Origin of the sequence: Chengkuizengella marina (assembly GCF_009910845.1) — a bacterium.
Taxonomy (GTDB): Bacteria; Bacillota; Bacilli; order Paenibacillales; family KCTC-33759; genus Chengkuizengella; species Chengkuizengella marina.
In genome coordinates this window covers 1-46,487 of record NZ_SIJB01000036.1, presented here as the reverse complement: position 1 = coordinate 46,487, position 46,487 = coordinate 1, and the positions used below count along the sequence as shown (strand labels likewise).

General features: G+C 32.8%; 44 protein-coding genes and 2 pseudogenes. 36 read left to right on the top strand and 10 right to left on the bottom strand.

Going from position 1 to position 46,487, the window contains the following annotated elements; genetic code table 11:
• Window positions 1-75: 75 nt before the first annotated feature.
• Both ERL59_RS17440 and ERL59_RS17435 read right to left on the bottom strand, forming a co-directional pair.
• Window positions 76-690 (bottom strand): YktB family protein, encoded by a 615-nt coding sequence (locus ERL59_RS17440; protein ID WP_160647527.1) that lies wholly within the window; start codon window positions 688-690, stop codon window positions 76-78.
• A gap of 62 nt (window positions 691-752) precedes the next feature.
• Window positions 753-968 (bottom strand): annotated as a pseudogene (locus ERL59_RS17435) (DUF1054 family protein); the annotation flags it as partial.
• A 223-nt stretch (window positions 969-1,191) separates the two neighbouring features.
• Between ERL59_RS17435 and ERL59_RS17430 the strand changes: the two are divergent.
• From ERL59_RS17430 to ERL59_RS17415, 4 genes are all read left to right on the top strand, one after another.
• A complete protein-coding gene (locus tag ERL59_RS17430; RefSeq protein ID WP_160647525.1) occupies window positions 1,192-2,223 on the top strand; it encodes a TAXI family TRAP transporter solute-binding subunit in 1,032 nt (343 codons plus the stop codon).
• A 31-nt stretch (window positions 2,224-2,254) separates the two neighbouring features.
• Complete coding sequence (locus tag ERL59_RS17425) at window positions 2,255-2,734, top strand: DUF1850 domain-containing protein (RefSeq protein ID WP_160647524.1); 480 nt, start codon at window positions 2,255-2,257, stop codon at window positions 2,732-2,734.
• A 21-nt stretch (window positions 2,735-2,755) separates the two neighbouring features.
• Window positions 2,756-4,918 (top strand): TRAP transporter permease, encoded by a 2,163-nt coding sequence (locus tag ERL59_RS17420; protein WP_160647523.1) that lies wholly within the window; start codon window positions 2,756-2,758, stop codon window positions 4,916-4,918.
• A 108-nt stretch (window positions 4,919-5,026) separates the two neighbouring features.
• The gene (locus ERL59_RS17415; RefSeq protein ID WP_160647522.1) at window positions 5,027-5,818 is read left to right on the top strand and encodes an SDR family oxidoreductase; all 792 of its coding nucleotides are present in this window, start codon (window positions 5,027-5,029) and stop codon (window positions 5,816-5,818) included.
• Between the two features lie 9 nt (window positions 5,819-5,827).
• Here the strand turns inward: ERL59_RS17415 and ERL59_RS17410 are convergent, their stop codons facing one another.
• The gene (locus ERL59_RS17410) at window positions 5,828-6,481 is read right to left on the bottom strand and encodes a response regulator transcription factor (protein WP_160647521.1); all 654 of its coding nucleotides are present in this window, start codon (window positions 6,479-6,481) and stop codon (window positions 5,828-5,830) included.
• A gap of 1 nt (window position 6,482) precedes the next feature.
• Window positions 6,483-7,643, bottom strand: a complete 1,161-nt coding sequence (locus ERL59_RS17405; protein ID WP_160647520.1) for a sensor histidine kinase — start codon at window positions 7,641-7,643, stop codon at window positions 6,483-6,485.
• A 199-nt stretch (window positions 7,644-7,842) separates the two neighbouring features.
• On the opposite strand from ERL59_RS17405, the gene ERL59_RS17400 reads away from it, so the two are divergent.
• The 6 genes from ERL59_RS17400 to ERL59_RS17375 all read left to right on the top strand — a co-directional run bounded on the left by ERL59_RS17400 (window position 7,843) and on the right by ERL59_RS17375 (window position 14,324).
• A complete protein-coding gene (locus ERL59_RS17400; RefSeq protein ID WP_160647519.1) occupies window positions 7,843-8,778 on the top strand; it encodes an ABC transporter ATP-binding protein in 936 nt (311 codons plus the stop codon).
• A gap of 11 nt (window positions 8,779-8,789) precedes the next feature.
• Window positions 8,790-9,974, top strand: coding sequence for an ABC transporter permease (locus ERL59_RS17395; protein ID WP_160647518.1), 1,185 nt, complete (start codon window positions 8,790-8,792; stop codon window positions 9,972-9,974).
• Entirely contained in the window at window positions 9,967-11,112 is a 1,146-nt protein-coding gene (locus ERL59_RS17390; protein ID WP_160647517.1) for an ABC transporter permease, read from the top strand. Before ERL59_RS17395 ends, ERL59_RS17390 begins: the two co-directional genes overlap by 8 nt.
• A gap of 238 nt (window positions 11,113-11,350) precedes the next feature.
• The gene (locus tag ERL59_RS17385; RefSeq protein ID WP_160647516.1) at window positions 11,351-11,947 is read left to right on the top strand and encodes a hypothetical protein; all 597 of its coding nucleotides are present in this window, start codon (window positions 11,351-11,353) and stop codon (window positions 11,945-11,947) included.
• Window positions 11,948-12,259: 312 nt separating this feature from the next.
• A complete protein-coding gene (gene gndA / locus ERL59_RS17380; RefSeq protein ID WP_160647515.1) occupies window positions 12,260-13,675 on the top strand; it encodes an NADP-dependent phosphogluconate dehydrogenase in 1,416 nt (471 codons plus the stop codon).
• A 133-nt stretch (window positions 13,676-13,808) separates the two neighbouring features.
• Window positions 13,809-14,324 carry a shikimate kinase gene (locus tag ERL59_RS17375; protein WP_160647514.1) on the top strand — a complete coding sequence of 172 codons (516 nt, stop codon included), beginning with the start codon at window positions 13,809-13,811 and terminating at the stop codon, window positions 14,322-14,324.
• 49 nt (window positions 14,325-14,373) lie between these two features.
• Here the strand turns inward: ERL59_RS17375 and ERL59_RS17370 are convergent, their stop codons facing one another.
• A complete protein-coding gene (locus ERL59_RS17370; RefSeq protein WP_160647513.1) occupies window positions 14,374-14,673 on the bottom strand; it encodes a rhodanese-like domain-containing protein in 300 nt (99 codons plus the stop codon).
• A gap of 95 nt (window positions 14,674-14,768) precedes the next feature.
• Between ERL59_RS17370 and crcB (ERL59_RS17365) the strand changes: the two genes are divergently transcribed.
• The 13 genes and pseudogenes from crcB (ERL59_RS17365) (at window position 14,769) to acsA (ending at window position 25,317) form a co-directional block, all read left to right on the top strand.
• Window positions 14,769-15,161: a fluoride efflux transporter CrcB gene (gene crcB / locus ERL59_RS17365; protein ID WP_160647512.1), complete on the top strand. Its 393-nt coding sequence runs from the start codon at window positions 14,769-14,771 to the stop codon at window positions 15,159-15,161.
• A complete protein-coding gene (crcB, locus tag ERL59_RS17360; RefSeq protein ID WP_160647511.1) occupies window positions 15,158-15,526 on the top strand; it encodes a fluoride efflux transporter CrcB in 369 nt (122 codons plus the stop codon). Before crcB (ERL59_RS17365) ends, crcB (ERL59_RS17360) begins: the two co-directional genes overlap by 4 nt.
• A gap of 17 nt (window positions 15,527-15,543) precedes the next feature.
• Entirely contained in the window at window positions 15,544-16,839 is a 1,296-nt protein-coding gene (gene aroA, locus ERL59_RS17355; protein ID WP_160647510.1) for a 3-phosphoshikimate 1-carboxyvinyltransferase, read from the top strand.
• 61 nt (window positions 16,840-16,900) lie between these two features.
• A complete protein-coding gene (locus ERL59_RS17350; protein WP_160647509.1) occupies window positions 16,901-17,320 on the top strand; it encodes a CoA-binding protein in 420 nt (139 codons plus the stop codon).
• Between the two features lie 142 nt (window positions 17,321-17,462).
• Window positions 17,463-18,128, top strand: coding sequence for a hypothetical protein (locus ERL59_RS17345; protein WP_160647508.1), 666 nt, complete (start codon window positions 17,463-17,465; stop codon window positions 18,126-18,128).
• Between the two features lie 117 nt (window positions 18,129-18,245).
• Window positions 18,246-19,976, top strand: a complete 1,731-nt coding sequence (gene ptsP / locus ERL59_RS17340) for a phosphoenolpyruvate--protein phosphotransferase (RefSeq protein WP_160647507.1) — start codon at window positions 18,246-18,248, stop codon at window positions 19,974-19,976.
• A 17-nt stretch (window positions 19,977-19,993) separates the two neighbouring features.
• Window positions 19,994-20,518, top strand: a complete 525-nt coding sequence (locus ERL59_RS17335; RefSeq protein WP_160647506.1) for a type 1 glutamine amidotransferase domain-containing protein — start codon at window positions 19,994-19,996, stop codon at window positions 20,516-20,518.
• Window positions 20,505-20,942 (top strand): VanZ family protein, encoded by a 438-nt coding sequence (locus ERL59_RS17330; RefSeq protein WP_235929932.1) that lies wholly within the window; start codon window positions 20,505-20,507, stop codon window positions 20,940-20,942. The genes ERL59_RS17335 and ERL59_RS17330 overlap by 14 nt, the downstream gene beginning before the upstream one ends.
• Before the next feature lie 47 nt (window positions 20,943-20,989).
• A pseudogene (locus ERL59_RS21340) lies at window positions 20,990-21,109 on the top strand (YgiT-type zinc finger protein); the annotation flags it as partial.
• Window positions 21,110-21,124: 15 nt separating this feature from the next.
• Window positions 21,125-21,403 (top strand): hypothetical protein, encoded by a 279-nt coding sequence (locus tag ERL59_RS17325; protein ID WP_235929936.1) that lies wholly within the window; start codon window positions 21,125-21,127, stop codon window positions 21,401-21,403.
• Between the two features lie 290 nt (window positions 21,404-21,693).
• Window positions 21,694-22,701, top strand: a complete 1,008-nt coding sequence (gene ccpA / locus ERL59_RS17320; protein WP_160647504.1) for a catabolite control protein A — start codon at window positions 21,694-21,696, stop codon at window positions 22,699-22,701.
• A complete protein-coding gene (locus ERL59_RS17315; RefSeq protein WP_160647503.1) occupies window positions 22,698-23,408 on the top strand; it encodes a 5'-methylthioadenosine/adenosylhomocysteine nucleosidase in 711 nt (236 codons plus the stop codon). Before ccpA ends, ERL59_RS17315 begins: the two co-directional genes overlap by 4 nt.
• A gap of 181 nt (window positions 23,409-23,589) precedes the next feature.
• Entirely contained in the window at window positions 23,590-25,317 is a 1,728-nt protein-coding gene (gene acsA / locus ERL59_RS17310) for an acetate--CoA ligase (protein ID WP_160647502.1), read from the top strand.
• 89 nt (window positions 25,318-25,406) lie between these two features.
• Here the strand turns inward: acsA and ERL59_RS17305 are convergent, their stop codons facing one another.
• A complete protein-coding gene (locus tag ERL59_RS17305; protein WP_160647501.1) occupies window positions 25,407-28,511 on the bottom strand; it encodes a transglycosylase domain-containing protein in 3,105 nt (1,034 codons plus the stop codon).
• A gap of 247 nt (window positions 28,512-28,758) precedes the next feature.
• Between ERL59_RS17305 and tyrS the strand changes: the two genes are divergently transcribed.
• Window positions 28,759-30,018, top strand: a complete 1,260-nt coding sequence (tyrS, locus tag ERL59_RS17300) for a tyrosine--tRNA ligase (protein ID WP_160647500.1) — start codon at window positions 28,759-28,761, stop codon at window positions 30,016-30,018.
• A 73-nt stretch (window positions 30,019-30,091) separates the two neighbouring features.
• Here the strand turns inward: tyrS and rpsD are convergent, their stop codons facing one another.
• A complete protein-coding gene (rpsD, locus tag ERL59_RS17295; RefSeq protein WP_160647499.1) occupies window positions 30,092-30,691 on the bottom strand; it encodes a 30S ribosomal protein S4 in 600 nt (199 codons plus the stop codon).
• 423 nt (window positions 30,692-31,114) lie between these two features.
• On the opposite strand from rpsD, the gene ERL59_RS21465 reads away from it, so the two are divergent.
• From ERL59_RS21465 to ERL59_RS17270, 5 genes are all read left to right on the top strand, one after another.
• Window positions 31,115-33,094 carry a sensor domain-containing diguanylate cyclase gene (locus tag ERL59_RS21465; RefSeq protein ID WP_160647498.1) on the top strand — a complete coding sequence of 660 codons (1,980 nt, stop codon included), beginning with the start codon at window positions 31,115-31,117 and terminating at the stop codon, window positions 33,092-33,094.
• A 175-nt stretch (window positions 33,095-33,269) separates the two neighbouring features.
• On the top strand, window positions 33,270-34,385 hold the full coding sequence (locus tag ERL59_RS17285) for an aminopeptidase (protein ID WP_160647497.1): 1,116 nt from the start codon (window positions 33,270-33,272) through the stop codon (window positions 34,383-34,385).
• 105 nt (window positions 34,386-34,490) lie between these two features.
• Window positions 34,491-34,733 carry an HPr family phosphocarrier protein gene (locus ERL59_RS17280; protein ID WP_160647496.1) on the top strand — a complete coding sequence of 81 codons (243 nt, stop codon included), beginning with the start codon at window positions 34,491-34,493 and terminating at the stop codon, window positions 34,731-34,733.
• Window positions 34,734-34,860: 127 nt separating this feature from the next.
• Window positions 34,861-35,160 (top strand): DUF1507 family protein, encoded by a 300-nt coding sequence (locus tag ERL59_RS17275; protein ID WP_160647495.1) that lies wholly within the window; start codon window positions 34,861-34,863, stop codon window positions 35,158-35,160.
• A 93-nt stretch (window positions 35,161-35,253) separates the two neighbouring features.
• Complete coding sequence (locus ERL59_RS17270; protein WP_160647494.1) at window positions 35,254-35,622, top strand: Asp23/Gls24 family envelope stress response protein; 369 nt, start codon at window positions 35,254-35,256, stop codon at window positions 35,620-35,622.
• 65 nt (window positions 35,623-35,687) lie between these two features.
• Here the strand turns inward: ERL59_RS17270 and ftsW are convergent, their stop codons facing one another.
• Window positions 35,688-36,836 (bottom strand): putative lipid II flippase FtsW, encoded by a 1,149-nt coding sequence (gene ftsW / locus ERL59_RS17265; RefSeq protein ID WP_160647493.1) that lies wholly within the window; start codon window positions 36,834-36,836, stop codon window positions 35,688-35,690.
• Window positions 36,837-36,846: 10 nt separating this feature from the next.
• Complete coding sequence (locus ERL59_RS17260; protein ID WP_160647492.1) at window positions 36,847-37,188, bottom strand: YugN family protein; 342 nt, start codon at window positions 37,186-37,188, stop codon at window positions 36,847-36,849.
• A gap of 154 nt (window positions 37,189-37,342) precedes the next feature.
• On the opposite strand from ERL59_RS17260, the gene ERL59_RS17255 reads away from it, so the two are divergent.
• From ERL59_RS17255 to ERL59_RS17235, 5 genes are all read left to right on the top strand, one after another.
• Entirely contained in the window at window positions 37,343-38,536 is a 1,194-nt protein-coding gene (locus ERL59_RS17255) for an amidohydrolase (RefSeq protein ID WP_235929931.1), read from the top strand.
• A gap of 39 nt (window positions 38,537-38,575) precedes the next feature.
• Window positions 38,576-39,016, top strand: coding sequence for a CBS domain-containing protein (locus ERL59_RS17250; protein WP_160647490.1), 441 nt, complete (start codon window positions 38,576-38,578; stop codon window positions 39,014-39,016).
• A gap of 80 nt (window positions 39,017-39,096) precedes the next feature.
• Window positions 39,097-40,764 carry a DNA repair helicase XPB gene (locus tag ERL59_RS17245; protein WP_160647489.1) on the top strand — a complete coding sequence of 556 codons (1,668 nt, stop codon included), beginning with the start codon at window positions 39,097-39,099 and terminating at the stop codon, window positions 40,762-40,764.
• On the top strand, window positions 40,761-42,734 hold the full coding sequence (locus ERL59_RS17240; RefSeq protein WP_160647488.1) for a helicase-associated domain-containing protein: 1,974 nt from the start codon (window positions 40,761-40,763) through the stop codon (window positions 42,732-42,734). The genes ERL59_RS17245 and ERL59_RS17240 overlap by 4 nt, the downstream gene beginning before the upstream one ends.
• A gap of 43 nt (window positions 42,735-42,777) precedes the next feature.
• Window positions 42,778-43,221, top strand: a complete 444-nt coding sequence (locus tag ERL59_RS17235; RefSeq protein ID WP_160647487.1) for a YlbF family regulator — start codon at window positions 42,778-42,780, stop codon at window positions 43,219-43,221.
• 49 nt (window positions 43,222-43,270) lie between these two features.
• On the opposite strand, the gene ERL59_RS17230 is transcribed toward ERL59_RS17235, so the two are convergent.
• Window positions 43,271-44,275 carry an asparaginase gene (locus tag ERL59_RS17230; RefSeq protein WP_160647486.1) on the bottom strand — a complete coding sequence of 335 codons (1,005 nt, stop codon included), beginning with the start codon at window positions 44,273-44,275 and terminating at the stop codon, window positions 43,271-43,273.
• A gap of 51 nt (window positions 44,276-44,326) precedes the next feature.
• Between ERL59_RS17230 and ERL59_RS17225 the strand changes: the two genes are divergently transcribed.
• A complete protein-coding gene (locus ERL59_RS17225) occupies window positions 44,327-44,590 on the top strand; it encodes a YlbG family protein (protein WP_160647485.1) in 264 nt (87 codons plus the stop codon).
• 548 nt (window positions 44,591-45,138) lie between these two features.
• On the top strand, window positions 45,139-46,487 hold a 1,349-nt coding region (locus ERL59_RS17220; protein ID WP_160647484.1), incomplete at its 3' end, for a peptide ABC transporter substrate-binding protein.

Sequence of the window (46,487 nt, the reverse complement as noted above, 5' to 3'; positions counted from 1 at the left end):
TAAAAACTGGATTAATAGGGAAGCGAAGCAAGCAATAAAAAAAGGCGTTGAACCGATTCGGTTCAACGCCTTTTTTTATTTATACGAAAGTAAATATAACGGAATAAGTGTTTCGAATGTTTCCTTTACATAATCCATGAATTTAGTTTCGTCCTTCAGAATTGGGTCTGTTGAAGAAATATGTCGTCCAATTAAAAATTCAACTTTCTTCACATCACGGAAACGTTCAAGTGATTTTTCAATCTCAATTTCTTTTATTGTATACGCTTCTTTTTTCATATGGTCTTGGGAAATAACGAAGTCGTTTGGAACGTCATTAATCATTTCGATATTATCCAAGAATATTTTTGCTATGTCCGATTTATTCGGCAATTCATAAATGAACGCGAGCCAAATGAAAACATGAGAGTCAAACAATCCAATTTGAAAATGAGGATGTTTTTTATATCCTCTTTTATTCGCTGCTATCGCTAACCAAGTGTCATTGGGCGCATTGACGCTTCGTCGTGCGTGCTTCGCTATATGTAAAAACATTTCACTTCCGATCATTGCGGAAAGGTCGCCAGTCAATTCGTCCCCAATCACCTTAAATTTCGGTTGAATTCTTTCCCTTATTGCACTCATTCTTTCGTCAAGACCTTCTATATTAAATGTATCAAAATCATGTTTTTTAAATCCTTTAAAAGTCATTATAAATAATCCCCTTTCGTTTAAATTTTCACTTATATTTGTTGTTGTTATTAGTGAACGAACCATGTATCATTGGGTGGATTGACCGTTCTTCTAGCATGTTTTGCGACATGTGGAAACATTTCCTCCCCAGTAACCGCTGATAAATATGGTGCGATTTCTCCCCCTAACCACTCTAATTTAGGTCGAACATGTTTAATTAAAGCTTCCATTCTTGGCTCCAAACCATCTATGGTAAAGACATTAAAATCTTCATTAGTAAATCCTTGAAATGACATATGTAACCCTCCAAAATTTCACAATTTTATATTTTCATAGCTTTCAAGTAAATATATCTTATTTTAAGATTTGGGACAAGTTTTCTTATTTTAGTATTCAACATGCATTCTTCTGAAAACAAAATGACCAAAATCATCAATATGACCAATACATTTCATTATATCTTTGTAATCGCTATCATGAATATGAATGAGAATAGAGATGTAAGGAAGGGGAATACAAATGAAAAAAAGTGGGGTACTTATCTATTTATTCATATTTAGCTTATTCATTGCTGCTTGTGGAGGAACAACTGAAAAAACAAATACAAAACCAAACGGGGCAACTGAAGAAAAAGAGAATGAGGAACAAAATTTGATTGATGAAGCACAAGCTATTGTATTTGGAACGGGGGGAACTTCAGGGACCTATTACCCAATTGGAGGAGCATTAAAACCCATATTTGAGCAAAGTGATTATATAAAAAATGTAACTGTGGCGGCTACAGGTGCTTCTGTAGCAAATATTCAAAACATTCAGGATGGTATCAATCAATTTGCCATTGTGATGAGTGATGTAGCATATGATGCATTAAATGGTACAGGTCAATTTGTAAACAATAAGGTTGATTTAAAGGCATTTGCAGGAATGTATCAAAATGTTGTTCAAGTAGTAGCTACAAAGGACAGTGCTATCCAGTCTATTGATGACCTAAAAGGTAAAAAAGTAGGGGTAGGTAAAGTAGGTTCCGGGGTTGAGCAAAGTGCTCTAAAGGTTTTAGAGGCTGCAGGATTAATTTATGATGACTTATCTAAAGTAACACATACAGGTTATGCTGATAGTGTTCAAGAGATGAAAAATGGCAATTTAGATGCAGCGTTTTTCACCTCAGGTATTCCAAACAGTAATATTACAGATTTAATGCAATCCGTGGATATAACTTTTGTTGAAATTAAGGGAGAAGTAGCTAGTAAGCTTATGGAAAAATATCCATTCTATAAAGAAAATAATATACCGGCAGGAGACGAAGTAAAATATAGCTTAGATAATGAAGTGAAAACGGTTGGAATTCAAAACATGTTAGTTGTACCTTCTAATCTGAAAGATGAGTTGGTTTACGATTTAGCAAAACATTATTATGAATATCTTGGTTCTGAAGGAGTATCAGTAGGAGCTTTAAAACAATTGAATAGAAATGATATTGCAAAAGGACTCATTGCCCCTATTCATCCAGGTGCAGAGATGTTTTATAAAGAACAAGGAATGTTAGAGTAATTTGACTAGCTATAAGTTGAAAAATATTTTGATGATTATAATCTTAATTTTGTTGTGCATTTTGTTTTTTTTTCCAGTGACTGTTTTATTTATACAAAGTGACAATGAAATTAGCTATAAGTTTTATACTCACAATTTTAATGAATTTTCCATTCGTTGGATTCATTCGGTTGAACTGGAAGAATGGGAAGAGTTTTTTGAGATAGAAGGTACTTCTATTATGTTAAACTCCACTAGGTTTAAAACTTTTGGAGCTGGAGTTCCTAGTAATGCAGGAACACACTCATATTTGAAAGATGGGTGGGTTTATATGATAGATATTAATCGCCAGATCGGTGATGAACTTGTCATTCAAACTGGTAATGAGACACATCATCGAGTTTATTTTAAAGACAGCATACTAGAGTTAAACAAAGTGGATACGGCTTATCATATTAAAGTTGAACAATTGAAGTTGATAGACATGATGTCGGGTTACATTAAAAAAATAGATTTTCAAATTATTCCTTAAATATTATTGTGAGGTGAGTATGTGGATAAAGAATTACAACAACCAGTTGAAGATCTCGATCGTGAAAGTAATGTAAGAAGTCATTTAGGGAAAAAGATAACATTTTTAATTGCAGTATTTCTGATTGGTATATCAATATTTCATTTGTATACATCTTACGCAGGACCATTTGTTGATGTGAAGCAGAGAAGCATCCACCTTTTTATACTGATGACTATAGGGTTTGTTCTTTATCCGTTTATAAAAAAAAGCAATAAAAACAAGGTACTAATCATGGATTATATATTTGCTGGTGTAACCATGTTTACAGGTATTTATATGATTCTAACAGCTGAGAGAATTATCGAGTCTGGGGGTAGAATCAATAATTTTGATTTTATTATTGGGATTGTCATCCTCATTTTATTGTTAGAAATAACAAGAAGAATAACAGGAATGGGATTAACATTACTTGCTTCAGGGTTCCTACTATACGGTTTTTATGTGAAATTGTCTATATATCCTGAGTTAACCTTTAATAAAGTACTCATAGTTTCTAAGAGCATCATTGCTCATTTGGTGTTCATAACGGAAGGAATTCTTGGTACAGCGATAGGTATTTCTGCTAGTTACATTATTTTATTTATATTATTTGGAGCGTTTTTAAGTCGATCAGGGTTAGGGAGATTATTTAATGATCTAGCAATGGCAGTCGCTGGACATACAAAGGGAGGACCAGCTAAAGTAGCAGTTATTGCAAGTGGGTTTCTTGGCTCCATTAATGGATCTGCTATTGCGAATGTAGTAACAACAGGTACATTTACAATACCACTCATGAAAAAAATAGGCTATCACAAAAACTTTGCTGGGGCGGTTGAGTCTGCTGCAAGTGTTGGTGGACAAATCTTACCTCCAATCATGGGAGCCGCTGCTTTTATCATGGCTGAAAATTTGAACATTCCATATACAAAAATCATTCTTGCCGGAATTATTCCTGCTTTATTATTTTATATTGGTATTTTATTACAGGTGCATTTTCGAGCTGCAAAACAAGGTCTTACAGGGTTACCTAAAAAAGAACTGCCTACTGTTAAAGAGGTATTGATTGAGCGTGGACATCTTATTATACCTATGATCATTTTATTATACTTATTATTTTCTGGTAAAACTCCTTTTTACGCTGCGTTCTGGTCGATTATAGCCAATATTGTCATTTCGGGATCAAAGCAGCTTCTACCTATGATTACAGGAATTTCAATATTTATGATTTTTCAATCGCAAATATTAACAGTGTTTAATGGTCAGTCTATTCCAACATTAAGAAAAGATTGGTGGGAGTTACTACTCATTATATTGATACCTTTAGTTATAAATATATTAAGGAAAAATTTAAAGTTACAGTCTGAGGAAATGGAGTTAAAAGATTGTTTGAATGCACTTGAAGACGGGGCGAAAACTACAATCCCTGTAGCGATAGCCTGTGGGGCTGTAGGAATCATAGTGGGTATAGCATCATTAACAGGAATTGCCCTTGAAATTGCAAATAGTGTAGTTAGTATTGGATCTGTAGTTGAGAGTCCACTTATACAGTTGATCATTACACTGTTATTAACAATGCTTACCTCTATTATTCTCGGAATGGGTTTGCCAAGTATACCTACTTATGTGATTACAAGTACAATGGCTGCACCTATTCTTTTGCAGTTACCTTTATTTAGGGAGCTTGCAGGTTCACCAGAGACAGCCATATTTGTTGCGCATATGTTTGTTTTTTACTTTGGTATCTTTGCGAATATCACACCTCCTGTTGCACTGGCAGCTTTTGCAGGAGCAGGTATAAGTGGAGGAGATCCAACTAGGACTGGGTTTAATGCTATGAAACTAGCTATTGCAGGATTTATAGTGCCTTTTATATTTGTATTTTCACATGAGATATTAATGATAGACTTCACGCCATTAAAATTGTTTATGATCATTTTGACAACAGTAATGGGTGTGTTCTTATTATCTGTATCTGCAGAAGGTTATTTTTTAAAGAAAATTCCTATTTGGTTAAGATTTTGCTCAGGAGCAGGAGCGTTATTTCTTATTTATCCTAATGGAGTGGTTATTAATCTTATTGGAGTAGCTGTTTTTCTCATGGTTTTATTTATAAATACTTATTCCAAAGGCATAAATTCAACACCTACTATTTCCTCAAAATAATGGAGTTCACACATTTTTTCCATTATAAATAACTCTTTTTAATGGAAAAATCTAAATTATGTTATATTGAATAATATAAGTTAGTTGGAATTGAAAGGATGATAGAAAGTGGATTTAAACTTGAAAGGGAAATCGGTAATTATTACAGCAGGCAGTAAAGGACTAGGTAAAGCAACGGCACTGGAATTTGCAAAAGAAGGGGCATATGTTATTATATCAAGTCGAAATGAGGAGGAGTTAGCAAAAACGAAGCATGATATAGAAAAGGAAACAGGAAACAAGAATGTACATTTTCTCGTTTGTGATATTACAAAAATAGATGATATAAAACGAATGGTCAATAAAGCTGTAGAGAGCTTTGGCACGGTGGACGTATTAATAAATAATGCAGGTGGACCTCCAGCTGGAACATTTGATCAAATGACTGATGAGGATTGGTTATATGCTTTTGAATTAAATCTATTAAGTTTTATTCGAACGATTCGTGAAGTATTACCTTATATGAAAAAACAACAGCATGGTCATATTATAAACTTTGCCTCTTCTTCCATAAAACAACCCATAGATAACCTGATTCTATCTAATACGTTTCGTACTGGTATTGTTGGACTAGCAAAAAGTTTATCACAAGAGCTTGCATCTGATAATATTTTAATCAATACAGTGGGTCCGGGGAGAATTGGCACAGATAGATTAGCACAATTAGATGGAATACTTGCAGAAAAGCAAGGTAAAACAATAGAAGAAATTAAATCAGGAATTGAAGCATCTATTCCACTTGGACGTTATGGAGAACCGTCAGAGTTTGCAAAAATGGTAGTTTTCTTGGCTTCAGGTGCAAATACTTATGTGACTGGACAATCCTTTGTTATTGATGGAGGAATGGTTAAAGCATATTGAGTTTTCCAATCAACCTTTATTTTTTAAATAAAAAATAGCAATTTGTGTTCGATCCCTTAATGAAAGCTTATGTAAAATCGTAGTGATATAGTTTTTAATTGTGCCTTCACTTAAAAATAATACTTCTGCAATTTCTTTATTTGATAAACCTTCAGAAATTTGTTCTATTATTTTTTGTTCAGTTTTTGACAATTGATAGGATTCCAGAATCTTATCTTTTGGAACAGGGTTAGGTTTATGTTGTAAAAAACTAGTTAGTTTCTTTGCTATATTGGGATGGATGAGAAGGTTTCCTTGCATTACGGATTTTATTCCTTCAATAATTTGCTTAGGTGGAATATTTTTCATCATATAGCCATTTGCACCATTTTTTAAAGCTTGAATTATATATTCATCATCGTCAAATGTGGTTAAAATGAGTATTGCCACATTAGAAAAGTTTTGTTTGATGATTTTAGTTCCTTCTACTCCATCACAAATAGGCATTCTAACATCCATTAATACAATGTTAACTTTAGGATTTTGTTTGATGAAACTTAAAGCTTCTTTTCCATTTGAACATGTTCCCAAAACCTTAATCTCGTTTTCTGCATAGTTCTCAAAAATGATTTGTAGACTCTCTCTTATAAAGGGGTCATCATCAACGATTAATAGATGGATCATGTTACAACTCACTCCGTTCATTTGTTTGTTGAATCTCAATATATTTCCGTGGAAGCCTCATGTTTACGATAAATAAATTAGAAGATTCAATAGACATCTCTCCGCCTAATAATTCTATCCGTTCTTCCATCCCTCTTAAACCTAGTCCTTTTCTTAACTTTTTCATAGGCATTTCTCCATTATTACTTATTAAAAATTCAATAAAATGAGTGTGGAATTCCAATCTGATATTTATTTCAGTCGCATGAGCATGTTTCACAGCATTTGTCATTGCTTCTTGTACGTTTCTATATAATGTTAATTCTGCACTTGGATATAATGGATAGGCTAGTCCTTTCACATCATATTGAATTTTTATATTACAGCTTTTTGCAAACTGATCAATTAAATAATTTAAGGAATATTGATGAATTTTATGATCATCTGGTTTCATATTTCGAACTGTTTTACGTAAAGTTTCCATATTATTCGAAAGCTGGTCCTTTATTTGTTCAAGTAAAATCATACTCTTTTTGGGGTGATCTTGTACGAGCGGCAAAGCTGCTTCCATCATCATTTTTGCTCGAATTAGTTGATGGCCGAGTTCATCATGAATTTCTTTAGATATTCGATTGCGCTCTTCTATTTGTGCCATTTTTTCTACTTCGGAAGCATATTCTTTAATTCTTTTCCTAGCAGCCTCTAATTCATAGTGTTTACCTCTTAACTGATCATATAAATATGTCATATCTTTTTGTTTATATGTTAATGAATGAATGTTCCAATACAATAAGGAAGTCATTACATATAATAGATTCATTACAAGGAGAAGACTAGGTGGTTGTTGAATTAGTAAGAAATTTAATAATATCCATTGACCTATGATAAAAAACCACTGAAGCTTAGATTTAAGCCTAAAGATTGAAGAAATAGTAATAAAAAAAAGAATGAATAAGATGCCTTGAAATTGGTAGTTTAACCAAAAAATATATCCTGTTTCTATTAAAATAAACCAAGGAAGTAGTTTAGTTGAGCTGTAATAGTTTTTCGCTTGTTTTATAAAAATAAGTAATAAAATGAATAAAGTAAAAATGGGGGCATCAATTTCTGTGTTTAGAAATAAGGTACCAAGTGCCGTGATAATGATAAACAGATAGTGAAACACTGAAAGCTGATATTTCAAATTATATACCTCTTAACATAAAATTTTATAATAAGCTGATATATCATTTCATAATGAAAGACTTTGATGAAATTATAACATAGAACATATTTATTAGGTGAAATGAGGAAAGTGACTTTTGTCATGAAGATTATATGACTTGATCTAGGTGTGGATTTATTTTCAATAAGCTACTATAGAATAAAGGAGTTGAACAAAAATGACTTTTATTCAATGTGAAAAAGTGGTGAAACGTTATGATGATTTGATATCAGTAGATCATTTAAGCTTTAAGGTTGATAAATACGAAATATTTGGATTACTTGGACCAAATGGAGCAGGTAAAAGCTCAGCGATTAAAATGATTTGTGGGTTATTAAAAATGGATCAAGGTCAAATATATGTAGATGGTATATCTGTGAATTCAAATCCAATTGAGGTTAAAAAAAGACTGGGTTTAGTTCCTCAGGAATTAGCGATATATGAAAACTTAAGTGCAAGAGAAAATATATTGTTTTTCGGAAAATTATATGGTTTAAGAGGTAAGGATTTAAAAAATAAAGTAAATGAGGCTTTACAATTTGTTGGGTTAACAGATCGACAAAATGAAAGACCTGAAAAATTTTCAGGAGGAATGAAAAGAAGGTTAAACATCGCTTGTGCTATAGTTCACCAACCAAAGTTAATCATCATGGATGAACCTACAGTAGGTATTGACCCTCAATCCCGCAATCATATTTTAGAATCTGTAAAAAAATTAAACGAAATGGGTTCTACCATTATTTATACAAGTCATTATATGGAAGAGATTGAATCTATTTGTACAAGGGTAGGGATCATAGATTCTGGTCGATTGATTGCTTTGGGTTCAGTACAAGAATTAAAAGATCAAAATAAACAGGATGAAAAGATAACACTCTTTGTAGATCATATTCCTAGTGAAGCCATTTTTGAATTAGATGTACATCCTCAAATAAAAGAAGTTACAGCAACTGAGCAGACAATTGAAATATTTATAAATTCTTCACAAACTTACTTGCAAGATATTTTATTCATTTTATCCAAACATGATGTAAAAATCCAAACTTTGCAAAGGGAAGAACCTAATTTAGAATCGTTATTTTTATCACTAACAGGTCGCACTTTAAGGGATTAGGAGGAGTTAGCATGAAGAATATATTTACAATAGCAGGTTATGAGCTTATCCGTTTTTTTAGAATGCGTTCCATCCTACTCATTATGTTGGGCTTGCCATTATTATTGATTTTAATTTTAGGTACTGCACTTTCAGGTGTGTTTCAACCCTCTGGAGAGAATGAAAAGTTGGAGAAAGTGAAGGTAGGTGTGTTGAATAAAGATCAGGGAGTTTTTAATCAAACAATCTCAGATTTTCTGTTTTCTCCTCCTATTCATTCTTATGTCTCAGTAAATTTAATTAAAACAAGAGAAGAACTATTTGAAAAATATGAAAGTAGAGAAATAGACTACGGGATAGTAGTGCCAGCTGACTTTAGTGATTCTGTTATAAGTGCAAGGTTAACTAGTTGGGAATTTATCGAAGGGGAGTCTATAGAAAAAAATTTAGTTGCTAGAACGATATTTGAGTCTTTCATAAGCCAAGTGAATGAAATGCAAGCAAGAGTTTTTGTATTGGGACCAGAAACATTGCAAGAATCCTTATTTACGGATCAGAATTTAAACTTGCAATATTCAAATCATGTAAAAATTGGTAGCTTGCAAAAAAATGAGGGAAGTACTTCAGCGATTCAATATTATGCAGTAACCATGTTAGTAATGTTCTTGTTGTTTTCAGGAATGGCTGCAGCTATTAGTTTAGCTGAAGAAAAAGAGGCATTTACTTTGCTTAGGCTGAATTCAATTCCCTTACATTCAAATACAATTATCATTGGGAAACTGTTAGGTGTGGGTATTTTTTCTTTAATACAAGCGATGGTTATTATATCTTTTTCAACTTTTGTTTATGGGGTAGATTGGGGTGATGATTATATTACATTATTTGGTGTAATCATTTTAACGATCGTATCTTCTACTAGTATCGGGGTTATTTTAACCTCTTTGTTACAATCATCTAAATCAATCATAGCAATATACCAGGCATTAATTTTTGTTATGACTTTTTTAAGTGGAGGCATGATTCCTAATTTAGGTGATTTTTTGAATTCGTTAGGGAAATTTTCCATTAATTATTGGTCATCCAATACTTTAATTCGTTTAATGATAGAAAGTGATTCAACGATGATTATCAGAAATATGGGGGTAATTGGAAGTACAAGTTTAGTTTTAGCATTAACAGCTGGATTGATTTATTGGAAGGTGGGATATCATGAATAGTGTGATTATAGCTCTTAATATGTTGAAAAGAATGATAGGTACAATAAAAGGTTTTCTTACCATTATTCTGATTCCCGTCATCGTTATGACCGTAATTATTTTTATTTTTGATAGAGACTATACTGAAAATTATAAAGTAGCTTATTTAAACTTAGATAATGGATTGTTAGGAAAAGAATTAATTCTTCATTTATCTTCTTTTAGTGAATATGAATTATTAGCTGCACAAGAAGTTGAAGAAGTCAAAGAGTGGGTTGTTAATGGTAAAGTTAACTTTGCAATCGTGATTCATAAAGATCTTACTCAAAACCTATTTAATGAAACAAGTATCAATCTAACATTATATCAGCTTAATCAAAATGCAGAGAGTTTTGCACTAAAACAAAGATTGGACCTTCGAATAAATCAGTTTACTCAATCTATAGAACAGCTAAAACAAATAGATAGCACTGGGGATTCAATACAGTCTACGATGGAAGCATTGATGGAACAAGTTAACAAAAATCAAGTGAGCACTGTTTATACGAAATTTAATGAGAGTTATAGACCAGGTCTTAATTCAATATTGGGATTCATGATTATGTTTCTTATGGGATTAATAGTAAGTTCTGTTACTTTAATATTGGAAGATCGTACGAATCAAACGATGATGAGAATATATACAGCTCCGATTCGACGTTATGAAATTGTTCTTGGACACTTTTTAGGAAGTTTTCTCATCGGAAGTTTACAAATCATATTTTTGCTTATGTTTACAAAATATATTGTAGGATTTGATTATGGTGTTTCTTTTGGTAAGTTATTGATTATTTTATCATTTTTCATGCTGGCTTCTATGGGGATAGCCACTGCTATAGCTAGTACAGTAAATAATATTAAAATATTGAGTAATATTACTCCATTAATTGTTGTACCGACTTGTATGATTGGGGGTTGTTTTTGGCCTATTGAAATCATGCCGGATTTCATGCAAAAATTAGCTAATATCGTTCCTCAAAAATGGGCTATTGAAGCAGTTCAAAAAATGGCAATGGGCCAGGAATTATCAGATGTAAGTATTCATCTCTTGGTGTTATTATTATTTGCCGTGATATTAATTGGTTTTGGTTCTGCTGTTTTTAAACCTGTAGAAACATAATAATAAAGATAACTAGCAATATGATGAATTCATTTAGCTAGTTTAAAAAAAATTTGACTTTAAATCATTATTCATAAATATGCAAATAAACAGGGCAACCAGAGGGGGCTCTTTTTTTTGTTTTTAAACATTAAACCAAGTTGCGAAAACATATAATTCAGTATAATATAAATAACAAGAAATTTTCAGAAATTTCTGTTATTTAGATAAAAATAATGAAATACTGAGGAGGATTGCCGTGAAACAAAGTTATGAAGTGGAATATTGCAACCTGGAGTTGCGTTTTGACCGTAAACTAATTCAGAATTTTATAACCAATTTGATTGAAGAAGGTTATTCATTATATTGGAATGAAAATGATAAGTATTTTATTATTTCAATTCGTTTAGGAAAAAAACTTCTAAAATTAAAATTTGAACGAATGAACGAACGTTTTAAAATGATAGGAAATTACTCCATTACTGATAGAAGGTTAGCCGAACTAATGGAAAAAATGATAGAGAACTCTAAAGGGCATGCTATAGTAAAAAGGTTTTTAGACTCTCAAATTTTAATTGAAAATATCATGTTTGGTGAAATTATTAGAACGGTTGAAATTAATGGAGTTGAACAAAAGGTACTTTATCAAAAGGATCCTTATATCACATTAGAGGCTGTTATTCAGGCATTTGAATCTTCCCGTATTGAAGAAAGAATTCCGATATTGCGTTATGAATTAGATATAGAATTAACTATGCTTCATAAGCTTCTGATTGATGGAAGCGAAGATGAAATTAAAACCTGTAAGGAAAGGTTAAGGAATTTGAGTCATGAATTTATTTTATTGGAAGGTTAGGTAAATAATGAACATTGGATTAAACACGCTTGCAAGTTAAAAAAGACGATCTGTATTAAAGTTGTCTAGATCGTCCTTTTTAACTTGTAAATTACTTTTTACTTTAAGGAATGTATAAAGATTCACTTTTAAACCTTGCCAAAAGGCAAGGTTTTTGCATTTTCAAATTTATATATATTTGTTCACCAATTGTCTAATTTATTTACCATTTTCACTTGAATAGACGTTTTTTTACAAAAGAAGGTTTGTAGAATTGATTAAAAATAGGTAAAATAAACATTAGAAATTGGATGGAAGGATGTAAGAAATCATATGTCAAAACAACAAATTGGTGTGATTGGACTTGCAGTCATGGGAAAAAATTTAGCTTTAAACATTGAAAGCAGAGGTTTCTCAGTGTCTGTATTTAATAGATCATATCAGAAAACAGATGAGTTTATAAAAGAAAATAAAGATAAAAAGGTATCAGGTTTTGATACGATAGAAGGTTTTGTAAACTCTTTAGAAGTTCCAAGAAAAATTGTCATCATGGTAAAAGCAGGTACCCCGACTGACGATACAATTCAACAGTTATTACCTTACCTTTCAAAAGGAGACATTATTATTGATGGAGGGAATGCCTATTTTCCAGATACACAAAGAAGAAATAAACAATTAGAAGAAGCAGGTATTCGTTTTATTGGTACAGGAGTTTCTGGCGGTGAAGAAGGTGCATTAAAGGGACCTTCCATTATGCCTGGTGGTCAAGAAGATGCCTATAAATTAGTTGAGCCTATATTAACAGCTATTTCAGCTAAAGTAAATGGAGATCCTTGTTGTACATATATTGGTCCGGATGGTGCTGGTCATTATGTGAAAATGGTACATAACGGAATCGAATATGGTGATATGCAGCTTATATGTGAAGCATATCATCTTATGAAGGATGTTCTTCAAATAGAAACACAAGAGATTCATGAAATCTTTGCAGAATGGAATAAAGGTGAGCTTGACAGTTATTTAATTGAAATTACAGCTGATATTTTTACAAAAATTGACTCGGATACGAATAAGCCAATGGTTGATGTTATTTTAGACACAGCTGGACAAAAAGGTACTGGGAAATGGACAAGTCAAAGTGCACTTGATTTAGGTGTACCTTTATCTATCATTACTGAATCTGTATTTGCCCGTTTTATTTCGGCAATGAAGGAAGAAAGAGTAGAAGCAAGTAAAGTCTTGAATGGACCTAAAGCAGTTAAGTTAAGTGAAGGAAAAGAAGAATTAATTGAAGCCATAAGAAGAGCTTTATATGCTAGTAAAATTTGTTCTTATGCACAAGGGTTTGCTCAAATGAGGGCTGCATCTGAAGAATATAATTGGAATTTACAATATGGAAATATTGCAATGATTTTTAGAGGAGGCTGTATTATCCGAGCAGGATTTTTACAAAATATTAAGGATGCATATGACCGAAATCCAGCGTTGAAAAATTTATTGTTAGATGCCTATTTTAAAGAAATCGTAGAAAAATATCAGGATGCTTGGAGAGAAGTAATTTCATTAGCTGTTACACATGGGATTCCGGTTCCTGGTTTTTCAACTGCGCTAGCTTATTATGACAGTTATCGCACTGAAAGATTGCCTGCCAATTTGTTACAGGCACAAAGGGATTATTTTGGGGCTCATACTTTTAAACGTATTGATAAAGAAGGTACTTTTCATTTCGAATGGTTAGATAGTGAATAATATACGTTTAATAAATCAAAAAAAGGGTTGGGGAATTACATTTTCTCAACCTTTTAAATTACTTAAAAGTTTTTAGTGCAGCATAAGAGAAAAGGGTTAAATTGATGTAGCAATGGAGGGAAAGAGAGAATAAATGAAAAAAAATAATGTCGTTTTAATTGGTTTTATGGGGACTGGAAAATCTACTGTTGGAAAACAACTTGCATTAAAATTAGGTTGGGAATTTATTGATACTGATCAAGAAATAGAACATAGAGAGAAAATGAGTATTCCAGAAATTTTCTCAAAGAACGGTGAAAATTACTTTAGAAAAGTAGAAACAGAAATCATTCAAAAAGTAATGTCAAATGAAAAACAGGTCATAGCAACAGGTGGAGGATCTGTATTAAGGCTTGAAAATCGAAGCAAAATGTTAAGTCATGGTACAGTAATACAACTAGAGGCTGATACTGAGAACATTATTAAACGTGTAGAGGGTGAAAAGCAAAGACCTTTACTTCAGGGCAATCTAAGAGAAAAGGTCTATGAAATGAAGGATCAACGCAAATATGTTTATGATTTTGCAGATTTCGTAATAGACACAAATGTTATGAAGGTGGATAGTATTGCAGAACAAATTTACAATTTAATGATATTACATAAAAAATAAAGTTAGTTAAAAGTATAGGATGTAAACCTTGTGTTGTCATCTAGGCAATCTAGAGTTTAACCCACTCTAACATGCCGCCTTCCATATTTTTAAGGTTTTTCAAACCTAACATTTGCAAATATTCGAGCGCTTTTCCACTTCGATTTCCGCTACGACAGACAAGGATAATTTCATCAGTTTGTTCAATTTCTTGATAACGTGAAGGCAATGCTCCTAATGGAATATGTTTTGCACCAGATATCATTCCTTGAGCAACCTCTTCGTTTTCTCTAACATCGATTATGTTGAGTTCTAAACCTTCATCTAATTTATTTTTTACTTCTCTTGGTAAAATGTTTTGTTGGTTCATAATTTTTGTCTCCTCCAATAATTAAGTTATGACCCAAAAATATAAAGCGTTTTTAACACAGTCTTTTTATTATATCATAGAAAGGATATCGCAGCATGTCATGGTTAAATAATGATAAAGCGATCTACTTGTATATCGGACTCGCAGGATTTATAGGTGCAAATCTACGTTTTATGGTTAGCGAGTTGACCTATTTTAGTGATTACTTTTTTCCAACAGGGACATTACTTTGTAACTACATTGGTTGTTTTGCATTAGGTTGGTTTTCTGAATATATTAAGATTAGTCAACTATCACGGAGAATAAAAACAGCCATTTCTACAGGACTTATTGGTTCATTTACGACTTTTTCTGCTTTTAGTGTTGAAACCATTTCTTTAATTCAAGATGAAAAAATGTTCATTGCCTTTATTTATATTTTTGTAAGTTTTATTGGTGGATCTCTTTTTGTTTGGATAGGTTATAAAATAGGGCGTGTATTTGCATGAGTTTATTACAAATATATTTAATAGGCGTAGGTGGATTTTTAGGTGCTTGTAGCCGTTTTTTTGTATCTAATGTTTTTATAAGAAGATGTTCAAGCAAATTTCCATATGGTACACTTACTGTAAATCTGATCGGATCATTTTTATTAGGTGTTTTATTTGGATGTATGAATGCAGGTTATGAATTTTTTATGTTGTTTTTTGCTGCTGGATTTTTAGGATCCTTTACTACATTTTCAACTTTTAAAGTAGAAATTCAAAAGATGTATATAGATAAACAATGGAAGGTTTTGTTTTTATATATTTCATGTAGTTATGTATTTGGCATTTTATTAGCTTATATAGGATTTTTAATCGGATTGAAATAAGGGAGAGATAAATAATAATGAAAGCAATAGTAAAACCTACTCGGGAGTTAAATGGCGAAATCAACTCATTATCTTCAAAAAATTATACAACGCGTTATTTATTAGCTGCAGCGTTATCAGAAGGAACAAGCACAATTTATTATCCTGCACATAGTGAAGATAGTGATGCGATGAGAAGATGTATACAGGACCTAGGCGCTCAAATGCAAGAGGACCATGAGAAAATTGTCATTACAGGTTTCGGAAAATTACCGAGTCAAGTAAAAGAACTTAATGTTGGTAATGCTGGAGCAGTATTGCGCTTTTTAATGTCTACTGCCGCCCTATGTCCAGAAGTGACGTTTGTAAATACTTACCCGGAATCTTTAGGAAAAAGACCACATGATGATTTAATTCATGCATTAGAACAAATGAATATTAAAGTTGAGCATCAAAATGGCAAGCTCCCAATTAAAATATGTGGAGGTAATCCAAAAGGTGGAAAAATTCAAGTGTCTGGGGATGTTAGTTCGCAGTTTTTAAGCTCTTTATTGTTTTTAACGCCATTACTTGAAGAAGATAGTGAGATTGAAGTATTACATGATCTTAAATCAAAGGTGGTAGTTGGACAAACTTTAGATGTATTAAAACAAGCGGGCATTCAGATTGAAACAAGTGATGATTTAATGTTCTATAAAATCCCAGGTAATCAAAAGTATTTGCCTCAAAAATACGTAGTGGAGGGGGATTATCCTGGTTCAGCCGCTATATTGGCAGCAGCTGCGGTTACAAATTCCAATGTCCAAATGCTTCGTTTAATGGAAGATAGTAAACAAGGAGAAAAAGCAGCGGTTGATGTGTTAAAACAAATGGGTGTGAGTTTAACTTACAATCAATCAACATTAACAATTCATGGCAATCATACTCTTCGAGCTGGTGAATTCGATGGGGATCACTTTACAGATGCAGTTTTAGCTTTGGTTGCTGCTGCAGTATTTGCGGAGGGCTCATCACGTTTCTATAATGTGGAGAATTTAAGATATAAAGAGTGTGATCGTATTACTGATTTTTGTAGTGAATTGAAAAAAGCTGGGGCAAATGTGGAAGAAAGACAAAGTGAAATCATTGTACATGGACAACCTAATGGGGTAGAAGGTGGAGTTGAAATTAATGCACATTATGACCATAGAGTAATCATGGCATTAACGGTAGTTGGATTACGTTCAAAGAAAGGTCTTATTATTCGTGATGCACAACATGTTGCTAAGTCCTATCCTCAGTTCTTTGAACATATTCAATCTTTAGGTGCAAAAGTGCAATTACAAGAAGACTAATATGCTTGCTTCATTAAACAAAACTTCTAATTGTCCAACATAAAATATAGGGGGAATTAAAATGCATGAAAATCCATCAAGAGATCAAATTAAGGAAATACTTAAACAAGCTGAAACCGTAGCTGTAGTGGGTCTCTCTGATAAACCTGATCGTACGTCCTATATGGTATCAGAAGTTATGCAGAAAAAGGGTTATACAATCATACCTGTAAATCCTAATGCTGAAGAAATATTAGGGCAAAAAAGTTACAAAAGCCTTAAAGATATCCCGCAATCCGTAGATATCGTTAACGTATTTCGCAGGAGTGAATATACTCAGCCTATAGCGAAAGAAGCGGTTGAAATTGGCGCAAAAGTATTTTGGTTGCAACTGGGAATAATAAATGAAGAATCTGCTCAAATTGCAAAAGATGGTGGGTTAAAAGTTATAATGGATCGTTGTATTAAAGTAGAAGACTCAATTCTGAATCCTAAAGGTTAAAAATAAAAACTCCTTTCACTAGGAGTTTTTTTATCCCAATACCTTCCATAATAAAATGAGTTTATTCTTGAAAAACTAATATAAGCTACACAAATTGAAAAAAATTACACAGTGTAGACTATTTTTTAGGGAGGAATTTAAGTTGTATCACCAACAAACAATGAATCAATCTCAACAACCACAATGGATGCAACATACACCAACTGCTTCCAGTCAATCTCAACAATCGCAATGGATGCAACATACACCAACTGCTTCCAATCAATTTAAATTAACAAGTTTTAGAAGTACTCAGCAACCAGCATATGCTAAAAACACTAACTTTCAAGCTGGAACTTATCAACCAGCAGGATTTGTCCCGTCTGTAACTCAAGCTACGCATACTACTGGAAATCAAGCTTCACAAAGTCATATGACTACACCACAAACTTATCGACAAACAAGTTATCGTAGTTTTCAACCTTCAATAAAAGCACACACATATAGTCAACCAACTGCTGGATTTACTAGTCAGGTGCAAAATCAACCACAGACTTACCAACCAACAGGATTTGTCCCATCCATGGTTGAAAACAATCAACAGAAATCTCAACCTTCAGGTTCATTTAAGTTCAAAAATAATCAACAGCAACATTTTCAACCAGTTGGACATGTACCAAGCATAATGAATAGAAACCAAACGACAACATCTGCTTATATTCAACAACAATCTCATACACCTAAGCCACAGACTTTCCACTTAGCAAATTATAAAGGAAATATGCCAGGGCATTCAGAGTATGGAACCCAAAATCAATCTATGATCTAAAGTTATACATTCTAGACTAAATTTTTAAATCTCTGGTTCATTAAGAATCAGAGATTTTTTTTGACAAAATATCGATAACGATTTACCATCAATATAGTAGGAAGGTGGGGAATAACATTGATTAAAGGAATCGCGGCATCTTCTGGTATCGCAATAGGTAGAGCATTCGTTCTTCCTTCATGGAATTGGGATTTAAATGAAGAGAATATAAGTGTTACTGATTTTGCAAAAGAATTTGAAAGATTATATGAAGGCGTTCAAATTTCTAAACATGAAATTTCAAACATAAAAAAAGAATTTAATGAAGTGATTGGTAGTGAAGAATCGAAAATTTTTGACGTTCACTTAGCTATTTTGGACGATCCAGTTTTTATGGATGAAATTCAAGGAATTATAAAACGTCAATATAAAGTAGCAGAAGTAGCAGTTAAAGAAGCGATGGATCATTTTACAAATATGTTTGATTTGTTGGATGACGAATATATGAGAGAGCGTGCTTTGGATATTAAAGATGTTGGTAATCGATTACTTAAACATTTGTTAGGAACTCCTGAGGTTACTTTACCTCAGGATAACCAGCCATTTATTTTAGTAGCTAAAGAGTTATCTCCTTCACAGTTGGCTCATTTAAATCCTTCTCATGTGGAAGGGATTCTGACGATGGCAGGAGGGAAGACATCTCATTCAGCTATTATGGCGCGTGCACTAGGAATACCTTCAGTATTAGGTTTAGAAGGTAAGAGTGAAATTACAATTGAAACGGGAGATTTCATAGTTCTGGATGGAGATGAAGGTAGTGTATATGTAAATCCAAACGATGAAATTGTACAAGCTTATAATTTAAAAAAACAAACATGGTTAGAGAAACAAAAAAGTTTACAAAAAATAATCAATGTACCAGCTACTACATTAGATGGTAAAGAAATTCAATTAGACATAAATATTAATTCACAAAATGACGTAGATTTTGCATTATCTTATGATTTATCTGGAGTTGGATTATTCCGCAGTGAGTACTTATATATGGATCGAGATTATTTTCCATCGGAAGAAGAGCAATTAAAAGCATATAAGAATGTAGTTAAAAAAATGGGCAGCAAGCCAATTATTATCAGAACATTGGATATCGGTGGGGATAAACAATTAGATTATGTCACTTTTCCTGAAGAAGATAATCCTTTTTTGGGATACCGGGCTATTCGTTTTTTGCTTGATCAAAAAGACATATTTAAAACACAGTTAAAAGCGATTTTAAGAGCAAGTGCAATGGGAAATGTGAAAATAATGTATCCAATGATTTCATCTATAGAAGAGATCAGAAAGGCGAATTATATATTAGAACAAGCTAAAGAGGAACTACATGAAAAAGGATATGATTTTAACCCAAACATAGAAATTGGGATCATGATAGAAGTTCCTAGTGCCGTTGCAATCGCTGATTTGTTAGCTCAAGAAGTAGATTTTTTCAGTATTGGAACAAATGATCTTATTCAGTATGTCTTAGCAGTTGATCGAATGAATGAACATATTGCTGATTTTTATGAACCATTTCATCCAGCAGTCATTCGAATGCTTAAACAAACAGTGGATGCTGCTAAAGCAAATCAAATTGATATAAGTGTATGTGGTGAAATGGCGGGTGATTTTAATGCAACCTCTATTTTTATTGGATTAGGAATTCATAAACTAAGTATGTCTTCACAATCTATTTTACAAGTAAAAGAGAGAGTATTGTCCATCTATGAAGCAGATTGCAAACAAATGATTGATGAAATTTTATTATGTAAAACTAGTCAAGAAATCACTGAATTAGTTAAAAAGATGAATGATAAGACAAATATATCTTAATAAAAGGAGGTATTATTTTGCAATTACAAGGAAAAAAAGTAATAGCTTTTGTGGAAAAAGAATTTGAAGACCTTGAATTATGGTATCCAGTATTACGAATGAGAGAAGCAGGTATTCAAGTTGATTTAGTGGGACCAAAAGCAAAAGAAACCTACATAGGAAAGTATGGCGTTCCTATTTCTACTGAGATGGCATTTAATGAGGTTGATTCTAGTGATTATATAGGATTATATGTTACTGGGGGCTGGGCCCCTGATAAATTAAGAAGATATGAAGATGTGTTACGTCTAACTCAAGAGTTTCATGAAGCAAAAAAACCTATTGCTCACATCTGCCATGGCGGTTGGGTTTTGATATCAGCAAAAATTTGTAAGGGATTCACGATGACTTCTACACCTGGGATAAAAGATGATTTAATAAATGCTGGAGCTAACTGGATAGATCAAGAAGTTGTTGTAGACCGTCATATCGTTTCAGGAAGAAGACCTCCAGATTTACCAAACTTTACAAAGGAATTTATACGTGTTCTTGCAGAAGAATAAATTATTTAAATTGTTTTTAAGATGGGTCCCAGCGATTATTTGGATGATTATAATATTTGTCCTTTCTCAACAGCAAGGAGATGAGCTTCATTCTATGTTACCTCTTTTTCAAAAATGGTTTCCAGGGATGACCAGTTTTAATTGGGGACATATCATAGCCTATTTCATTCTTTCTTGGTTTATATTGATAGGGTTAGGACATAAATATAATACATTTCAAGGAAAAATTTTTGTTATATTTTTGTGTTTATTATATGGGGTAACAGATGAAATTCATCAATCATACATTCCTGGAAGAACACCTGAGATTTTGGATTTAAGAAATGATACATTCGGTGCGGCTCTTGGGATGGTGCTTATCTCAATCCCTCCTTTAAAAAAGGTCTATAAAAAGTTGCTTTCTTCCTATATTTACCAAGATTAACAAACAGGAATTTGCAACTCTAGTGTAGAAATATTGACACATAGGGAGTGATTGGTTTGCAAAAAGAATGTAAGTGCGGTAAAACTTTGAGTATTCAATTAAGAACAGTTAAATACTCTAAAAAAATACACATAAGAAACGTCCCCATATTTTCATGTGAAAATTGTGAGGAGAGTGAAGTGTTGTTGGATGTTAAGGAAGATTTAACTCAATTGATACAAAAGATAGATCCTTCTTATTCCAAAAATCAAATATTTTTTAATGAAATAAATGAGTTTGCTCATCTTTTATATGTAAGCTCAGAGAAAGAATTAATACATATCCCAATTGAGGATATCATACAACTAAGAATTAATGAACTACTTGATATATTATTGCTAGCTCAATCCTTACATGATACAAAGTGGGTTAATGAAACTGAGAAACGTTTATTGCAGCTAACAGAACTAATTCATTTTTAAAGTGAAAAATATATAATATTAATGATTTATCTTAGAATTTTGATCAATTTTAATTTGTTAAAAGAATAAAACTGCTTTGAAAAAAATCAATTAATCAATTGATTTTTTCTTTTTATATCAAATGTTAAATTGTTAAGAAATTTACATTTTTTCATGAGTTACCGACTCTAAATTAGTTGTAATATGTACTTGTAATCCATTTATATTTAAATTAAAAAATGCCTAAAGTTTACAATAAGATTATAATATCGTATGATATTTATAGAATATAACAATTGGAGAGAAAAAAAGTGACAGTAACTATTTATGATGTAGCAAGAGAATCAGGTGTATCAATGGCCACCGTGTCGAGGGTAGTTAATAACAATCCAAATGTAAAACCTCAAACACGTAAAAAAGTGTTCGATGCCATAGAAAAGCTAGGATATCGTCCAAATGCTGTAGCTAGAGGGCTAGCTAGTAAGAAAACAACCACGGTTGGTGTAGTAATTCCTGACATTTCTAATACCATCTTTTCTGAGGTTGCTAGAGGTGTGGAAGATATTGCTAATATGTATCGATACAATATCATCTTATGTAACTCTGATAAGAAAAAAGAGAAGGAAATTCAAGTGATTAACACGTTGTTGGAAAAACAAGTGGATGGATTATTATTTATGGGTGGTACAGTAACAGAAGATCATATTCATGCTTTTAAAACAGCAAGTGTGCCGATTGTATTATGTGGAACGAAAGAAGAGTCTGAAAATATACCATCTGTAGATATTGATCATGAAAAAGCGGCATTTGATGCAGTACAAGCTTTATTAAATGAAGGACATCGAGATATCGCTCTAATTGGTGGTAACTTTAAGGATCTAGCTAAAGGATTTGCAAGATACCAAGGCTATATAAAAGCAATTGAGGATGCAGGACTAACCGTAAATGAAGATCTTATACAAGTTGGTAACTTCCGTTATGATTCAGGTTTAGAAAAAATGAAATACTTCTTAGAATCTAACCAAAACGTTACTGCTGTATTTGCTGTTACTGATGAAATGGCGATAGGTGCAATTCATGCAATTCAAGATGCTGGTTTAAAAGTACCTGAGGATATTTCTGTTATCAGTGTTGATAATATTAGAATGGCTTCTATGGTGAGACCTTTGCTTACTACAGTAGCACAACCGATGTATGATATAGGTGCTGTTTCTATGAGGCTTTTAACAAAACTAATGGTGAATGAAGAGATTGAGCAATCTCAAATTATATTACCACATGAGCTAATTCAAAGAAATAGCGTGAAAAGGTTAACATGATTTATCCTAAAATAGGAATAATTGGTGCAATGGATGAAGAAATAAAGAGGTTTCTTAATCATATTGACAATCCAAAAACGGTTGTAAAAGCAGGCATACAGTTTTATGAAGGAAATTTTTATGATACAAAGGTTGTTTTATGTAAATCCGGTGTGGGAAAAGTAAATGCTGCAATATGTTCTCAAATATTAATTGATACCTTTCGGGTAGGTGCCATTATTTTTACAGGTGTTGCAGGCGCTCTTCATCCAGAGTTACAAATAGGTGATATTCTCATATCTACTGATTGTATGCATCACGATATGGATGCTACTGCACTTGGTTTTGATAAAGGAATGATTCCTTATGATAAAATCTCTATTTTTAAAGCAGATCATCAGTTAATAAATTTAGCTTCCAATGCAAGTGAAAAGTGGTTTAAAGGTCATACTAGAAAAGGAAGAGTATTATCAGGAGATCAATTCATTGCTGATCGTGAAATCGTTAGAAATTTACATGAGCAGTTGGGCGGAGATTGTACAGAAATGGAAGGGGCAGCAGTAGCTCAGGTGTGCTCCATGAATGAAGTTCCATTTGTGATAATTCGGTCAATGTCAGATAAAGCAGATGGTTCCGCAAATGTTAATTTTGCAGAGTTTGTTGTACAAGCCTCTCAACATTCTTATCAAATTGTAGAGCATATGTTTAAAAATATTAACCCTCACTAAATGTGAGGGTTGTTTAGTTTATTTCTTTTTTTGTAGATTATTTTACTCTATTGTTAGACATAAATCACCTTGAAGATATGATATAATAGAAATGTCAGAAAATGTTCATCGTATTTTTTTGTTTTCATATATTTTAATGGAAGCACTTACAATAGCAGTTATTTGAAATAGGAGGGGGATTATGGGGAAAAATAATGATGAAGAAGTAATTGAGGTAGTAGCAACAGAAGGAAATTTACAAGACTATGAAACCAGTCTTTCTGAATTCAAGTGGGAACATGTTATGAAGGACTTTTCTTGGAACAAATCAGGGAAAGTAAATATGGCTTACGAAGCGATTGATCGACATGCGGAGTCGCCAATAAAAGATAAGGTAGCTTTATATTACAGTGATGCAATCCGTGATGAATCTTACACTTTCAAAGAAATGAAAAAGAAATCTAACCAAGCAGCAAATATATTAAAGGATCTTGGAATTCAAAAAGGGGACCGTGTATTTATTTTTATGCCAAGAACTCCTGAGCTTTATTTTGCCTTACTAGGAGCCATTAAAAATGGGGCAATTGTGGGTCCATTATTTGAAGCATTTATGGAAACAGCCGTGAAGGATCGATTGGAGGATAGCGAAGCTGTTGCTGTAGTGACCACACCAGAATTACTTCATCGAATTCAAGTTTCAGATTTACCAAATTTAAAACATATCATATTAGTTGGTGAAGATATTTCTTTATCTGAAGGACAGGTGGATTTTAATCAAGCAATGAAAAATGCTTCAGATGAGTTTGAAATAGAGTGGGTTGATCTTGAAGATGGTTTAATTATTCACTATACTTCTGGTTCTACAGGAAAACCTAAAGGTGTTTTTCACTCTCACAATGCAATGATTCAACATTATTATACTGGAAAAATAGTTCTGGATTTGCATAAGGATGATATTTATTGGTGTACTGCTGATCCCGGATGGGTTACAGGTACATCTTATGGGATATTTGCTCCTTGGTTAAATGGAGCATCCAATGTAATTAGAGGTGGCAGATTTAGTCCTCAAGATTGGTATGAAACCATTCAAAAATATAAAATTACGGTATGGTACAGTGCTCCAACTGCATTTCGTATGCTGATGGGAGCTGGGGATGATGTTGTCCAACAATTTGATCTATCTAGCCTTAGACATGTATTAAGTGTAGGAGAACCACTCAATCCTGAGGTTATTCGTTGGGGTTTGAAAGTATATCATCAGCGAATACATGATACTTGGTGGATGACAGAAACAGGAGGGCAGCTCATTTGTAATTATCCTCGAATGGAGATCAAACCTGGTTCCATGGGAAAACCTATACCGGGTGTTGAGGCAGCCATTATTAATGATTATGGTAAAGAAGTAGCACCGTATCATATGGGCAACTTAGCCATTAAAACTCCGTGGCCTTCGATGATGAGAAAAATATGGAAAAACAAGACTAAATACGAGGAATATTTTAGAATTCCAGGTTGGTATATATCTGGAGATTCTGCTTATCGTGATGAAGACGGTTATTTTTGGTTTCAAGGTAGAATTGATGATGTTATTAATACATCTGGTGAGAGAGTAGGTCCATTTGAGGTAGAAAGTAAATTGGTTGAACATCCTGCTGTTGCAGAAGCAGGTGTAATTGGTATTCCTGATCCTGTTCGTGGAGAAATTATTAAAGCTTATATCTCTCTGAGAAAAGGCTATAAACCTTCACAAGTGTTAAAAGATCAAATTTCACAATATGTAAAGGAAGGATTATCTGCTCATGCTTCACCTCGTGAAATTGAATTCAAAGATAAGCTTCCTAAAACAAGAAGTGGTAAAATTATGAGACGTGTATTAAAAGCTTGGGAATTAAACCTCCCAACTGGAGATCTTTCTACTATTGAAGATTAATGAAGTATAAATCTTTATTAACAATTCTTAAAACCCCCTATCTAACTCGTAATGAGTATGATAGGGGGTTTTTTAGTTTGGCAATATAATTACTTTACTTCTACAGGATCAGATAATGCTGAAGCTCCTGTTTTATTTACTGCGGCAATTCGATACCATCCTTCATTTATAATACTGGTGTCTGCAAAGGAATTTTTATTCGCATTGGAGATGAATTGATAATCTCCATCTTTTTTATCACTGTAATAAATTTCATAATATAAAACTTTATCATTGACAGAATTTGCAATCCATGTAATTTTTACAGTTAATTCATCTTTTACAGCTTCAACATTTGTTGGGATCTTCGGTAATGATCCAATATTACCTAAATCAACTCCACTTCCTTCATTATCATCATTGTCATCTGTATCTCCTTCTTCATCTTCTTGCACAGGAATTTCAGGTGATTCAGCATCTTTATTTGTTTGAAGTCTTTTAGGTTCAGAAATGTTCCCGGCTACATCTACAGCTACAACATAATAAAAATAATCAACAGATCCACTTACATAATCTTTAAACTTCAATTCATCATCGTATCGTTTCGTTTGTGAATGTGTAAATCCATTTCCATTATTTCTATAAAAACGATAACCTACTACATCCTCACTTGGACTGTGGTCAAATGTAATCACATTGATTCCTTCTTTTTGTTCTAATCTAACATTGAATGGAGGTTCCGGATTTTTACCATCCTCTATTCTTGGCTCTTCAGCTATAGGAGCAGTTGAACCCATGTCAGTAGGATAGAAGTCTTCAAGCCTCATAGGATATCCATTGCTATTTTTAGGTTTTTGACTACTGGAATACCCTTTTAAGATTGAATCTATTTTCTCATATAACTCTTTTAAAGAAGTACTTCTATTTACAACGATTTTGGTTTCAATCATATCGTCTGGTGTAGAAGCAAGAGGGATATAATTGATGTCATTATAACTAATGACAGGTAATTCTGATAAACTATCATCCATCTCAGTAGGGACATACTTTTTGTCGAATAAATCTGTTGTTGTAAATCCTGCCTGTTTGGTTAATTCTGTAGGAATCAGTCCTGATTTGCTTGAAACTGTTTTTCTTACTAACCCTTCTGGTTGATAAAACTCAGTTGTCTCAAATAGGCCAGGCTTTAATTCAATTGTTTTGTCCATTACCTTTGACCATATTTCTTTCGCTCTGGCTTTTCCAGTACGTTCATCATATCTTCCAAAATCTAAAGAGCCGTTTTGGTCATATCCAGCCCATACACCTAATGTAATGTCAGGTGAATATCCTAAAAACCAAACATCTCGATATAGATTGGTCGTCCCTGTTTTACCTACAATTGGTATTTTTCCGTAGTTTTTAAATCCTTTTCTGATTTCACCACCTGAAGCTCCTTCAGCAACTGCTGTTTTTAACATATCAGTGATTAAAAATGCAGCTTGTTCTGTAAATAATTTTTCAGGTGCGTGCTGATGCTCGTATACGATTTTCCCATCAGAATCTTCAATTTTTTCAATTAAATAGGCATCGTTAAATTCACCATAGTTAGCTATACTTGAAAATGCATTGGTTAATTCCTCAACAGTAGTTCCGTAGGATAGCCCGCCAATAACCCCTGTTTGTGCATTTCTGTCTTCCTCAGTTAAAGTTGTAATTCCTAACTCCTCAACAAAATCAAGTGCGTCATCTCTACCAACTATTTCATTATAAACATAAATCGCAGGGATATTGTAGGATTCGTTTAGAGCTTCACGAGCTGTCATTAATCCGTGATATTTGTAGTCCCAGTTCAATGGAAGATGAGCACCTTTACCTCCATCAGGTAGGATGATTGGAATATCATCTAAAATTGAAGCAGGTTGTAATTCTCCTGAATTTATTGCAGGTAAATAAGCTGCAATAGGTTTCATAGAAGATCCGGGTTGTCTTTTCATCTGTGTTGCATGGTTATATTCTTCTATTTCATAACCTCGCCCTTCAATCATCCCTAAGATCGAACCGGTTTTATTGTTAATCATGACTGCACCGGTTTGTTCCACACCATTTTCATTATCTGGAGCAAAGTTGTCTGGATTCTGAGCTATCTCTTGCATAGCATCATAAATGGTCTGATCAATGGTTGTATAAATTTTATATCCACCATTAATGACTGTTTCACGGTATTCTTCTACAGATGCGTCAATTTCCTCCTGAGATAATTCAGGATTTTCTTGTTTTAATAAAATTTCAGCTGCTCTACGTTCTATCTCAATCATTAAATATGGATAAGTAGTGTATGCTTTTTCAGAAGGTTTAGCTAAAGAAGCTTTAATGTCAAAATTCAATGCTTCTGTATATTCAGCCTCTGTAATTTTCCCTGCTTCTTTCATACGATTAAGTACATGTTTTTGTCTTTCTACTGCAGCATTAAACCCTGGTTCGTCAAACTCTCCATATCCAGTAAAAGGTGAGTATTTATTTGGATTTTGTGGTAAACCAGCCAGGAATGCAGCTTGTGCTATATTGATATCATTAAGATCATTTAAACCAAAAATACCTTGAATAGCTGCCTTTACTCCAGAAACTGGATATCCACTAGAACCTGTACCAAATCCGATTTTATTTAAATATGCTTCTAGAATTTGATCCTTTGTTAAAACTTGCTCCATACGAACGGAAAGAATGATTTCTTTTACTTTTCTATCAATTGTTTGATCAAAATTTAAAAATACTCTTCGCGCCAATTGTTGTGTAATTGTACTTCCACCTGTTTGAATTTGCTCATTAAACACTTGTTGTTTTACTGCACGTGTTATTCCTTTAATATCTATTCCAATGTGATTTTCAAAATTTTGATCTTCTGTGGCAATAAAAGCATCTTGGATGACTTTAGGTATGTCATTCAACTCAATCATTCTACGGTCTTCTACTGAACGGAGTTGTCCAATCAATGTCTCATCATTAAAATAGGCAAACCCAGAGACATTGTTTTTCATAACCTCAGATACCATTTCTTCTGGTGAACGCACAGGTTCATCTTTAACTATAGATGTGACATAACCTAATACCACTCCACCAGTTAAAATCCCAAATATAATTCCAATAATTAATATCCATTTTAATGTTATCAAAGATATAAATAGTGATTTCTTAAGTATAGGATTTGATTTGTTTTTGTTTTGTTTCTTTGACATTTTTGATCCCCCTCCGGTCTAACCCATTATAGCATAAAGGTTTTTGCTTGAACATTCGCTATAACATAGCATTCATTTGGTTGACTTTACCGTTGTTGTTTGATATAAAAGAATGAAATTGCAATCCAAATAATACAACTTTTTTACGTCAATAAAGAGTAAAAGTTGCACTTTTTAAAAATGTTGTAAAAATATAATCATGAAATAATATGATCATTTTTAGGATTTAAATGGAGGGAAAGAATGAATGGTGGCAAAATGGGAAGAGCTTACAATAGAGCAGCAAACTGAGGTGAATAGACAATTAGAAGTTATCCACCGTGGAGTAGCTGAAATCGTACCTGAGGAAGATTTAAAGCAAAAGGTTATCAAATCAGTGTTAACTAATGAACCTTTAAAAGTAAAATTAGGGTTAGATCCTTCGGCACCAGATATTCACATAGGTCATACCGTAGTTTTACATAAACTCAGACAATTTCAAGACCTTGGACATCAGGTTCAACTGATAATAGGGGATTTTACAGGACGAATAGGGGATCCTACAGGAAAATCTGAAACACGTAAACAATTAACAGAGGAAGATGTTATCAAAAATGCTCAGACTTATAAAGAGCAATTTTTTAAAATACTTGATATTGAAAAAACAACCGTTTTTTTTAATTCAGAATGGTTGGCACCATTGAGCTTTGCGGATGTTGTTGAACTATCTGCTAAAGTTACCGTTGCTCGAATGCTGGAACGTGATGATTTTTCTAAACGATACAATTCAGGTCAATCCATCAGTATTCACGAGTTTTTCTACCCTTTAATGCAAGGGTATGATTCAGTCGCCTTGAAAAGTGACATTGAAATTGGCGGCACTGATCAAAAATTCAACTTATTGATGGGAAGGACGTTGCAAAAAGAATACAGCGTCCCAACACAAGCAACGGTTATGCTTCCATTAATTGAAGGGTTAGACGGCGTTAAAAAAATGAGTAAAAGTTTAAATAATTATATTGGAATAGATGAAGAGCCAAGTGAAATTTATGGTAAATCTATGTCAATACCAGATGAATTGATGATTAAATATTATGAACTTGCTACAGATATGTCTATTGAGGATTTAGGAGAATTAAAAATAGGGTTAGAAAATGGTAAAGTACATCCTAGAGACGCGAAAATGAAATTAGGGCATACCTTTGTAAGAATGTACCATGGTTTAGAAGCTGCGAATGAAGCTGAGGAGCGCTTTAAGACCGTTTTTCAAAAGAGAGCTTTGCCAGATGATATTCCTACTGTTGAAGTTGCTCCTAACCATCTCGATGAAGGTGCATTGCGTTTGATCAATTTGCTCGTTTTATTAAAGTTACAAAACTCGAATGGGGAAGCAAGGAGAAGTATTACTCAAGGAGCAGTTAGAATAAATGAAGAGAAAATCATGGATGTCAATGCTGTAGTGAACCCAAAAGAAGGGGATATTGTACAAGTAGGAAAAAGAAAATTTGCAAAAATTTCCTTGACCTGAAAAAGTGAGGAGTAGAATAGACTATTTGTAAGAATTGAATATAGAAAAAACCCCCTCAATGAGGGGGTTTTTATTATCTACTGTAAAGCTCGACGATTTGTTGTTCGTTGATTTCAGGAGGTAATTCCGCACGTTCTGGATAGCGAACATATTTACCTTCCATTGCTTTTTCATCAAATTCTACATAAGCCGGAGTAAAGTTGCTGTTTTCCATTGATTCTTTGATGACTTTTAATCCTCTGCTTTTTTCTCTTAAACCAATTACGTCACCTGGTTTAACAGCATAAGATGGAATATCCACTTTTTTACCATTTACAGTCACATGTCCATGTGCTACAAGCTGACGAGCTCCAGCACGTGAATTGGATAATGCAAAACGATAAACTAAATTATCTAAACGGCTTTCTAATAAGATCATGAAGTTTTCACCAGAAATACCTTTCATATTAGAAGCTTTGTCAAACAGATTACGGAATTGCTTTTCATTTAAACCGTACATATGACGAAGTTTTTGCTTTTCCATAAGTTGTAAACCGTATCCGCTAATTTTTCTTCTTTGATTTGCACCATGTTGACCTGGTGGATAATTTCTTTTTAATTCCTTACCTGTACCGCTTAAGGAAATTCCTAAGCGACGACTTAATTTGAATTTTGGACCTGTGTAACGTGCCATGTATTTTGACTCCTTTTATAATTAATAATTAAATTTAAATTGGTCGGTTTCAGCTTGTGCCTAAATTTATGCAGTTTAACCAAAGGGATAGCGAGGTTAAACATTGATAAACTCTTCAGCCGCAGGTCTATCATCCATAAAATTAGTGAGGGTATTTACACAAATTTTTCCCACCATAAATACATAACGCTATCCACATTCTCTAATCGTTAATTTTATAAGAAAAGTACTGCTTAAGTCAAGTTTTTACTAAAAAATAGTTATATTTCTGATCTACATCAAATTGATATAGTGCAAAATCACTAAAATAATAGTATTATAGATATATTGGAAAATGGGATTCTATAAAATACATATTATCATACATGACTTAAGACCCTGTGTCTACTATCTTTTTTTGGTGAAGAAGGTGTTTGTGTGAATGTGAATAGTAATCAGTGCAAGATTAAAAAGGATAGTGTACATACCTCTCATCAATGGGACTATAGTATTATTAATGAAAATATGAATGATCAACTTCTAAATCAGTTCATAACAAAATCATTTAAAGAGTTTATTAATCAAATCATCACTGAATCACTCAAAGTTCAGGGTGCTTTTTTTATAGCAGATATGAATGGGAAATTGTTGGAAAGTCATGTTTTTTCAGATTGGGTCTATACTAATAAATTAAATTTCATTTTAGAACCTGATGTTGTTTGGGATAAATCGGAGTTAGGAGTAAACGCATTAAATAAGTGTATTAGTCATTTAGAACTAAGTATGGTTTATCTTGAAGAACATACATATGAGCCATTTAAAAAATACATTACTAGTGCAGTGCCTATTCCTATCGTATTTTCAGTGGTAAATAATCAGAAAGTAGTGTTAGGTGCTATTTTGGAACAAGATGAAAATATGAATGAACTTTTTGTAATTAAATCGCTTGGAATGTCTTTTCAATCGATCTTACACAAAAATATAGAAGCTCATTTGAATTTTAAACTATATACGGAAAATTTAAAGATTTCTAAAGAACATAAACTCAAAGAGCAACTATACCAGATAAATAAAAATCTTCAATCAAAATTAGACGGGGATTTAATATTATCTGAAGTCATACAAAAGATAAAAGATATTTATCCAAGATGTGAAGTTCAATTATTTTTATCGTTAGATAATAAACCCAATACATCGCTTAAATCAATATCATTTGACGTAAATGAAGATCCTTATTGTAAGCGTGCCTTTATGGAAGGTGAAATTCAAGTACAACGTCTTGAATCAGACAACCAGCTAATTTCCGTTCCATTACGTGGTTTACAGGCTGTATATGGTGTTTTTAGAATTCAAACGAACTTAGAGGTCTTTTGTGATAAGGAAATTAACTTTGTTTCTATGTTAGCCGATTCAGCAGGGGTTGCTTTTGAAAACGCTAAATTATTGGAACAGTCTAATTCGTTAATTGGTGAGTTAAGATTAATTAATGATATTACGCGAAGGTTAAATAAAAGTTTGAATTTATATGAACTTTTTGATTATATTTCCAATGAATTAATTAATATATTTAATGCGGATTTTGGATGTATACTTGAATTTAATAAGGAGAAAAATCAAATTATTATAAAATCAAGTAATATTCCAAATTTAACGAATGATGTTTTTTCAATAAACTATGGCTTTTCTGGTGTTGTGAATCAAACAAAAGAAGGCCTAATTGTTCAAGATTATAATACGGATCCTTCTGTAAGTTCAAAGGTGATGGAAATTACAAAATCTCGTTCGTTAATTGCTTCACCTATACTCGTAAATGATGAAGTTTCAGGTGTTGTCATGTTTACAAATCAAATGCCAAACTTTTTTACATATGATAATTTTAGAATGTTGCAAATTCTTTCAACGCATATTGGACTTGCAATGAGTAACGCTATGCTTCATGATGAAATGAATCGAATGGTGATTACTGATAATTTAACAGGATTATATGCAAGGCATTATTTAGATGAACAGGTTACGAAGATGTTAATTGATCATCATTATGGTTCACTAATTCTGTTCGATATAGACTTCTTTAAAAAAGTAAACGATCAATATGGTCATCAACTTGGAGATAAGATTTTGAAACAAGTTAGTAAAATTATTCAGTCTTGTATTCGGGATTCAGACATCGCTGCAAGATGGGGTGGTGAAGAAATAGCAGTCTATATTCCTGAAGCCAAGGTAGAACAAGCAATAAAAATAGCTGAGCGTATCAGAAATAGAGTATATAATGAGACAAATCCCCGAGTTAGTGTTTCATGTGGAATTTCTGATTGGAGCTTAGATGATAAAATCATCGGAGTTGAAAACTTAATATATAAAGCAGATATGGCACTATACGAAGCTAAGAAATTAGGAAGAAATCAAATACAAGTTAATGAATAAATAAAATTGCTCAATGTATAGAGATGAAATCAGTATGACCTAACATTTGAGCATTTTTTAATTAATATGAGTTTGATTATCGTGAAGGATACTAAACTTTTAAATCACGGAAGAATTGTGTTAAAATTTTTATGTAGAACATTGTGATTGGTTAAAAGATATGGAGGTTGATAAGGTGAGAGATCCAAGAGTACAAACACTAGCTAAACAGTTAGTAAATTATTCTATTGAATGTAAACCTGGAGAAAAGGTTTTAATTGAGATGATTGGTACAGAAAGAGAATTATTGAAAAGTATTATTGAAGAAGTTCAAGCTTGTGGAGGGCTTCCTTTTGTAGAAATTACTGATCCTTCAGTAATGAGATCTTTATTAATGAATGCTTCAAAGGGTCAAATTGAAGAGTGGTCATCCTACGATTTAATTCGTATGAAAAGGATGGATGCTTATATTGGCATTCGCTCAGGTGATAATTCCAATGAATTATCTGATGTACCTGATGAAAAAATGAAGATGTATATTAATGATTACCGTCATCCTGTACATTCTGAGCAGAGGGTGAAACAAACAAAATGGGTAATATTAAGATATCCAAATAATTCGATGGCTCAATCTGCTAATATGAGTACAGAAAATTTTGAAGATTTTTATTTCAATGTATGTAACTTGGATTATGCTAAAATGTCTAATTCCATGGATGCATTAGTGAAGTTAATGAATCAAACAGATAAGGTCAGAATCAAATCTCCAGGAACAGAATTAAGCTTTTCAATTAAAGATATTCCTGCTATTAAATGTGCCGGTTCTAATAACATTCCTGATGGAGAAGTGTATACGGCCCCTGTATTAGAGTCAGTGAATGGAACGATTTCATACAATACTCCAACTGTATATTCAGGTATCACTTTTGAAAATATACAGTTCAAGTTTGAAAATGGAAAAATAGTTGAAGCTACAAGTAACAATTCAGAAAGACTAAACAAGATTTTGGATTCAGATCAGGGAGCACGTTACATAGGGGAATTTAGCTTAGGTTTTAATCCATATATTAAAAATCCTATGAAGGATATTTTATTTGATGAAAAAATCGATGGTAGCTTGCATTTCACACCTGGTCAAGCGTATGATGAAGCAGATAATGGTAATCGATCTTCCGTACATTGGGATTTAGTATTGATCCAAAGACCAGAGTTCGGAGGTGGAGAAATTTATTTTGATGACAGGTTAATTCGAAAAGATGGTCGTTTTGTGATTAGTGAATTAGCGCTATTAAATCCAGAAAATCTAACATAACGGGCTGTAGTCGTATTTTTCTAAGAAATAACTTGCGTGAATTCATCAACACGAGTTATCATATATTTAATGAAATATATGGCATTTAATAATGGAGGGAAACATATGTCAAAAAATGAAGCTATTATGGAAATATCTCAAACCGCTAATAAATTTACTTCTTCTATCGTACTACAGTTTGAAAACAAGTATATTGATGTTAAGAGTATTTTAGGTTTGTTTACTACCTTAGTGGATTCAAATAGTTATGAATTACACGTACATGGTCCTGACCAAGAAGAAGCCATTGCTAGCATGCAAGAAGTATTTGCTAAGCATAATTTAACAATTGTAGTAAAAAAAGATTAATCTTAATGATTTATCCTTTATTACCTTGCTTCCTTCATGAATTATAGATCATCTCTTGTGTATTTCCACGTTTTCGTCTAAACTATTTTTTAAAAGGGTAGTGACCATATCACAGGGGGGAAGTTGGGTGTCTACATCTGAAATATCAAACGATTTAGTTCAAAAAGCCTATAATCTTCTTAAAGAAGATGCAGATAAAATTTTAAAGTTGATCGAAGTGCAAATGGAAACACTCGCCAATCGTAGATGTCCTTTATATGAGGAAGTTTTGGACACTCAAATGTACGGCTTATCAAGAGAAATTGATTTTGCTGTAAGAGCAGGTTTAATGACTAATACAACAGGTAAGGAAATTTTAAGTGAGCTTGAAAGAAATTTAGCTAAACTGTATGAAGCACTAAATCAAAGTAAAGATGAGTGTCTTTGAGTTCTTTTTATAAAAAGGGCACCTCTACTATTTCAAATTAGCTCTATAAAGAGCTTTTTATTTCATATATTGAAAATAAGAAGGGGTGAGCTTATGTCCGAGACTGGTGATATTCGTATATCAAACGATGTAGTAGCTACAATTGCTGGTTTAGCAGCCATTGAGACACCTGGAATCGCAGGTATGTCTGGAGGGATTTCAGAAGGACTTGCAAAAAGGTTAAGTGGTAAAAATGTACAAAAAGGTGTTTCTGTTGAAGTAGGCAAATTAGAAACTGCAATTGATTTGCGAGTGATCGTAAATTATGGCTCAAAAATTCATGAGGTTTGCAAAAACCTGCAAACAAATGTAAAAGAATCTGTAATGAGTTTGACTGGTCTATCTGTTGTGGAGGTAAATGTTAAAGTGGAAGGTGTTGCTTTCCAAGAGGAAGTAACTGAAACGCTTCAAAGAGTAAAATAACTTATATTCATAAAATATATTAAGTAGGTAAAGTTGGAAAATTCTAAAATAACCCCGATATGGGGTTATTTTTTTTCTAATTTGGCTAGTCTATTGTTTTCACGTGAGATACTAAGTAGAATGCCGACACTGATTAAAGAGGTGATCAAAGAAGAGCCTCCTTGACTAATGAACGGAAGAGGGACTCCAGTTATCGGGATCGCATTGGTCACTCCACCTATATTGATTAGTGCCTGGATTGCTAATATTCCAACTATACCAGTCCCTACTAATGTTCCAAACATTTCAGGTGATTTAATAGAAATGACTAATCCTCTCCACAATAATAGCAAGTATGTGATTATAAAAAGGGTACTGCCAATAAAGCCTAATTCCTCACCAATAATTGAAAAGATAAAATCATTATATGCAAAGGGTAAATAAAATAGCTTTTGAATACTTTGTCCAAATCCAGCACCTGTCATTCCCCCATGTCCAAACGCATATAATGATTGGATGATATGATATCCACCACCTAATGGATCTGCCCATGGGTCTTGATAGGAAGTAAATCGGCTTAATCTTTCATTGATAGGTCCGCTCGTTATCTCAATATTGGTTAAGATCAGTAAAAATAAAGTCATCAGACCAGAAAAAATTGCAAAAATACCTAATAAATGTTTAAGGTTAGCTCCACCTACAAAAACAACTAACATTGTTCCAAAGATTAGGATTGCAGCTGTTCCAATATCGGGCTGAATCAATATCAATAAAGATATAAATGCGATAATGGTTAATACAGGAAGCAAACCCGTTTTAAAATTTCTAAACTGATCTCCTTTTTTACATATGAGCGCAGCAATATATAAAATAATTCCAATCTTTGCAAACTCAGATGGTTGTATAGTACCGAAAGACCCCAAAGGTATCCAACTTTTCGCACCATTGATTGGCTCCGTAAATAATACCATAAAGAGCATGATTATAATCATAAAATTGACAGGCACAATCCATTTCTTAAGTTTTTCGATACGCATATTCATAACAAAAAACATAACAACTAAACCTACGATTGCAAATAGAACTTGCTTTTTGGTGTAATATAAAGCATCTTGTAAGTAAAAAGAGGCAATCGGTGAACTGGAACTAAAAACCATTACGATCCCAAACCCTACTAGTAAAAACGTTAAAAAAAGTAGAATAAAATCTGGTGTACCTCTTTGACTAGTATCCATTGTCTATACCCTAGCTCAATAGCTTTTCTAATTCAGACATTTTATCATTTGCTATTTTTAATACTGATTCAGGGATTTCAACACTATAATCTAGTCCGTGAGGGAACGACTCTATACCTATGTAAATATCTTCTGGAGTTAAAACAGCATAAGGGGACTCCATTTTTCCATCAATAACTCTGCAATTTATTCTTAAAAAATACACATCGTTTTTTTCATCTTGAATTCTGAAATCATATGTAGCACGGTAATATTCCCACTGACCTCTCACAAAGCCTAGTCCACTTGTGATTTCGTCCATATATTTTAATTCACTTTGTACCCCTTGTAGTTTTGTTTTATCTAATATCATGAAATAACCTCCAAAGTCCTATTTATTCTTTATCCATGATATTATGTTTCAATCAGTTGTGCAAGTTTTAACCTTTTAAAATTTCATGACAAACGTTTAATGAAGATGATGATATAATATGAAAAGATAATGATTTGATTAGAAGGTGATGAGAATGAAAAAATATTATCAAAAGATTGAAGAACTTTTTCCTGAAATGGTGAATTGGAGAAGGCATTTACATATGAATCCTGAATTATCTTTTCAAGAGTTTAAAACAACTCAATTTATATTTGACAAACTTTCAAATTGGGGAATTGAAGCGAAAAAATCAAAAAATGACCTTGGAGTGATTGCAACGATTGAAGGTAAAAAACCTGGACCTACAGTAGCATTAAGAGCAGATATAGATGCATTACCTATTCAAGACCAAAAGAAAGTGAATTATGCTTCACAAGAACAAAATATAATGCATGCTTGCGGACATGATGGTCATACAACAATTTTACTTGCTATCGCTAAAATACTACAAGAAGATCGATCCGGGTTAAATGGGAAGATCAGACTCATATTTCAGCCTGCTGAGGAGCAATATCCAGGTGGAGCTTTAACTATGATTAATGACGGTGCATTGGAAGATGTTGATGTTATTTATGGAATCCATTTATGGACACCATTACAATCAGGGAATGTTTCTTGTATTGCTGGACCTATTATGGCATCAGTAGATGAGTTTGAGATTAAAATTGTTGGAAGAGGAGGGCATGCAGGATTACCACATAATACTGTGGATAGTACATATATTGGGGCACAGTTAGTTGTGCAATTACAATCTATTGTAAGTCGAATGGTAAATCCTATAGACCCTGCTGTTGTTTCTGTTGGTTCCTTTCATTCAGGAAGCAGTTTTAACATCATATCCTCATTATGTACGATTAAAGGCACTGTACGAACGTTTAGTGATGACATAAGGGCTAATATTCAAAAACGTTTTACACATATTTGTGAACAAATTGGAATCATGTACGATGCTGAAATTAAATTAAATTACATTAATGTATACCCTCCTGTTGTAAACCATAAAGAGGAAACGAATCGTTTTTTTAAAATGGAAAAAAATGAATTTGTGAATTCAAAAATTATGACATCTCCACTCATCATGGCAGGTGAGGATTTTTCATATTACTTAAAAAAAATTCCTGGATGTTTTATGTTTGTAGGAGCAGGAGATGAAGAGAAAAGAATAAACTTTCCTCATCATCACCCTAAATTTGACTTTGAAGAAAGTGCAATGAAAAATGCTGTGCAATTACTTTTAGGAATGACGTTAGATTATATGTATGTAAATGGGTTAAATGGGAAACTCTAAATTTGAATCCGAATTTGTGAAAAATTAAGGAGTGTTACCATGTCAACATTAAAAGAAATCATGACTACTGATTGTGTAACAGTAACCATGCAAGATAATATTTATGAAGTAGCTGTAAAAATGAAAGAACATAATATAGGAATTATCCCTGTGGTGGAAAATAAAAAATTAATCGGAGTGGCAACTGACAGAGATTTGGTCATTAGAGGTTATGCGGAGAAGAAATCAGGATCAACTGCTGTGGAAGAAGTGATAAGTAAAAATATAACAACAGCTTCACCAGATACAAATATTGATGAAGCAGCAAATATAATGGCAGAGCAGCAAATTCGTCGATTACCAGTCGTTGAAAATGGTAATCTAGTTGGTATCGTTGCGATAGGGGATTTAGCTGTGCGTGATATTTTTGAAAATGAAGCTAGTGATGCATTAAGTAAAATATCTGAACCAACCCATGATTCACAAAATTTTGCACATTAAAAAGGTAGTGTTTATATGTTGGTTTAAAGAGAGGGGGGGTCTAAATTGAGACTCCCCTTTTCAAATAAGGAGGAAATTTCGTGTCTTGTTTAATTGTACAAGCTGATTCAACCATACTTCTTGAAACAAACTCACCTCAATATGTAGAGATTAGTGCGTATTTATCTCTTTTCTCAGATCTAATGAAAACACCTGAACATATTCATACGTATAAAATAACCCCAATATCCATGTGGAATGCATCTTCGTCTGGTATTAAATCTCAAGACATTATAAAATTTTTAAAAAAACATACTAAATTTGAAATTCCTTTAAAAATATGTAAAGAAATTCAAATGTACATGAATCGATATGGAATATTAAGAATAGAACAAAAGAATGGCCAATTAACATTAATTTCAAGAGACTCAGATATTATGAAGGAAATTAGAAAATCTGAAGTTATTCAGCCTTATTTGCAGGATGAAATTGATAATTTCTCTTCTAGAATAAACTTGATACATAGAGGTTTAATTAAACAAGAACTAATTCAATTAGGATTTCCAGTAGAGGATATTGCAGGATATTTATGCGGTGAAAGTTTACAGATTCAGTTGAGTGATGTGAAATTAAGAGATTATCAAATGGATGCTATCGAGGCTTTTTATCAAGGGGGAAAAAAAACAGGGGGGAGCGGACTTATCGTTTTGCCATGTGGATCTGGTAAGACCATTGTTGGCATAGGTGTAATGTCCAAACTAAACTGTGAAACTTTAATTTTGACTACGAATGTGACTTCTGTAAAACAGTGGAAACGGGAAATTTTAACAAAAACCGATGTCCCAGAAGAATGTATTGGTGAATATACTGGGGATATAAAACAAGTAAAACCAGTTACAATCGCTACCTACCAGATTTTAACACATCGAAAAAACAAAGATCATGATTTTATTCATATGGAATTATTTAAAAAAAGAAATTGGGGTTTGATTATTTATGATGAAGTACATTTACTCCCCGCCCCTGTTTTTAGAGAAACAGCCAATATTCAAGCAACTAGAAGATTAGGTTTGACCGCAACTTTAATTAGAGAGGATGGGAGAGAAGAAGATGTGTTTTCCTTAGTCGGTCCTAAACGTTTTTATTTTCCATGGAAGCAGTTAGAGAAACATGGTTGGATATCTAAAGTAGAATGTTATGAAATTAGAGTAGATTTATCTGCTGATGTTTTAGATCAATATCATCAAATAACAAATCAAAAACTTAAGTTTAGGTTGGCAAGTGAAAATCCCATGAAGATAAAAGTAATTAATCAGTTGCTCAAACTACACCCTGATACACCTACATTGATCATAGGACAATATTTAGATCAGTTAAAAGAAATCTCAAATCATTTTCAAGCTCCTTTAATTACAGGTGAATTATCTCATGATGAGAGAGAGCTTTTATATACTGGATTTAAAGAGGGTAAGATCAAATTACTTATTGTATCTAAAGTAGCCAATTTTGCAATTGATTTACCGGATGCTGCTGTAGCAATTCAAGTATCTGGGAGTTACGGATCAAGGCAAGAAGAAGCACAGAGGTTGGGCAGAGTTTTAAGGCCCAAAAAGTCAGACAATCAAGCTCATTTTTATACTCTTGTAACCAAAGATTCAAAAGAACAGGAATTCTCACTAAAAAGACAGTTGTTTTTAGTTGAGCAAGGTTATCAATATCATATCCTTGATGAGAAACAGATAACAAACAAGGAGTTGTTAACTTCATGAATTGTGAGAAGTATCTATCCCAATTACCACAATCCTACTTAAGAGAAATTCAAACACAATCTACTTATGAAAAATTAATGAAACATGGACATGATCTTAAGGATTGCTTAACCTCCCCACAATTACTAGCAGAGTGTTATGAAAAGCTGAATTACATAGAAAAACATACATTATCATGGTTAATTAGAAACGTAGGATATGAACCATTTGAATGGAAGCATATTATATCATTAGTGGAGGATCAACTCTCGAAAGCTGAATTAAAAATGGGTTTAACGCTTTTACGACAAAAAGGAATTGTTTTTACATTTCGTAAAACATGGGGAGAACATATCTACGTGATTCCAAAAGATGCTTTTCATGCATGGGTAAAAGTATTGTTACCTGAAATTAAGCATGTAAGTTGCATCGGTGATGAGGTTGTTCAGCCCTTGGATAGATTAGGAAGGGGGTTGATTTTTGATCTATTTCAATTGATGATCTATATAGCTAAAAATGAGGTTTCACTCACTCAAGATAAAATGATTAAAAAGAGACAGCTTCAGAAAATGTGCAATTTACTAGATATCAACGAAGATGATTTACAGTTTATAGATTTAAAATATATGGGACAGGACTTTTATCCAAAAGCATTTGTTCTTGTTTATGATCTGTTACTTAGATTAAAGTTAGCTGAACAAAAATCTAAACATGTTGAACTTAATAAGGATAAAATTCATGGATGGTTAGTTCAGAATAGTTGTCAAATGAATAAGATTTTATATGAAGTTTGGCATCAAATTTGTATGCCAAATCAAGTTTGGTTGCAATTAATATGGGCAAAAATGGAGACCATTTCTTATGATATGTGGTATCCTATACAAGAGCTAGTTAATTGGATAGAAGATTCACAATTGATGTCGTGTTATGGTATAGAGAAGAAACAATGTTTCAATCAACTGCTAAACTCGATGAAAGTGTTTGTAGGTTTCGGATGGATTCAGTTAGGTAAAACGGATAATAATGAAATGGTTTTTAAGTGGAAGATGAATTTGAATTCCACAGCTAAGCCATTAGAACATGATGAAATACAATTTTATATTCAGGCTGATTATGAGGTTCTTGTGCCCTCCAATGTTCCATTCCACATTCGTTGGGAATTAGAAAGCATGTCAGAAATGACTAATTCAGATGTTATTATGCATTATTCTATAACGAAGAAAAGTATAAAAACAGCAAGGCAAAATGGGAGAACTACAAACGATATTATTGAATTTTTAAATAAATATTCAAAATATGGTTTACCAGATAATGTGAAAAAATCTGTTGAAGATTGGTCTGAACAAGTTGGTAAAATCGTTTTTCAGGAAGTTCTTCTTTTACGTTGCGCGGATGAAAAGACATTTCATCAACTTAATGACAATCCATTATTTCAACCTTATATCATTACAAAACTAGGGGAAAAAGATTTTATTATTCAAAAAAATCTGCTAAAGGAATTAATAAATAAACTCGAAAAAAATGGATATACTCCATTGTTTTCATCATTGAAACAAGGAAGCGAAGATGAAAAAGTACAATTTCCTTCTTTCAATAAAACAGTTAATGGCTCATATATATTAGAAAACGCTAAGGAAGCAAATGGATTAGTGAACTCAAATAAAACCATGTTATATTATGAAATGGAACATAAATTCCCTAATATAAAAGATGTTTACCCTATCTTAGAAGAAATTCCGCCTATTTGGTTAAAGCAATATAGATCGTATCATCCTTCTACAGAAAAAGAAATCATTCAAAAAGCAATTGATAATCATGTATATTTAAAATTAAGAAAAAACAAAGTAGAAAGAATGGTATTACCTCAAAAAATAGAAGAAAAAGAAGGGGATCTTTTAATTCACGCTTTTGAAAAAAACAAAGATATCACCTTATTTTCCCATGATTGGGAGGAAATGAGGTTGATTTTCCCAGGGATAAATGATAAATAGTAATTAAGTCCCAATACTAATAGATAAGATTGGAATGATATTAATGAGTGTTAATGAAATCACTGAGTTAGATATGTCCTCGTTGTTATTGGAAGCATATGATCTTGGTGATATGATAAATGCTTCTGAAGAGCTTCATAATTATATATACTGGAAAAAAGAAATTGAAAAAGATCAGCAGGTTCAATTACTGATAAATCAATTTATAAAAAAGAAGGAAATTTATGACGATTGTCAAAGATTTGGACAATTTCATCCTGATTATCACTCTGCATTAGAAGAAGTACAAAAAGTGGAAGAAAAATTGAATGAGCTGGAGCAAGTGAAAAAGTTTAGAGAGGCTGAGGAAAAAGTAGATGACTTACTGTATTCAGTATCTAAATTAATCGCTCATGAAATATCTGAAGAAATTAAAGTGCCCAGTAATAACCCATTACCCACTGTTGCAGGTTGTGGTTCAGGTGGGTGTAGTGGAAAGTGCAGTTAAATTCAAGGGATGTACAGGATCAAATGGTTCCTTATACACCCTTATAATATTATGCACGTAAAAGCTTAAATGCAGGTTCTAAACGACCGACAACTTCATCTCTGCGATTTTTAATGATTGGATAATGAAATCTTTCTAATTTTTCTTTTTCATAAGTAGATATAAGATTAAGCTGTGAGAGTGTTTCCACAACCGTAGGATAAGATGCTCTTTCAGCACCATCACTAACTTTAACTGCTATTCCCAATTCTTCTGTTGGAATGGTTAAGGCAAATACGCCTTCATTACCCATCTTTCCAATGATTCGACCTTGGGTTACATGAATGAGATGTGTGTCAAATCGATCTGTTCCAGCTAAGTAAAAAGGATGTTTCGAAATAGCTTTTAAAATTTTTTTACAGGCTAGTGCTCTATTTTCAGAAAGTGAATAAGAGGAGCCAATTTTTGCATATGCTTTAGCTAGCTGATGTACACTTAGTCCAAAAACTGGAACACCACAGCCATCTTTAGCTATATCAACTTCATTCATTTTTGCACCGGACATTTCAACAATGGTATTAAGCATGACCTGTTGAACTGGATGATCAATTGATAAGTAGCTTTCAATTGGACTATTCAATAATTTTGCTAAAATAAGCATACCTGCATGTTTTCCGGAACAAGTATTATGCAAAGTAGTAAATTTGAAGTTTTTACGTAATAACTTTTCTCTAGTTTCTTTGTGTAAAGGTTGTTGTTCTCCGCATAGTAGGTGGGAAGGACTTAAATTAAATTTATCTAATATTGACTTAACTTTATTCACATGATCTGCTTCTCCATTATGAGAAGAACAAATAACTGCAATTTCTTCATCACTTAAATCTATATTATTTTTGGACGTTTCTTCAATAATTGGAATCGCTTGCAATATTTTTGCACTGGACCTAGCAAAAGTTTTATATTCAGGATCACCTAAATGGTATATTATTTGACCATTTATATCAGTAACTACGATATAACCATTGTGCTGACTCTCGATCACTGATCCTCTTTTTACATGTATAATAATAGACAAAAATGTCACTCCTTTAAGTTTTACTATATTTTGAAAATTTGAGGTGTTACCATGTTTACTGGAAGAACTGGACTCATCATATGGGTTAAACATATTAAAGCATTAAGATTAGTTGAAAAATTTGGCAACATCCACTATGTATCAAAAAAGTTAAAATACGTGGTGTTGTATGTAAATGAAGATAAGGTTGAGCAAGTTATTGTGCAGCTAAATAAGTTGAATTTTGTTACAAATGTAGAAAGATCTTACCGTCGAGAAATTAAAACTGAATATGATACTAATGTTCCTGATAAAACTAGATTTTACTCCATTTAAATGTAAGAAAAGGACATTAGTGAGAGAGCACAAGCATATTATCACATATATTACATCTAATTATCAACAAGTGTAATATTCGTGTCAAGTGTTGTCGAAAATACTTTAATATTAAGAGAACTATGTCAACTATTATCAAATTTTATTTGACAAGAAAATCATATATAGGTTATTTTATATATATATTCTTTATTAATCAGATCTCAATAAAACAAAAAAAGTGCCTAAATTAGAAAAGTAGGATTTATCGCATACTCCTTTTCTAAAATGGCACATTTCTCTTGTGTTCAAGTAGTGTTCTCAATATGTATAAAAACCAATTTTTATTCATTTATGAAATTGATTAAAAAAGGTCTAAATGTCCTGTATATATAGGGTTTGAAATTGTTTTATTTTGAAATTATTATGTAGGCATTCAAAGATAAAAACCGCTTACATTTTATTATACTAAAGCATTAAAACTTGTGCAAGTGAAAATTTGTTTTTGTTGAATTTTAGGGTATCTGATTAATCAAGGAATAAAAGACAATCAAGGAGGAATTTGTTTTATGAAAAAGGGGTTTAAGTTAAGTTTTCTTGTACTAGCCTTAGTTTTTGCTATGGGTATGGTTTTAGTAGGTTGTGGTGATGATACAACTGAAGAACCAACAAATGAAGAAACTCCAGAGGGTAGTGAGGAAACATCTGATGAAGCTGACCAAGTATTACGTCTTAACTTCGCTAGTGAGCCACCAACAATTGATCCAGGTCTAGCAAGTGATTCAACTTCAGGTGGTATTGTGAAATCTGCATTTGAAGGATTAACTCGTTTAAACCCAGAAACAAATGAGTATGAACCTTCAGCTGCTGAAGATATTCAAGTTTCTGATGATTTATTAACGTATACTTTTACAATTAGAGAAAACAATTGGACAAATGGAGATCCAGTAACTGCACATGATTTTGAATATGCATGGAAACGTGCTTTGGATCCTGCAACAGCTGCTGACTATGCATATCAGCTTTATTATTTGAAAAATGGAGCTGCTGCAAATGCAGGGGATGTTAGTTTAGATGAAGTTGGAGTCAAAGCATTAGATGATAAAACGTTAGAGGTTACTTTAGAAAATCCAACTCCTTATTTCCTTGAATTAACAGCATTTTATACTTATATGCCTGTTAATAAAAGTATTGTTGAAGCAAATGAAAATTGGGCAAACGATGCATCAGATTTATATGCAACAAATGGTCCGTTTAAATTAGCAAAATGGGAACATGGCAGTGAAGTGGAATTAGTTAAAAATGAAGACTACTGGGATGCAGATGCTGTTAAATTACAAACAATTAACTTCTCTATGATTGAAGATGAAAGTACAGAATTAGCAATGTATGATAATGGAGACTTAGATTGGGCAGGAGCTCCGTTCTCAGCTTTACCTACAGACGCAATGGCACCTCTTAAGGATTCAGGCGATTTAATTACGCAAGAAATTGCGGGTGTATACTGGTACAAATTTAACACTGAAATAGCACCATTTGATAATGAAAAAATGCGTGAAGCATTCTCATATGCTATTAACCGTCAAGAAATTATTGACTATATCGCACAAGGTAACCAAAAACCAGCAATGGGTGCAGTTCCACTTTCCATGCCATTAAATACTGATGGATACTTCGACCCTACGGTTGAAGAAGCACAAAAGTTATTTGACGAAGCATTGGCAGAAATGGGATTATCTAGTGCTGACGAATTACCTCCAATTGTGTTAAACTTTAATACAAGTGAAGGACACCAAAAAATAGCTCAAGCAATTCAAGAACAATGGAACCAAGCGTTTGGCATTGAAGTGACTTTAGAAAACGTTGAGTGGGGCGTATACATTGATAAACTTCATGCAGGAGATTATCAAATCGGTCG

Coding starts and splice junctions, on each gene's coding strand:
- ERL59_RS17390 (WP_160647517.1), top strand. CDS start 9,967: ATGAATAGTGTGATTATAGCTCTTAATATGTTGAAAAGAATGATAGGT.
- ERL59_RS17260 (WP_160647492.1), bottom strand. CDS start 37,188: ATGATATTAGATAAAACAAAACTACAAGGGGTACAAAGTGAATTAAAA.
- ERL59_RS17440 (WP_160647527.1), bottom strand. CDS start 690: ATGACTTTTAAAGGATTTAAAAAACATGATTTTGATACATTTAATATA.
- ERL59_RS17250 (WP_160647490.1), top strand. CDS start 38,576: ATGTCAACATTAAAAGAAATCATGACTACTGATTGTGTAACAGTAACC.
- gndA (WP_160647515.1), top strand. CDS start 12,260: ATGTCAAAACAACAAATTGGTGTGATTGGACTTGCAGTCATGGGAAAA.
- aroA (WP_160647510.1), top strand. CDS start 15,544: ATGAAAGCAATAGTAAAACCTACTCGGGAGTTAAATGGCGAAATCAAC.
- ERL59_RS17255 (WP_235929931.1), top strand. CDS start 37,343: ATGAAAAAATATTATCAAAAGATTGAAGAACTTTTTCCTGAAATGGTG.
- ERL59_RS17425 (WP_160647524.1), top strand. CDS start 2,255: ATGATTATAATCTTAATTTTGTTGTGCATTTTGTTTTTTTTTCCAGTG.
- crcB (WP_160647512.1), top strand. CDS start 14,769: ATGTCATGGTTAAATAATGATAAAGCGATCTACTTGTATATCGGACTC.
- ERL59_RS17400 (WP_160647519.1), top strand. CDS start 7,843: ATGACTTTTATTCAATGTGAAAAAGTGGTGAAACGTTATGATGATTTG.
- tyrS (WP_160647500.1), top strand. CDS start 28,759: ATGGTGGCAAAATGGGAAGAGCTTACAATAGAGCAGCAAACTGAGGTG.
- rpsD (WP_160647499.1), bottom strand. CDS start 30,691: ATGGCACGTTACACAGGTCCAAAATTCAAATTAAGTCGTCGCTTAGGA.
- ERL59_RS17315 (WP_160647503.1), top strand. CDS start 22,698: ATGATTTATCCTAAAATAGGAATAATTGGTGCAATGGATGAAGAAATA.
- ERL59_RS17225 (WP_160647485.1), top strand. CDS start 44,327: ATGTTTACTGGAAGAACTGGACTCATCATATGGGTTAAACATATTAAA.
- ERL59_RS17395 (WP_160647518.1), top strand. CDS start 8,790: ATGAAGAATATATTTACAATAGCAGGTTATGAGCTTATCCGTTTTTTT.
- ERL59_RS17270 (WP_160647494.1), top strand. CDS start 35,254: ATGTCCGAGACTGGTGATATTCGTATATCAAACGATGTAGTAGCTACA.
- ERL59_RS17410 (WP_160647521.1), bottom strand. CDS start 6,481: ATGATCCATCTATTAATCGTTGATGATGACCCCTTTATAAGAGAGAGT.
- ERL59_RS17235 (WP_160647487.1), top strand. CDS start 42,778: ATGAGTGTTAATGAAATCACTGAGTTAGATATGTCCTCGTTGTTATTG.
- ERL59_RS17305 (WP_160647501.1), bottom strand. CDS start 28,511: ATGTCAAAGAAACAAAACAAAAACAAATCAAATCCTATACTTAAGAAA.
- ERL59_RS17430 (WP_160647525.1), top strand. CDS start 1,192: ATGAAAAAAAGTGGGGTACTTATCTATTTATTCATATTTAGCTTATTC.
- ERL59_RS17375 (WP_160647514.1), top strand. CDS start 13,809: ATGAAAAAAAATAATGTCGTTTTAATTGGTTTTATGGGGACTGGAAAA.
- crcB (WP_160647511.1), top strand. CDS start 15,158: ATGAGTTTATTACAAATATATTTAATAGGCGTAGGTGGATTTTTAGGT.
- ERL59_RS17240 (WP_160647488.1), top strand. CDS start 40,761: ATGAATTGTGAGAAGTATCTATCCCAATTACCACAATCCTACTTAAGA.
- ERL59_RS17280 (WP_160647496.1), top strand. CDS start 34,491: ATGTCAAAAAATGAAGCTATTATGGAAATATCTCAAACCGCTAATAAA.
- ftsW (WP_160647493.1), bottom strand. CDS start 36,836: ATGGATACTAGTCAAAGAGGTACACCAGATTTTATTCTACTTTTTTTA.
- ERL59_RS17370 (WP_160647513.1), bottom strand. CDS start 14,673: ATGAACCAACAAAACATTTTACCAAGAGAAGTAAAAAATAAATTAGAT.
- ERL59_RS17350 (WP_160647509.1), top strand. CDS start 16,901: ATGCATGAAAATCCATCAAGAGATCAAATTAAGGAAATACTTAAACAA.
- acsA (WP_160647502.1), top strand. CDS start 23,590: ATGGGGAAAAATAATGATGAAGAAGTAATTGAGGTAGTAGCAACAGAA.